Consider the following 57,671-nt stretch of genomic DNA (forward strand, 5'->3'; position numbering starts at 1 on the left):
CAGGGGATTGATCAAGCAGAAACTGTTCTCATACGCCAGGTGCATGTGGATAAACTGCCGGAGGCTGGAGATTTTCCTGATAACAGCAAGTCAAAGAACCATTGACGGCATTTTTGCCGCCTTCAAGCGGTTGTTCAACGGGTATATCGAAAAGATAATATCCCGTTTTTCAAACCGACTTTCTATTCTTATCGACTTCTTCGGAATGAAAAAATCATCCCGAAGAGAACGAATACTAATTTTTACTACTTTTTAAAGGGGACTCAATATTAATTCAATTAATTTATCGAAAATGAAAAAAACATCGACTATCACCGGTCACGTGGATTTATCAATACCCGCTATCGTGCTTTGTCTTTTGCTGCTGTTGCCAGGATGTGGAAACACAAAAAATGAGCACAGTAACCATCCGAAGACTTTAAAGGAAGTTTTAAAAGACAAGTTCCTGATTGGCGTGGCGCTAAACTCTCGTCAATCATCTGGAAATGATACCGCGGCGGTCCGAATTGTAAAAGAACATTTCAACGATATCGTGGCCGAGAACTGCATGAAGAGCATAGAGATCCACCCGGAGGAAAACCGGTATAATTTCACTCAAGCCGATGAATTCGTGCAGTTTGGAGTGGACAACAACCTGTCGATAACCGGGCACTGCCTTATTTGGCACTCTCAATTACCCGCATGGTTCTGTGTGGATGAAAACGGGGAAAACGTGTCTCCTGAAGTTCTGAAAGAAAGGATGAAAGATCACATATATACCGTGGTCGGACGATACAAGGGAGTGATCAGGGGATGGGATGTGGTAAACGAAGCTATCCTCGAGGATGGTTCGTATAGGGAAAGCAAGTTCTACGAAATTCTCGGTGAAGAATTTATTCCCCTCGCGTTTCAATATGCCCACGAGGCAGATCCAGAAGCTGAACTCTATTACAATGATTACAACGAGTGGTATCCCGGTAAACGGGAGACAGTCGTGAGGTTAATTAACACGCTCAAAAAACGTGGCATCCGTATCGACGGTATCGGCATGCAAGGACACTTGGGGGTGACGAATCCTGCCCTCGAAGCTTATCAGGAAACAATCGACGATTACGTAAACGCTGGTGTGAAAGTATTGATTACCGAACTGGACGTGAGCCCTCTCCCTGAACCACGACGAATAGGCGGAGCCAACCTTGCTGATCGAGAAGCCTACCGGAAGGAAATTGATCCTTACACCGATGGATTACCGGAAGACGTGGCCATCGAATGGAATAACAGAATGATGGACCTGTTTGACCTCTTCTTGAAAAACAGCGACAATATCCTGCGAGTTACCATGTGGGGAGTAAGTGATGGCGATTCATGGAAGAATAATTTCCCGGTCAGCGGGCGTACTGACTACCCCTTGCTTTTCGACCGGGATCACCAGCCAAAAGAGGTGGTCACGCGATTGATTCAACAGTTGTCGGAGTATTAATTTCTTATGATAGGGTTTATGAAAAAAGTGACGTTGTCCTCTGAACGAAAAAACTAAAGCAGAGAATAAATGCTATTTCCTGAACATCCAGTAATCAAAATACAGGAGTTCTCCTTTGGCATGACCCCTAAAAACAAAACAGACGTCGTGAACCCCCGTTACTTTTTCAATATCATTCGTAACCAATTCCCATCTGTCATTTCCTCCTGTCCGGGGAACATTGACTGTTCCGATCAATTTCCCGTCTATCCCGCCAAGCCGTATTTCCATCGTTACATCATTATGCACGGTACCCACTCTTGCCATTAATCCTGTAGCTCCGTCTTTGCCGAAATCAACGTCCATTACTTTTGTGTAACTGCCGTCTTTAGAGGCTGTAACAAAAACTCCCACCTGACTATTATGAAATGATTTCACTCCTTCCGACCAAGCGATGGTTTCGGCCTCATTTTTTAGATACGGATTGAGCGTAGCCAACCCTTTTGTGATTCCGGATGTCATTTTCAGATGGGGGATGGTACCATCCTCATTAAATTGAATCTCCTCAACACAAACGGATCGGGTGAATCCGCCTCCGCCGGGTAATGCGCCGTTATGATAAAAGAGATAGGTATTGCCTCTGAAATCAATGATTCCCGGATGATTGGTAAAACTGCTTCCCTCGGTAGGCATAAGTGTGCCCCTATATTCCCATGGACCTGTCGGATTATTGCTCGTGGAGTACCCAAGGTGTTCGGGAATGGGCCCGCCTGCCCACAACAGATAATAAAGCCCGTTTCGTTTATAAAGCCAGGGCGCCTCTTCATACAAAGTTTCCCGTTCGGGATTCCCCGTGCGTTTACCAAAAGACTCTTCTGTAAGGGGAATCTTTACTATCTCTCCACTATAAGAGATCATATCCTCGTTTAGCTTTACATAATAACAGTTCGGATTTCCCCAATAGAGATAGGCCTGTCCGTCATCGTCTATAAATACCGATGGATCGATATCGCCCCAGTTTGCCGAAACCAGGGGCTTTCCTAGAGGATCGTAAAACGGGCCGTAGGGAGAGTCTGCAACTGCTACCCCGATTGCCCCGCCGTTAACCGCCTTCGATGTTACCGGAACATACATGTAAAACTTGCCATTGCGCTCTATGCACTGTGCTGCCCATGCATCACCGGCCGCCCATTCAAAGGCTTTATACGAAAGTATCGAACCGTGATCAGTCCAGTTTACCATATCATTGGTCGAGTACAGTTTCCAGTCGTTCATGGTAAACCACGTGGAACCATCTTCGTCATGACTGGTGTATAGATATACCCTGTCGTTATACACCATCGGTGCCGGATCCGCCGTATACGCGGTTTGAATAACCGGGTTCTGGGCATGCAGAATCCCCCACATCATCCCTGACAAAGTAATGCTTAAAAGCATAATAGGTAATTTTATTTTCATCATTATTTATACTTTATGTTTCCTTCCTCTCCATCAAAGACCGATAGTGGGGCCGGTTAAAATGTAACATCAATTTTCCTGCCGTTATATGGTATGGTTTTCTGTGTTCCATCCTGCAAAATAACAGAGAATGTCCTGTGCTGCAACATGCTGTCGTACGAGCCTTGACGAGCGCCAATGGTTAATCTGCGTTTAGAATTATTCCATGAAAACGGGATCTCTGTATATGCACCCTTTTCATAGTTGTAATTGTCGAACTCATCCTCGTAAAGCGTGAAAGAACCATCTGCGCCTGTATAAACCTTTATTTCAAGATTATCCCATTTCTTTTCGGTTGCGTATTGTACTTCAGGTCCAAGCGGAATAATACTGCCCGCTCTGACATACAGAGGAATAAGATCAATGGATGTTTCTCTCGCAATTTGCTGTCCGCCATTGAATCTGTCGTTGGTCCAGAAGTCATACCATACAGTCCCTTCGGGCAGGTAGACAGTTGTTGATCTTGACTCTGTGAAATCAACGACGGCATGCTCTGCATCATTTGTCCCATCGTTTTTATTCCATCCGTCTTCTTCGTTTACACTCACGATGATTTCCGGTGTGTACTGTGCTTCAACAATAGGAGCCACAAGGATGGATTTACCGAACATATACTGATCCTTGATATCCCAAACCCGCTTATCGTTTACAAAGTCCATCACTAACGCACGCATAAAACTCGATTGTTTATCCGTTACTTCCCATGACGTGGAATAGATATAGGGTAAGAAGCTGTAACGAAGGTTGATGGCTTTCTCAATAGCATCATAGACAGGTTCGCCTTTTTCTCCGAAATAGTATATCTCGCGCTTGATATCGGTACCATGGGAACGCATCATTGGAGTGAAAGCTCCTTGTTGAATCCAGCGCACATAGAGTTCCTGGAACAATGGATTTCTTGTTGCCGATCCGTCGTTCCAGCTTTTGTTATAGCTGCCTACAAAAAAACCACCGATATCAGTATTGAAATTCGGATTGCCTGTCAGTGTGAAATTCAATCCGGCAGGGATCTGGTTACGAAATGATTCCCAGGAAGAACCAATATCTCCGGACCAGACATTGGCTCCATAGCGCTGCTGACCGGCAAAGCCTGAGCGGGTCAGGATAAAAACACGTTTGTCGTCGGATACTTTTCGCTGGTTTTCATAAACCCCTCCTACACTCATCAGCGGATAAGCATTTCTCACTTTACGGAATGACCCCAGGTAGGTCTCCGTATCCATATCTTCAGGCTCGAATCGCAGGTGATCGGGTTCAGTGGAATCCATCCACCATCCGTCCATACCCAACTTATGGAGTCGGGTCAGGTTTTTCCAATAAATATCGCGTGCTACAGGGCTATAAGCATCGTACACTCTCACACCGGATGGATATTCTAAATTGGGAGGCCAGGTTTCCAACCCGGATTCCGGCCAGGTTTTGAAATTGAATAATAAGCCCTTTTCATTTAATTCCCTGTATGGCTTCGTTTGTGGCCCGAAGGATGACCAGATAGAAATGATGACATGTGCATTGTGATTATGCACTTCATTGATCATTTGCTCCGGGTTAGGGAATTCGGGATTAAGAAATTCCATCGCATTCCACAGGTAGTTATTGCCCCAGTATTGCCAATCCTGTATGATGCCGTCTAAGGGCACACCCAGCTCACGATACTTGCTGACGACTTCCAATAACTCACTTTGACTCTTGTATCGTTCCCGGCTCTGCCAATAACCGTAGGTCCACAAAGGAAACATGGGAACCTGACCGGTCAGATTACGCATCTGCGCAATAACTCCATCCGCATTCCCTCCATACATGAAATAATAATCGATGCAATCTCCTACTTCCGAACTGAAAGAGGTTTCTTTCTCATTATCAGCAAATGTGGTAGGAGAGTAATTATCCCAATACAACCCATAACCTTTTACCGATTGAATGAAGGTAACAACATCTTCCACATTGCCTTGTACAAGATGTTTTGTTTGGTTGCGCTGGTTCATCTTTCCGTTCTGGAGGATACCCAATCCGTAAATTGCCTCTTCTTTATCCAATACAAAGGGTTGGTACACACTGAAAGTCTCCCTGCCTGCATCGTTGAGTCTGGTGAACTGCGGACCTGGATCTTTCTCGTTCAGAAGGGGCTCTCCTTTGGGACCGTAGAAAGATACATTTCCCGATTTCAGGTTCAGGCGTGCCTCAATACTACCGCTTTCCAGTCTGACCGCATCCCCTTGCCGGCTAATCTTCAACTGTATGGCTTCCGGTTTTTCAATGACCGCCAAACTTTCCTTCGTGTAGTCCCACCCTGCCGGGGATTTGAGTATTCTCACCGTCGAAGGGTTAAAAAACTGGATTTCCAACCCTATCGAATCCAGGGTCGTTTTAATTCCATATGGCGTTCTTTCATAATTTTGCCCCGTTACCGTCATACTACATAGTATGATCAACAATAAAAATTTAAGTCGTTTCATGATTTTTATTCCCTGTTATTATTTATTATTCATTTTCAATTCTTCCGGTTATCTTCAAAATAAGCTTGAGAATCCTACTGTCTATCTAAAATATGGTCGTCTACACGGAAATAGTCGAAATCCACAAACCCGCCGGGTGTTTTGGTGGCAAAATTGAACAGACCGAAGCGATAGCCCATGAAGTGTTCCATAAGGGTATAAACCATTTGTAGCGGTTCGCCAATCTTGTTCCATTTCTTGTTGTCAAGGCTGTAGTAAAAATAGGCTTTGTCATTCCTCTGCTCCTCGTCAACGACATTATAATCACAATCAATACGGAAATAAACCACCTCCTGCTTAACCGGAATGTTTGCAAACTCAGTAGGTTTTTTATCTTTCTGGCCTACCATGACGATTGATTTGGTGTTTCCGTCCATTTTCACACCGACAAATCCGTACAATTTTTGCAGCGCGATAAGTCCTGCGCAATCACCGTCCTTCATATTACTGATATCAATGGCGGTTGTTGCCGAACTTTCCGGGCCGAAGGTGCGCTGTGTCAGCGTATTTCTGGCATTCACCACGTCGCCATCTACACGCCCTGTAGTCAGGCGCAAGTACCCTTTACGGGCATCCACCGACCAAAGGCTGTTGTCGGGGTTATGATTCCATTGCCAGGCCAACAGAAGCCCGGGGTCTCCTTTTTCACGATCGAATTCGTCGGATTGTACGATATTTGACAGTTTATTTTCTCTTGCCGGAATATCGAGATATTGAGGAACGACACCGCCGTTCGCTACAACAGGCCATCCATCTACCCACTCCATCTTCATAAGGTGTGGAATACGCCCGACAGCCCCGAAATCGCGGAACATATAAGCATACCAATCTCCCGCCGGGGTGTCGATAATACTTCCCTGGGCAATACCACGGTCTTTCAGAAAAACTCGCCCCTCGTAGGGCCCCATAATATGATCGGCACGGTGTACTAACTCCGTACGGACATCGTTTTGGGGCCATGTAATATTGAAAAGGTAATATTTACCGTTGTGCTTTATCATTTGTGTGCCTTCGGCGGGCAGCCCGGGGATTCCACCTGCCACAGCGGTGGCGTTAGGGATTATTATTTGGTCGACGCCACCCTCTTTTATCGCCGAGGCGTCAGCGGTAAGTTCCCTGATACGTATATCTCCGGCACCGTATACCATGTACACACGCCCGTCGTCATCGAAAAACAGAGAATGATCGTGCAGTACCGGTTCGAACGAGGCCTCTTTCCAATCGCCCTTTTCAATATCTTTGGTCGAATAGACATGCGTCTTTCCCGAGGTGGCGGAGAAGGTGGATACGTAGAATGTACCGTTATGGTAGCGGAGGCTGCTTGCCCAGGAACCGGCACCGTAAGAGTTTTGTCCATTGCTCAGGTTCGCCGCATCGCTGTCTGTGAGTGTTTCGTATGCATAATTGAGCATCTCCCAGTTTGCCAGATCCTTCGATTTCATAATAGGCAATCCCGGGTTCATATGCATGGTGGTACTACTCATATAATAGGTGTCACCGGTGCGTATCACGGCAATATCCGGCACATCCGCCCAAATGATCGGGTTTTGGGCCTTTTTGCCTTCCTGTGCAAACAGATTGAAGCAAAAGATGGAAATGAATGCGAATAATGTGTACTTTTTCATTGATTTCTTATTTGATGAATAATGTATTAAATTGTAGCCTTTACACGTAAAATAGTGTAGGAGAAGGGGGGAAAGCTATAACCGAACTCTCTGCCGAATTTATTATAGAAACTCTCTTGCGGATAGATCTTTTTCGGTTCATCGAATGAATTTTCTTCCTCACCGCTAATTGCTGTGAGCGAGATTATTTTTCCTGTTTTTTCGACGTGACTGGCGCCGTCTAATTTCACATTTGTTACATAAGGAACGTCTGCCGCGTTGACAACCTTTACAATGATCTCACCGGTTGTTTCATCATATCCCGAAGAGAAAAATTGAAGCGGTTCGGAAGTTGAAACGTAGCTTAAAACAGATTCTCCATCCATAAACAGCTCGGCTTTTTCTGGAGTTACTACAAGCTTTACATCATACCATCTGTTTGTTTCCAGGGATTGAGGAATGGAACTGCCGTCGGTACTTCCTACATTCCCATTGGCATATAGCTGAACGGCAGTGGTGGAGTTATCCCATCCACCTACATTGAACACCTGCCCTTTTTGATGGTCTCCGGTAATCCCGAAATAGATGAAAAACCCTTCTTTTCCTCCTGTACGGCGAGCCTTGAATTCAAGCGTATAGTCATTCGCATACAAACCTTTCAAAATACGCCTGGTGGAGTGCTGCATGGATGTTTGAGACAATATGCCGTTCCCGGTTTTCCATTCTCCCTTTTCATCCGAAAACTGACCGATATCCAAATCGATCCTCTTATCACCCTGTTTTACTATTATCTCTTTGAACTCGACTTCCGTTTCGTAAGATCCGAACCCGACTGCACCGTCTTCTATCATTTGGAGCTTAGGTTGTGACTGATTCATACTGCTTCTTACATTGTAAGTCGGTATATTCTCGGCAGTCATCTTTTGCACATAGTATGAACTGCGTCCAACCACCTGGTCGGTATCGAGCCAGATAAGATTCACAGCCCAGGCGCGGTCATTGCGGTTTTCCAATAGAGGAGCGTAAGAAGCCATCGTAACCAGATCGCTGTTGCGTTCCATTCCGGTAATGAATGCAGCCTCTGAAAGCGCCGCGATCATATTTCCTCCGCCCACGTTGTTGTTACAAGCGTATTCACCCACATAAACCGTGTAATTTCCTCTCGGATGTTCATCAAAAATGGTTGCATTACGGAAAAAGAAATCCGGACTTACATACCAATGCGGATCCACCATATCTGTTTTCTCTATTTTTCCTGTTCCGCCTAAACCATGATTCGAGATCAACACCAATTCCGGGTACTTTTCCTTAATGGCTTTGTAAAATATATCGAAACGTTTGTCGTACTCATCACCCCAATTCTCGTTGCCTATCTCCACATATTTCAGAGGGAAAGGAGACGGATGTCCATGCTCCGCCCGTTTTGCTCCCCACTCGGTAGAAACATCCCCAATCGCGTATTCGATAGCATCAAGGCAGTCATCCAGATAATAGGCTATTTGACTTTCGGGTGATGCATCTGCCATACGGAACTGGCAGCCCAATCCCACATTACATACGTACATGGCGTCGGCATTGATATCTTCGCAAAACTGAAGTAGTTCATAAAAACCGAAACCATACGAGCAACGGTAACCCCAGGTACTGTATTCCCCGGGCCGGGCAGCAGGATCACCCAAAGTTTTTTTCCATTCAAAACGGTTTTCCAAACTGATGCCCTCTACCACACAACCTCCGGGCCAACGAACAAAAGCCGGATTTAGACCGGCTATCATATTTGCCACATCATCTCTTAATCCGTTCGCTCGTTGTTTAAAGGTGTTCTCAGGAAAAAGAGAGACGTAATCCAGCCATATTTCGCCGGTTGCATCAAATTCCAGGATCAGTTTTGCCCTCGGGTCTTTAGCAACAGGCGTCAATACAGCCTTATAGTCAGCCCATTGATTGGGTATTTGAGTTTCTATCACCGTGTTCGCTAATATATCCCCCTTTTCGGAAATAATTTTAGCGGTTATCGTTCCTTTATAATCAGAAGAAGTGCGGACAATGGTACGCAGATGATATTTTTCTCCTGCTTTGACACCCATTCCCCAATATCCTTCATTCATCAGCGACACCGGCGTTGACGCATCTTTGATAGATACTTTCAGGTTGTTGGGTGCAGTTTTAAATTTTGGGTTTTCTTTTGTCAGCTCCATTTCTGCCGCCCTTTTCTCTGTATTTAAGCTCCATCCGGGGACAGGTTCGGTTGTCCATCTAAACGTTCCGTCACTGATCTGTCCGGTAACATGGTTATGGACTTGCTTCGGAATTAACCGGTCGCCTTCGGCCCTATAACCGTCAGGCATTTCCAATTCTTCAAAACTGCGGTTTTTTACCAATTCTGCATATAGTCCGCCATCACCGGCATGGTTAATTTCTTCAAAAAAAACACCAAACATGGAAGGAGCTATTTCTGCTCCTTTCTCCTGAAGAAAAATAGTCAATTCTTCTTCAGAATCAGTACGCACACAAGATGTCAGAAAAAATGTGATTACAAACAAACTGCAAAAGAATGATCTCATCATAGATTCATTTGATTATTAGATGAATAATTTATTACTCTTCGGCTTCGTCACTATAAGGAGCACCCGTTTTTCCTGTATTATGAATAATGAGGTTCTATAGTGAACGAATGAAATGTTAACGTATCTAAAGCTATATACAAAGATATATCCGTGCTTTTTAGAGAAGTACCAATATTAGATAGATCATTCTATATTTTAGATAAAAATAGAATCCGAACTCATATTCTGGACGGCGATTCCCCAAAATACTTCTTAAATGCCTGGCTAAAATACTTGACACTTGAAAATCCGCACAATTCACTCACTTCGGTAACAGTATACTTTCCTGACTGCAACAATTCCACCGCGTAATTCAGGCGGATCCCTCTTATAAAATCTACCGGTGACTGATCTGTAAGGGATTTCAATTTTTTGTATAGGAGTGATGAACTGACATGCATTGCAGAGGCGAATGTCTCTTTATCAAACTCCGGGTTGTCCATGTTTGTTCGGACTAGTTCTACAGCTCTTTTTACAAATTTATCATTCAATTCGTTCGATAAAATCGGATCGCCGTCTGTTTCCTGGATAAGCTTCAAAGCCTTTTCTCTTACCGTTTTTCGGTTTTGGATAATTGATTTGATCCGCTGAGTAAGCAGTGCCATATCAAATGGTTTGGTCAGATAATCGTCGGCGCCGATGCCTAAGCCTTGTAATTGTTGCGTCTTTTCCGATAAAGCGGTAAGCAGAACAACCGGGATATGTGAGGTCTCATAGGTTGATTTCATCAAACGGCAAAGTTCAAAACCATCCATATTGGGCATCATGATATCGGAAATAACCAGTTCTGGCATTTTTTTCTGTATCTGTTCCCATGCCTCTACACCATCATCTGCCACAGTTACCTGATAGTAGCTTTGCAAGGCATGTTTAAGAAAGTTTTGCAAATCATTATTGTCTTCTACAACTAAAACATGCTCTTTTTTTTCTATGCTATGCTCCTTTTTACCGGATATACTAATCTCGTTGAAGTTGTTTTGTGCCTCAGGTATTAATTCCGGAGCACGGGGGACGGTTGGTTGTAATACATCCGACACTTTTTTGTATGGTATTACAACTTTAAACGTCGATCCTATATTTTCTTCGCTGTGCAAAGAAACATTTCCATCATGCATGGAAACATAGTTTTTCACAAGGAGCAGTCCTATTCCTGAACCTACCATTTTGGAATTAACAACATTGTCACCCCGGTAAAATTCTCTGAATAATTTAGATTTGGCCTTATCTGAAATTCCCAGACCATGATCCTTCACTTCTAAAACCCATCTGTCTTTTCCACATTCTAAGTTTATTTCTACTTTACTCTCCGGATGCGAGTATTTGATGGCATTGGAGATGAGATTATCCACGACCTTCTCAATTTTCAATTCGTCCAGCGCTGTTATATAAGATTTTTGATTGGTGGAGAATGCCAGGTCAATATGCTGTTTTTTTGCAGCTGTAGCAAACATGGATTGACGGCGAAATACTAAATCCACAATATCAGTCATGGCTAAAAACAGTTGTCCTTTCCTTATGTCTACTTTTTGAAAATCGAGCAACTGGGTTGCAACAAATGAAAGACGTCCGGACTGTTCTGTTGCCAGATTCAAATAATACCGACCTTCCTCCGACAAATCTCTTTCTTTGTTTAATTCTTCGATCGGAGCGCTGATCAGGGTTAGCGAAGTACGGATATCATGTGCGGTATTCGTGAAGAAACGTATTTTATCTTCGGTATGTCGTTGTTTTAAGCGGTTTATATAATACCGTAAAAGAATGATGATTATCCCGGCAATAAAAATGAATAGAATTAACCGGAACCACCAGGTTTTCCAAAAGGGAGGAGTGATATGTATATCAAACGAGCGTTCATTTACCAGTTGCGAAAGGGAACTATCATACATTCTTATTTTCAATGTGAAATTTCCGCTTGGTATACTGGCATAGGTCAGTACGCGTGAACTCGTCGGTCGTGACCATTCGTCGTCGATCCCTTCCATTTTCCAGGAAAATTTGGAATTGGCTGTTGCTGTTCCGATGGCAAGAAACTCCAACGTCAATGTATTTTGCCCGTAACCGAGTGAAATATGCTGCAGATTGTCTAAGGGAGTGTCCAGTTTGAAGGTGGGAGTATCTCGTATCGAGCGCCCCGAAATAATTAAATCCTGAAGAAATATGCGCCCTTCCGACTGGGAGAACTGTACCACTCCCGGATAAAACATCACGGCTCCATTGTTCGTTCCCCAGATCAGTTGTCCGTTCCTGAGTTGAAACGACGAACTTTGGTTGAAAGAGACATTAAAAAAGGGAGATACGGAAGAATATATCAGGACACTTTCATCATCGGGATTAAATCTGCATAATCCGTTCTCGGTGCCTAACCATAAATATCCTCCTTCGTAGAGGATACTGTTGATATAATTGGAAGGCAAACTTGTTTCCGTAGTGTATTTATCAACAGATCTGTCTTCCAGATTATACCGGAGCAACCCGTCTCCACAGGTACCTAACCATACATCGTCTCCTATTATCAACACGTCATGCAGCAAATATCCATCCAGTAATACTGCTGTTTCGGCAGATTGTTTATCCAATAAAGATAATCCATATGTGCAAGCAAGTAAAATATGCCCCGGCTTCAACTCCCCAAAAGCGTATACCGGATGAAAAGGATAAGGGATGAACTTGTTTTCTTTTTCCACATAGCAGAATGTATCACCCATCGGGCCTCCTAACCAAAGATCTCCCTGGCTGTCTTTGAAAATATCAAAGATGAAATTGTTTGTGAGTGACGACCTATCTTCTTCTCTAGAATAGTGCGCTATTTCCTTGCCGGATTTTCCATCTATTACGTACACCCCCGACGAATAGGATCCTGCCCAGATATTACCATTATTATCTTCGCAAAGAGAAAGAAAAACCTGGGCTTGCTCATGTTTGTCGGCGAAGTATGTTATCCACCTGCCGGATGTTACATTCCAGCAGCTTATACCATTATTTGTCGCGAACCAGAGATTCCCTTTACTATCTTCAATTACCTTATTTACATTGTTATTGTTGAGTGAATTGTGATTGTTTATCTGGTGAATGATTTGACTGACATCTGTAGATTCCTGATCAAAATAAGACAATCCTCCGCTATAGGTACAGACCCATACACGTTGATTCTTGTCACAAAATATATCGTAGACTCCGTCTCCTTTCAGGGATAAGAGATTGTCCGCATCTTCCTTGTAGATGTTGAGCACTTTATCTCCCGCTTTGGTTAATTCCCAGATACCCTGTCCGTCGATACCGACCAGAATCGTTGAATCGGAATTGGGTGTGATGGCCTGAATCGGTTGTTTGGGAAATGTTTTAAACGGTACATGGGAAAAAGAATTTTTCTCCAGATCGTAAAGATACAGTCCGTCGGAGGTTGTTCCCACCCACAACCAATTTGTTTTATCATCATAATAAAGGCTGGTGGATTTCAGCGTGAATTGTGCGGAATATTCATACAAACACTTACTATCCATTGTATTGGCATTTATTAACCAGATACCTCTGTCCTCAACCATAAACAGGTGATCTGTATCGCACCATGCTATACGATGGATATCCGAGAGGTAACCTCCGCCTATACGGGATATTTTTCCTTCACTATATTTATATAACCCAATCGATGAAGCGATCAAAAAAGAACCCGTTTGATCAATAAGAATATTGTTTATTACCAAGTGGCTGTCTTTCAGGGGATCCCTGATGTCTATTATCAGGTCAAACCTATCGGACAAGACGTTGTAGCGAAATATTTGCCCGTTGTTCGTAAAGGCCAAAAGGGTATCATTTTCGTAAACAAGTTTCACATTGATGACATCCGCTGTTTTATAAGGAAGTTGATAAATACGATAGTTGTCTTCGGAGAGCCTTGCTATCCCGGTTTTGGAGGAGGCCCAGATAAAACCGTGTTTATCTTTGCAAATAGAAGCTACTTCTCTCATGTTAATTCCATAAATCGTATTGATGTCATAGAATTTTACATTTGATGAATATAAAGTAAGTGTTGAGAGTATAATAGCTGTAATGAATAATCTTATCTTCATAGTATTCCATAAATCAAAATTATATAAAATTCCCTTCAACCCAGTTATTGTCTGTTTAAAAAACAGGAGTATTATTTGGATATCGGTTACTGAAGGCATTACCCGTCACGATATCTTTCGCGTTCGAGGAGTTGATATAAATGATAAAGCCCATGTGGCTATATAACTAACTCATTACATACTGACTTTCGATTAAGCGTTAATAACTGTTTCTTTGTGATGCAAAATTACAATAAATAAATCAATGTCGTTTAGTTAGACTATAACTTTTTCTTGCTCATGTAATACACTTTCTTCGTCTTACGATTTTTGGGATTAATCCTGCACGGTCTTATAATCTCACAAGCATCCCTCATCATATCGTCAAAGGCATTTAGAGTGTTCTTGAAGTCCTTTTAACCACTGTCTTCCATCAAGCTGCTCGGCGTTACGCCAAAGTGCCTGGTAAAACAGCGTGTGAAATATTTAGGATCGTTAAAACCTACTTTATAGGCAATTTCCGAGATATTCATATTTTTGTCGGAACGATTTTTCAGGATTAGCTCATGCGCTATTTTAAGGCGGTAATTCCGCATGAATTGTGAAGGAGCCTGCCCTGTTATATCGTGCATTTTTTTGTTCAACAGGCTTTTACTGATCCCCATCGTTTCCACAAAGTCATTCACTTCGAAGTAGGAATCATTAAAATGTGTTTTAACGACCTCCATCGCCTTGTTCAGGAACTTCTTGTCCCGCGACTCTTCTTCGATATTCAGGATATCCAGGTCCATTTCATACCTGAACTCTTTTTTGCTGCGCTTGCGGTTCCCAATTATATTATCTATCCTCGTAAGCAACAATTCCTCATCGAAAGGCTTGAGCAAGTACTCGTCCACCCCCACCTTGAAACTTTCGATTTTCGATTCGACGGAAGTTTTTGCGGTGAGCATGAGAAAAGGAATGTGCGAGATGGCGAAGTTCTCCTTTACCCGTCGCGACAATTCAATTCCGTCCATCACGGGCATCATCAAGTCGCTGACAATAAAGTCAACCGGCTTCAGATTGAGGATAGAAAGGGCTTCCAGACCATTGCCCGCCTCTAATACATTGAAACGTTCCGTCAATATGGAACGGATATAACTGCGCATATCAGGATTGTCTTCCACCACAAGTATGGTGATGCGTTCTGTCTCCTTTGCGGTGACTATGTCATTTTTTTCCATCGGGATCGTTTCGGAATAACCCGAGTCCTTGCCACTTAAAGGGAGAAGCACCCGGAAAGAAGCTCCTATAGTAGGGTTATTTTTTGCATAAATAGTTCCGCCTTGCATCTCCACAATGCGTTTACAAAGGTATAGCCCGATACCGGTGCTGCTTTGCCCATAAACCGGATATTTTATATTCTTTTTAGACTGATAGAAACGATTGAATATTTTATCCAGTTCATCTTCGTCCACTCCCATTCCGGAGTCCCTGACGGAAATGTACAGTCGTTCCTCATGGGTCGTTTTTTCCGACAATAAGGCCATATACACACAGACATTTCCACCGTCGGGAGTAAACTTTATGGCATTGGAGAGCAAATTGGTCATCAGTTTATTCATGTTCTCATGGTCGAACAAAATTTCAGGCGTGTCCATCCGGTACCTTTTTTCAATATGGACTCCCCTTTCCAGGGCGAATACTTCAAAAGGTTTCAGTATCTCGTCGGTATAGTACAGGATATTTCCTTTTGTTTTCACGATTTCAATCTTATCTGATTCCGCTTTGCGGAAATCCATCAACTGATTGACCAGTGATAACAGGTATTTTGCATTCCGTTTCACGAAGCCCAGTTGTTCGATCACTTGCGGATTATTACTTAATTTCAAAGCTCGCTCTACCGGCCCGGATATCAAGGTGATGGGAGTCCTGAATTCATGCGTTATATTGGTAAAAAAGGCAAGCTTGTCAACTGTCAATTCCTGTATTTCCTCCGACAACTTGACCAACTGCTCCTTTTGCCGTGTAATTTTCAGGTTTTGTCGCTTCAATACCTCGTTTTGACGGGAAAGCTCGTAAGTCTGGTTTTCCAGTGTTTCCTTTTGTTCTTCCAGCTCTTTTGTCCTCTTTTCCACTGTAAGCCTCAACAATTCCTTTTGTTTTTTTAATGCATTGATACGCCAATGGTAGATGCGCAAAACGGCCAAAGAGCAGGCCAATACCATCAAACTGATAAACCACCATGTTTTATAAAAGAAAGGCGATACCACGATTTTCAATTCTGTAAGTCCGGACACCTCTGCTTCATCCGAATCCACTTTTACCTGAAAGGTGTAAGTGCCCGGAGGCAGGTTGGTATAACTGGCAAAACGCCGGTTAAAGGGTGTTTTTATCCACTCGTCGTCGAAGCCAAGCAAGCGGAAAGCGTAATTCACTACATGTGCATTTTCGTAGTCTAAGGACGAGAACTCGAGTGAAAAGGACTTGTCTCTCTCATGGAGATGCAAGCTGTGGGCCTGCGAAATGTCCCTGTCAATATATTTTCCGTCATAAGGCTGAATGGATTTGTTCAGCACATTGAGTTTGGTAAGCACCACTTTTGGGGGATGATTCTCGTACATTATCGGGCTATTTTCAATAACGGTCATTCCGTTGAGATGTCCAAAATAAAGTTCACCCCTGCTTTTCGAGGCGAAAGCGGCGTTCCAGTAAAACTGGTTACCATTCAGCCCGTCATCGGAAGTATAGTTTGTGAAACGGTTTTTCTGAATATTATAACAGGATAATCCGTTGTTGGTGCTGATCCATATATCGCCATCCAGGTCTTCTGCGATGCCGAAAATGCAATTGTTGGGCAATCCATTCTCGATGGTGAATGATTGAAACTTGTCGTTGAGAGTGGTGCCTTTATCTTTTTTGTACAATCCATATCCGTTCGTTCCAAGCCATACTGCGCCATCTGACGATTCATAGATAAAGGTTATTTTTTCCACAAAGAGGGACTGGGGATTGTCTTTTTCCCGTTTGATGTAACAATAAGAAAAGTCTGAAGGGTTTTGTGAAAACGAATCGAGGTTGATAATGATCAACCCTCCCGATGTGCCTACCCAAAGCTGGTTGTCGCTATCCACAATCGATCCGATAACGCCCTGTATGTTTTTAGTGACCGAATAGGGTAGGGGATTACTGATTTTTTGCCGGTGAATATCATAAAAAAATATTCCCCTATATGTTCCGATCCACATTCCCCGGTTAATGGGGTCATAGCACAAAGCCCCCACGAAATCGGCAGGAAATTCAGGATTGGCAAGGGGGGTAATCAAGCTGAAAACGGGTTTTCCTTGTCTGTTTTCAAGCACATTCACCCCGCCACCCCATGTTCCTATCCATAACCGGTCCGAATGATCGGAAGCAAGTGCGCTTACAGAGTTGTGGCTCAGGCCTTCCGAAGTAGTGTAATGTATGAAAACATCACTGTCCCTTTTTTTTCTGTTGAGCCCTCCTTCTACACTGCCCACCCACAGATCACCCGACCCGTCTTCAAAAATAGCATTGACAGGGTTCTTCGAAATGCTTCCCGGTAAATCATTATCGTGCACATAATTATGGACGGAAAGTTTCCGTCTGTTCATCCTGTTTAATCCCCCCGCTTCGGTGCCAATCCAAACCAAAGCACCATCGGTCAACAGACAGTTGATAAAATCGGAACTAATCGTGTTCGACATTCCTTTCTCATAGCTGTTTATCCGTATAAAATGATCGGTGGTAGAATTGTAAAAATTAAGTCCTTTCAACGTTGCGACCAGCAGTTCCTTGTCGTCTGTCTCGGCTAAATCGGTTACCGTTCCCTGGGAGAGGGATTCAGGTTCGTCCGGGTCATGGGTGTATTGGCGTAGAGAGTGGTTGTTTTTGTTATACCTGAACAAGCCCCTGTCTGTTCCGATCCATACTTCGTTTTCTTTTTCAAAAAAAACAGAAATAAAACAACCTTTTTCAAAAATCAGTGAAGAGGATACTTCCGCCAAAAACAACTCCCCTCCCGGCCGTTTTTTCACAGCACAAACATGATGATTATAACCGACCCATATCTCGTTGTCAATCTCCCGTATGGCGGTTAACGGTCCGAGTGATGGTCCAAGATCGCATTCAACGGCATCGATTTCATCGATGCTTCCATCTTGCCGGAGTGTTATCCGGTATACATCGTTTTCTACCGATAGCCACATATTCCCACCGCTATCCTTCATCACCATATATGCCGGTTTATTCAAAAGCTCCGATAAGGTCCGGTCTTTGTAAAACGAATCATCGAGAAGTTGGGTGGAAAGGTTCAGGATGTTTACTCCTCCTTCCGAAGCAATCCATAAACGATTGAAGTTGTCTTCGCACACCTTATGGATGAAATTGCTGCTCAATGCCACCGGATAGGTGGAGATATTGTAATACTTGAAGTCGTAAGCGTCATATCTCGACAATCCCCCTCCCAAAGTGGATATCCACAAAAAGCCTTTGCTGTCCTTGTAGATGTCGTCCACAAAATGATGCGGCAGGCCTTCCTTCAGCGTAATGTGACTGAAATTGTAACGTTTGAGATGTTCTTCCTGTATGCCTGAAGCGTGAATGAGAGACAACGAAGAAAAACAGAGAACAAAAAAAAGAAATGCTTTTCTCATGCGTATTGTCTTAGTCCTGGCCATTAAACCAAATGTTGATTATTGGGCAGAATGATTCTCTCTACTTATTGTGACAAAATTAATAATAAGTGTAGAATTGCACACTTATTTTTGTATGTTTAAAAACATACAATCCCAACAAAAAGATGTATACCTGAAGTCTATATTTATCGAAATAGACTAAAATCCACATAATTGATTGAGAATTAATTGTATGGCAGAATTTTAAATACCACTTTTTCGGTATCAACATTTAAAAATTATCCTCATCCGTGGAAAACCGGAACTGATACCTGTATCCGAACAAGGACGAAGTATCTGTGTTATCAATGTCATTGACTGGTTATTGTGAAATAGTGCAGCTGCCACAATGTTTTTATCTCACCCTGAATGCCCTGTATAAATGTGGATGTTCTGCATAGTGCCTATAAATCCGCCGGGAGTTACTTGTGAGAATTAGAAGTTAATCCGTATCCCCTTGCCCAATGTAGTGATATCCCCTGGTTTTCGGGAGATGCGATAGTAAAAACAAGGTTCATCCGATCCAGTTTCAATACGAAGAATAAAGTCACAAGATACAAAACAATTTCTTCACCCGCTTCATATCTTGTGACTTTTTTATCCCGTTGAGTTATTCGGCGTTCACTGTTATCTCCGCCGGTTCCAGCCAGGGAGAAGTGAAGTTTATCTTTATTTCCCCTTGTTCCCCGGTCGCCTGCACATACGCCAGGATATGGCCATGGAACATGCGATGACTGTTATCGGTATAATCGGTCATATCGGAATTATTGCTGGCTTCCAATCCGAGAAGTTTGGCGGGGCCGGTTATCCGGCAGGTAACCTCGTCGTCCGAAAGTATTACCGGAACACCCTCTTCATCTACCACCTGCACCACGATCTGGGCCAATCCCTGTTCTTTATCTATCTGTTTTTCAGCCCGGACAATTTGTAATGCGTGGGGTCGCTTCGATGATTGGATGGTATAACCGGAAACGGTTTTGTCGTTCTTATCCAACCCCACTACTTCCAGTTTCCCGGATTGATAGGGGATATCCCAGAATATAATACCGGTATTGTCGTCGTACTCTTTTGTCTCTCCGACTTCCACACCGTTCAACAACAGCTTTGCCTTGGCGGCGTTGGTATAGCACACCACCCGGATGGATTGGCCTTCATGGTAGTTCCATACCGGCCATGCATCCATCGAAGGTACCCTTTCCACATAGTTCGAAACATTATCGGTTTCCGACTGTGACAATACATCCCGGCTCTGGCTCCGGCTTCCTCTGCCCGGCGTGGGGTAGGTACCCAGGTAGGCCATCGGCTTGTCAGACCATAACGACTGTCGGAAGTATCCCCTCGGCTTGATGAATCCTCCAAAGTCGAGCAAGCCCGAATAGAATCCCCTTGAAGGCCATCTGCCCGACTCGCCGAGATAATCTATCCCTGTCCAGAGGAACTGTCCGAAAATATGCTTCCTGTCGCGTGTGGCTTTCCATGCAGCCATATCGTGCCGGTTTTCACTTCCATAGATTACCCGGTTGGGATACCTCTCATGGTCGCTGTCATATTTATCTTCGGTATAATTATAGCCTGCAATGTCCAACGCTGACGGATATTCGGTTTCATTCGACATGGCCACACCGGCCAATCCGGCAGTGACCGGGCGCGAACGGTCATACTTTTTCACCACGCTTACCAGGCGTTTTGCAATATCCCCCAATTCCATCGCATCGGGCGCATCGGGGTTGTATCCGCCATAAGAAGCTTGTGTGAAACCGGCTTTCTCTCCACCGAGCACCGGGTGCGAATAGGGATCGTTGGGATAGTCCACCTCGTTGCCGATGCTCCATGCAAAGACAGAGAGATGGTTCCGGTCGCGCCGCACCAGGTCGGCAAGGTCTACCTCTCCCCATTCCTTGAATATGTCATAAGAACCCTGGAAACCGGGAGTACCCACATTCCAGCCCTCTATCCATTTGCGCTTGGGAAATACCCATTCGTCGTACATCTCGTTGAGCACCAACACCCCCATTTCATCACATAGTTCGTACAGATCAGTCGCCTGTGGGTTATGGCTTGTGCGGATCGCATTCACCCCTATCTCTTTCAGGGTCTGTAAACGTCTTTTCCATACCTCACGGGGAACGGCCGCGCCCAGCACGCCCGCGTCGTGGTGGATACATACCCCTTTCACCTTCATCCATTCACCATTCAAGGCAAATCCTTGATTGGGATCGAAGGTATAGGTGCGGAATCCGGTGCGGGTTGTCGTTTGATCGATTTCAACTCCACCCTTCAGCACAGTAGTCTTCAACTCATATAGATTCGGATCGGACAGTGACCAAAGTGCCGGTTTGTTTACTTTTAATGAGGTGGTCAGTTTATTTCCATTGCCGGGCTTTGCAGTGAGTTTCTTCGCGTCTTTTGCCACAAGCTTTCCTTCTGCGGAGTATAATTCATTTACCACTGTCAAAGAGGCATTGCTCCCTTCTTCATTATTAATTTCGACTTCCACATTCAGGTGATAACCATTCTTTGTTTCTTCGGGATAAGCATATACACCCCATTGGGCTATATGTACAGGGTTGGCATATATCACCCACACATCGCGGTAAATACCAGAACCGGTGTACCATCTCGAGTCGGCATATTGGCTATGGTCCACCCGCACGGCAATCATGTTCTCCTGGCCGTATTGGATGTAGGGCGTGGCATCAACCATAAAGGAGATATAGCCGTTAGGACGCTTGCCCAGCGACTGCCCGTTCAGGAAGAGTTCGCTGCGGTTATACACTCCCTCGAAATAGAGGTATACTTTCTGTCCCTGTTTGTCGACTGGTATATCGATTGTTTTACGGTACCATCCGATACCTCCCGGCAGATATCCCGTAGCACTGGCAAGTGTGGGACTTAACTGGCCTTTTACGCTCCAGTCGTGGGGTAATGACACCTGTTGCCATCTTGTATCGTCCAATCCAACCGATTGTCCGTCCTGCACATCACCCAGGATAAATTTCCAGTGGTCGTTGATCTTTTCAGGCGATCCGAAAGAGACCTGTGCCCGAAGAGACGGGGTAATGCTTATAACCAGTAAAATAATGAATAAGAGAGTTTTTTTTCGCATGAGATTATTATTTTTGTGGATTAAAATTGATAGACAAATGTGGTAACGGATCTGGGGTCGATCACAGTCTCTTCTCCTGAAGGAATCTCCTCTTTCAGGTTCTTTGTCTGAGATGTGGTATATTGTTTCACCGATGCATATTTTCCCAGCCCCGCAACATTCAGGTCAGTGGCGATAGACTTTGTGGTCATGTTCGTATATACCACTACCAGCTGTTTTTTGTCGGGTGAAACCCAGGCAGATCCGAAGAATGAGTTCGATGGATTCGCGATGTTCAGATCGACACGTTGATAGCCCGGCCTGATAAACAGGCTATAGTTTCCCAATACCCACAAATTTTTGGAGGACTCATGGCTGCCGCTATTGGAGATATCGCCGTAAATGCCGTCACCCGGAACCAGATCGATCAACAGGAAGCGGTTCTTATGATCCCAGCGTGCCATGTCCATAGCGGTCCAGAACGACCATGAACTGACATTGGCACTAGTCAGATCGTGATAGATAACTTTCGACATGTGGAGGGCTATGTCAAGCGGAGTAGCCGAACCGTGCCCGGGGTAATCTGCGTCGTTGAAGTGATCTCTCAGCATACTCCATTCGGTTTGAAACAGTTTCAACCCTTTGGCGGATGCCGCTGCTCCCAGTTGAGTCCTGACACTCTTCATCGTCTCCCAGTTCCCGTCTGTCCAGTAACTGTGCCCTCCTATAAGAGGATCCACATGCGCGAGATCGCCTATATAGTTGTCCGACGCCGGGGAGAAGAAGTCATCTATTTGGTTGCTGCGCGTGGCATCGTCTTTTGTTTTATAAAGATACTCCCAATCTCCTGATTCTGTGATAAGAATCCTGCTATTCAGATTTTTATCGCCAAGCGCCTTATCCAGTTCCGTTACCAGCCGTTTTATTTCCGCATTTTGCCATCCGCTGCCTTCCTGGCCCCCGTCCCAATTGTATTGGGGCTCGTTTACCGGACTGATATAGGAGAAAGTGATGTTTTTATTATTTTTGAAATATTCGGCCACATTAGCCATATAGACCGCGAAATCACAGTAGTGTTCTTCCTTTAGATTGCTGCGTGATCCTCGTGCCGAGAATCCTTTTCCATTATAGGTGTAATGAACCGGCGGCGAGTTGCTGAACATCACAAACGACTCGCACCCATACTCGCGTGCTTTTTCGAGGAAATACTGTTGTCCCCGTTGACGGCTCCAATCATATGTACCGTCAGCATTGAGAAAAGACTCTGCCCGACGGGATTTGTCGTCGATACCGCTCTTATCGCCCTGCTCCGCTGTGCCTGCTCCTAAGTTAAAACGCCACATAGACAAGCCTATTCCTTCCGGATTTCCGTTCTTAACATCCTGTGAAAACAACAATTGCGCTATCGATTCCTTTTGGTTTGCTTCCCAATCCCGCCCTATATAGTTGGCCGTCCAGCAATCGGAAGCGGCGAAGCCCTCTATCGTTTGAAATGTTTTTCCGATATCCACCGTAATCGATTTTTTTATATTCGTACCGGATTGTCCCGGATCGGGATCCGGCTTCGTGTTATCGCTGCAAGCAGAAATTACAAACGTTAAAAGTAAGCAGAAGTAATATGTAAACCTCACCATAACTGTCATTTTAATAAAAACTGCCGCGAATAATTTTTCCAACTACCCGCGGCAGAAATATAACTAACCTATTATTGTTTAATTCCAGCCCGGATTCTGGGTAATCGAACCATTGGACATGGTGATTTCATATAACGGAATAGGGAAGAGCAAATCCCGGTCTTCATTGAATGTGATTCCTTTGTTGCTCGGTTCGTACTGATTCTCCCATTCATAAGGATCAGCGGTTGCTTCATTCGTGTTCCATTTTACAAATGCCCCGTTCACTCCCATGATATTGGCAATTACTTTCTTGCCATTGTCGTCTGTCCAGCGACGAATATCATAAAGACGATGATTTTCACAGGCCAGCTCAAGGCGACGCTCCGCACGGATGGCGTTGCGGAGTTCATTCCCACTGACGGTGACATCTCCAAGGTTCACACGGTTGCGTACCTGATTCAGGGCTGTGCGTGCAGCTGCATCGTCTCCGCTCTCATTGCAAGCCTCGGCATACATCAAAAGGACATCTGCATAGCGCAGGACACGATGATTCAAAGGTACTTTTGGCTGATTATAATTTGCCGGTCGTTTAGTGAAAGGTATCCAGAATTTGCGATTGATACGCGCCGGTTTATGTTTGGCGGGATCAATACAATAAGTACCATCTCCATTCTGATTGCCTTGTGCCGCTATAAGTTCGTCGAAATGATCTTCACCAGCTATTTCCGTAGCGCCATGTTTGATAATTGTCCATCTCAAACGTTCAGTATCTCCGGCTTCTATAAAAGCATTTTCAAGATTGGCAGAAGGCAATCCCCATGCCCATCCGTCCTGGTCGCCACCGGAACGGTTACCTGTCACGATAGACAAACTTCCACCCAGTTCATATGTTTCATCATACATATTCTGCACCTCAAAAAGCGACTCGTCATTATTTTGGGCATCGATGCTCCATACATCACCAAAATCAGTCATCAACTTATACTCACCTTCATCGATGACCGTTTTGAGGACATCCCTGGCCTTTTCAAATTTACCCTGATAAAGATACGCTTTCCCCAACATTCCGAGAGCGGCGCCACGGGTTGCGCGCCCCATATCAGCCGCACTATATTGACTGCGTTGCGGAAGCACCTCGGCTGCATCCGCAAGATCCTGCTCGATCAAAGCATATACATCTTCCGTACTCGAGCGTGTAATCCCGCTCACTTCTTCCGGCAGTAGAAATCCTTCTATGATGGGTACATCACCAAAGTTCTTCACCAATTCAAAATAGAAATAGGCACGCAGGAATTTAGCTTCAGCGACGAAGCGTCCTTTTTTTACTTCGTCCCGTATCGGCGCTTCCGGGATACGTTCAATAGCGATATTGCTGCGCAGGATACCTTTATAACGGTACTGCCAGAAATTGGATATGGTACCATTACTTTGTCCTACACCCTGATAATGTGCCAGGGAGATATATCCGCTTTGGTCTTGCGTGGTGTTACCCATCCAGAGGTCATCACTACACATATCGGTCAATATCCAAAAGTTCTCAACCTGCCACCAACCATGATAGGTGATTGCGTTGTAACAGCCTGTCAGAAACGATTCCGCATCATCTTCACTTTGAAAATAAGTGTCGAGGTTCTCTTGTCCCCTTACATCTTCCGTCAGGAAGTCGGAACATGCTGAAAAGGATATAGCGGCAAGGAGTGCCAATATAATAAATATTTGTTTCATAGCAACTAAATTAGAATTTTAAATCAATACCGAATAAAAATGTACGTGGATTCGGATAAGCTATCCAGTCGATTCCGGTTTCAATCACACTCGCGCCCATCTGTGGACGTTCGGGGTCCATGCCTGAATAGCCGGTGATGGTGAAAGGATTTTGCGCTGAGAATGAGATGCGAATATCTGTACCGGAGATGATATTCTTTGGCAACGTATAACCTACCTGAAGCAGCTTGCAACGGAAATAAGATCCATCCTCCACATAGAAGCTGGAGACACGTGTGTAGTTCAAGTTATTGTCGTTAGCTGTCAGGCGAGGTATGTCGTAACTGGTTCCTTCTCCCTGCCACACCTTGTTGAGCGTGCCGGCATAGACGTTGCTGCCGTTGACTCCGGAATAGAGCCTCTTGGTGGTGTTGAAAATATCATTACCGAACGTGCCGTAAAAATTGGCGTTGAAATCGAAACGCTTATAGTTCAGACCTATGTTCAAGCCAGCCATCAAGTCGGGATAGGCATTGCCGATATAGGTCTTATCTTTTTCGTCCAGCACTCCATCGTGGTTTAAATCCTTGAAACGGATATCCCCCGGTTTTGCATTGGGTTGCAGGATAGTTCCATGTTCATCGGTGTGCGCATATACTTCGCTTACGTTCTGGAACAGCCCGTCTGCCACATAGCCATAGAAGCGGCCGATTTCCGCGCCGTCCTCATTCCTGAGGATCAGGTCGGAATTGAATCCGCCGAGACTGACAGGCCCGTCTCCTGAAAGTTTGATTGCTTTATTTTTCACAGAGGAAAGGTTCAGGCCGACATTATAACTAAGATCCTTGTTGATCCTGTCGTTCCAATCGAAGCTTAATTCCCAGCCGGTAGCTTTCATGCTACCGATATTCATGGTCACCTGACTATTCCAGTCGGGATAGCCTACGGCAAAAATATTCTGTTTTTTATAAAGCATGTCGTGTGACTTTTTCTGATAAATGTCAAACGTCACATTCAGGCGGGAATTTAAAAAGGACATGTCCAATCCTAAGTTATAGTCTTCTACCGTTTCCCATTTCAGGTTGCGGTTACCGACAGAGGAGATGGTGGCACCGGTCACACGGCCGGGATCCCTGCCGAATACCGCGTCGGAACTTGAGAGAAGGGTCAGGTAAGCGGAGTTGTCTATATTCTGATTACCCACACGTCCCCAACCGGCACGGATTTTCAGGTTGTTGAAAATATCCTGGTCCTGCATGAATTCTTCGCTGGTCAAACGCCAGGCAGTGGAAACGGATGGGAATACGGCGTATTTGTTCCCTTCAGGGAATTTGGATGAGCCATCTGCACGAAGCGAAGCGGTCAGGTAGTAACGACCATCGTAATTGTACATCACACGCCCGATATAAGAAAGTAAAGTACTGAAGATGGTGTTGCCGTCAGCTTGCTGTTTCAATCTGCCTGCATGCACTTCTTGCAAATTTTCAGAATTGTTGGGTGTGTCGTCGCGTGCCCCTTTCACCCAGAATTCGGCAAAGCGTTCCGCGGTAAAGCCGGCCATCAGGTTCAGATTATGTTTGTCGTTAAAAGTACGCATATAATTCACTGTATTCGTCCAGTTCCAATCGAGCCATTCATTCATCTGGCGGGAAACGTTGCTGTAAGTGGATTTTTCCAACTGGTCAATCTCGAATTTCGGGGTAAAGCTGTCCGAACGACGGATATGGGCATTGGCTCCAAACTGGGTACGCAACGTCAATCCTTCTATCGGAGTGATTTGCAAATAGGGATTGACAATGACCCCATATTCCCGGGAGTGAGCATTCTGTCGTGCAAGTGATGCCACGGGATTCCATTCCTGGTTATTGTAAGATCGCTGATAATTGTTATAGTGATTGTCTACCCATTCCTCCTCCGGTTTAAAAATAGGCGTCGTAGGATCCATTGCCATGGCAGCCGAAAATAAATTAGGGGTGTCATCCCACGATTCGATGCGTGGCGCAATATCAAAGCCCATCTTTACATATTGATTGAATGTATATTCCGTATTCAACCGGATATTGATCTTGTCCCAATATCCCACATCGTACTGTGATTTGTTATGAAAATAACCCAGGCTCAGGTTATAGACCAGCTTGTCGCTCCCTCCCGAAATACCTAACGCATAGTTTTGCACCAATGCCGTTTTATTGACAACCTCGTCCCACCAGTTGGTTCCTTCGGCATCGGTGATGTTGTCTTTACTGTTCCATACAGGCGTGCGTCCTTCGTTTGTGTAACGAGTCTTGAAAACCTGTTCATATTCCGAAGCTTTCGCCATATTGGGATTGGATATCGTCTGGAATCCAACCGAAGAGGAGACATTGAACAATGTCTTTCCGGCAGAGCCTTTTTTAGTCGTGATCAGGATGACACCGTTAGAACCACGTGTACCGTAGATAGCGGCAGCCGAAGCGTCTTTCAATACTTCCATCGACTCAATGTCGTTGGTGTTCAGAAAGTTGATATTGGTGCCCACCGGCATTCCGTCTACCACGTACAACGGGTCGCTGCCATTTACGGTAGTGACACCGCGGATCAATACTTTGGGCGTTGTACCTGGTCCTCCACCACTGGTAACTTGCACGCCATTCACCTTACCCTGAAGGGCGTCCATGGCATTACCGGTTGTCACTTTGGTGATTTCATCTCCTTTTATGGTGGAAATGGAGCTGGTCAGGTCACTTTTCCGCACGGCTCCGTATCCAATCACCACCAGTTCGTCCAGCATCTCTTCTGCTTCTGCCATTACCACATTGATGGTGGTTTGATTGGCTACGCGGATCTCCTGAGTTTGATAACCAATCGAAGAGAAGACAAGGATATTATCTTCAGTAATGTTGGCCAATGTATAATTTCCATCAAGATCAGTTACAGTCCCATGACCGGTACCTTTTACCTGTATTGTTGCACCGATCAGCGGTTCATTGTCTGTGGCTGAAGTGACTATACCCTTTATCGTGACTTGCGCATGGGCGCATAGGCTTATCAATGCCAAACACAATACTAATATCTGTTTTTTCATACGATTCAATATTATAGATTAATTTACTCGGACTAATTTTCCTCTTTCAAGGTGTGCGTCAAACCAGAACTTGTACGTCCCGGAGGTAATGACGGTAGGCTTACCCCAGATATCCTGCGGTTTGGGGTTGGCATCGGCACCTCCATAAATGAATATTTCAGGATCATCGGAATTGTCTACACGCCATAAGCAATAATCCCACCATCCCCAATCATGCTTATTATGTATGATAAAATTCAACTCCGAACCTGCTTCAAGCGTAATTTCATCAGAGTAGAACAGGTTTGGGTTCGTTGCATCTTGTGTGAATACCAATATACCACTGGGACTTCCGTTACATCCCGGCAGATTGCCCAGTATCCCAATCTGGAATGGAATGATATTTCCGGGTTGGGCAGGATCAAGTTCATAATTCGATCCGATAGCCTGTGGCAGACGATTCGCCGCCGACGTAACTGGATAGGTGCTGACAGCATAAGTGCTCTCTTTGGTATCGAAAGTAATTTCATAATAAACATTGGCCTGTTCCAGTACAATCGGCTTTGCTGCATCAGGATCGTCCGTCAATTTACTGTTATCTTCCGGATCGAGACCGAAACATATTGGTGAGAAATCGCCTTTCTGCGGCAGAAAAAATATTTTCGTACCGGCTGTCCTGTTATAGTAATTGGCCTTGTATTGGTAAGCGTCTGTATGTTCGATCAGCATGGGAACACCAAACACATCACTATTGAGTTCTTCCGTGGTGGCTACGTCTGCCAGGTACATTTTTTCGAAATTAGGTAATTCCGAGACAGTAATGACACTATTGACCGTCGTTTCTTTACCCGTTTTGTCCACTGCCGTAATGGTCACATTATACTCCTGTTCCAAGTTCGGTAAAATGATTTTTTCAGCGTAATCAAACGTTTTTTCTCCATTGACTTCAAACCGGAGCGGCGTAAAACCGTCAATTCCGGGAATCTCGATCGTCACATAATCCAAAGCGCGGTCGTCGGAAATAGAAAAACGCAGATTAAATTTAGTTTCCGTTTTCATCAGTACCGTAACGCTCTTGTCCGGAGAAAGGCTGAACACAGGTTTCTCAAAATCTCCGTCCATTGTTACCAGCAAATTTTCTGAAACACTACGTCCTCCCACGTCGGTAACCGTAATTTTAATCGTAAATTGATCCCCGGTTTCATCTCTCTGAATGTTGAATTTGTAATTCAAATCATAGGTCTCAAGCGGTTTGTCATAAATCTCAATCAGGTTAATAGTCTTGTCGAGATGAAGATCTCCACATTCGAGCCTGATCGTTGAAATTCCGTCCGTATCGCTGACTTTCCCTTCAATGGAGACTGTCCGCCCAACGGCCGATTGGATATGGTTTGTTGTTAATGTCAACACAGGGTTCTGACCATCAACCTCCGGATATCCATCATCATCACTACACCCTGTAAACCATAAGGCTAAAGAAAAAGTCCATAGCAGGAAGGTACTGAAAAAGTATTTCAACCCCCTTTTTGAATAAAAAAAATCTTTTTTTGCTTTCATTCTTTCATGCTTTTTTTAGATTATCATACAATCAATATAAATTATATATACAAAAATTTATTGCTTGCCTCACCATCATCTTTCCAGAAATTGTACCCTAATAATGGAACCCATAGCATTAGATCAATTAAACGCTACCCACAACTTCTTTCGATGATATGATCATCAGGCAAAATTATGACAAATTATAGTTGGAGGTAAGATAAAAATCGTGCAAAGAAGGACGTTAAATCGTGCAACGCCTGACTTTAACATCCCCGGAATAGAAATTAGTGTTATATTTGAATTATGAAGTTATTTTATAATATGGAAGCTATAAAGGGGCATACATTTTTGCTTCTGCTCCTCATGGCCGCGATGGAAGGACTACAAGCACATCCGTCTGTGATCACCTCTCTGGGGCGGGAGCAGGGATTATCTAATAATTATGTAGTAAGTATCACACAGGACAAAGATGGTTTTCTCTGGTTTGCCACAGAAGAGGGCTTGAATAAATTCGATGGGACCCGGTTTAAGAACTATTACAAACATACCGGAAATATCAGTGGTAATGAGCTCAATTATATTTATGCCGATCCGGTTGAACCTGTTATTTGGATAGCGACTCAACGGGCCGGATTAAATGCGTATAATTATGCGTATAATACTTTAGAGGTCTTCATGCATAATGATGGGTCACCTTCGAGTCTTATCACAAACGATATCACCTCGATCACACCTGCTGCCGATGGTAATCTTTGGGTCAGCACCTATTACCGTGGGATAGAATATTTTAATAAGCATACGAAAGACTTTTCCCACTACAATACGGAAACTTTGCCTGATCTGCTTTCTGATATGGTATGGACAATATTGGACGACCATAATGGTAGTCTTTACATTGGACATGTACAGCATGGAATGAGCGTTTTGTCGTTAAGTGACGGAAAAGTTGTTAATTTCCAGCATGATCCATCCGATAAGGAGACTATTCCCGGAAACGAAGTGAGATGTATATACAAGGATACCCACAATAACATCTGGGTCGGCACCGATAAGGGATTGGCACTATTTAACAATGATACGGGCAAATTCATATCCTTGGATAATTCCTCCCAGGGAATATTGACCTCCAGGATATTTGATATCCGGCAGATGAACGACAATAAGCTATGGGTAGCCACCGAACTCAATGGTGTTGCCATGATTGATATCAAACAGCACTTTTTCATGTCTTCGGGACAGCCTTCCATACAACACTATACGGCAGGGCATAATAAATATAGCCTTTCTGTGGCGACAGTCAGGTCGATATTCCAGGATTCATTCCAAAATATATGGTTAGCTACTTATGGGGGAGGTATCAACTTTATCGGCCATACGCAGCCATTGTTCGAATCTTATGGTTATTCCCCGCTCCCGGACGATGTGAATAGTCTCAATAATCGTATTGCATTGAGCTTATGTTTAGATGAGGAAGAGAAGTTGTGGATCGGCACCGATGGAAGTGGCGTTAATGTATTTGAAAATGGAGAACGCATCCGGATTTACAATAAAGAAAATGGAGCTCTTTCTCATAACACTATCCAGACAATGATGAAAGATAGCGGAGGAGATATCTGGTTGGGATCCTTTCTTACGGGAATAGACTTCTGCAATCGCCGGAGCAAACAAATTCAACCTGTTATAGTGAACGGTAGCCGCAATTGGGATGTCCGCTGTTTTTTTGAAGATGAAGACACCCGTATATGGGTTGGAACGCATGAAGGTGTTTGGGTTTTGGATAGGGAAACAAAGAGAATGCTACATCATTATGATGCAAAAAATAACCGTTTACCCGAAGACCAGGTGAGGGCGATCGGCCAGGATCATCTCGGACGGATGTGGATTGGCACCTTTGGGTTGGGACTTGCCGTTTATACCAAGGAGATGGAGTTCCTTGCCGATTTTAATGAATATAACGGTTTCTGTTCCAATACAATCAATCAGATTTTTAGGGATTCATATGGAGCACTATGGGTTGCCACGGGTGAAGGACTGGCACGTTTTGCGGCAGATGGCTCGTTCAACTATGAGGTTTTCCAGCGTGACAGTGGTTTGCATAACACCAATATCCGCGCTATCACAGAGGACGGCGCAGGAAATATCTGGTTCAGCAGTAACGATGGGATTTCTTGCTATGTAAGAGAGAAAAAACAATTCTATAATTATAACCTCCTCGATAAGTTGCCGATGGGTAGTTTCTCATCGGGTGCTGTGACGAAAGATGAGAATGGTACCATCTATTTTGGATACAATAAAGGTGTTTGCTATTTTAATCCTGCTTTTGTATTGGAAAAGCGCGACGTTCCTCCGGTAGTTATTACTGATATGAAAATCTACGAATCGGGGATAGCGCAAAAAAAGAATAAGGATATCGTATTGAATCACAAACAGAATACATTCAGTATTTCCTTCAATATCCAGGACTATTCATTGACGAATCATGTAGATTATGCTTATATGCTGGAGGGACTGGATGAAGTATGGCATACGGTGAATGATAATAATGTGATGTTCCGCAACGTCCCCCCGGGACACTATAAATTCCTTGTCAACACGCGAATTATAAACCAGGATTGGCTGGAGGGGAACATCTGCCCGCTCTCTATTCATATACAACCTCCTCTCTGGCTTACCTGGTGGGCTAAAACCCTTTATGTAGTGGCAGTTTTACTCATCATATTTTTCTTTCTGCAAGCTTATAAAAAAAGGTTGGATATACAGAGTTCTTATGAATTGGAAAAAAATAACCGCGAGCAGGAGCAGGAATTGAATAACGAACGATTGAGATTTTATACGAATATTGCCCATGAATTACGTACGCCGTTGACTCTTATATTGGGTCCCCTTGAAGATTTACAAAAAGACACCCAGTTAGAATCCAGACAACAGCAGAAGATATCCGTTGTCCGTCAGAGTGCACTACATCTGTTAAATCTTATCAACCAGATACTTGAATTCAGGAAGGCTGAAACCCAAAACAGAAAACTTTGTGTAAGCAAATCCAATCTCGCTGTTCTGGTAAAAGAGATTGGATTTAAATACAAAGAGTTGAATGTGAAGCAGAATATCCAGTTTGAGATAAATATTGAAGATGAAAGGATGTTGCTCTATTTCGATAAGGAGATTGTGAATATTATATTGGATAACCTTATCTCCAATGCAATGAAATATACCGACAAGGGATCAATAAAAATATCTTTATACACCACTATGCGGGATAATCTTTCCTATACCGAGATGAAAGTGGAAGACACCGGTTATGGTATATCCAAAGAAGATCAGATACGTATTTTCGACAGGTACTATCAGACAAAAAGCAACCGGCAAGTTCCGGGTACAGGTATTGGACTCGCGCTGGTGAAGAATCTGGCAGAACTGCATGAGGGAGAGATCAGGGTTGAAAGCCAAATAAATGATGGTAGCAGCTTCTATTTCTCTTTGCTAACGCATAATATATATCCCAATGCACTACATGATGATTCTGAAGAGGAGATAACCGAATTAGAAGAAAGTATACATGCGTCTGAACATGAGACAAATTCGAGTGGGAATCCTATTTTGCTGGTGGTTGAAGATAATCCGGATATCCGTGAATATATAGCCGATTCATTATCGGATTCATTCCATGTGATTACTGCGGCCGAAGGTGAAGAGGGATGCCATGCAGCCTTCACTCATATTCCCGATATCATTATAAGTGACATCATGATGCCCGGTATGGATGGAATCACTTTCTGTGAAAAGATAAAGGCGGATGTGAGAACCAGCCATATCCCGGTTATCCTGCTTACTGCAAAAGATTCATTGCAAGATAAGGAAGAGGGTTACAGGTCTGGAGCCGATTCCTATTTGACAAAACCATTCAGCGCGTCCCTTCTTCACAGCCGCATCAACAACCTGTTGGAGACCCGAAAAAGATTAGCCGAACAGTTCGTACTCGATTCCGGAAAAGATGAAAAAAGCGCTCAGTTCAAAGAATCGCTGAATAAGCTTGACAATGAATTTCTGGAGAGCCTGACACACCTGATCGAGGAAAATATACAATCGGAGAAGGTTGATATAAGCTATTTGTCCGGCAAACTTTTCATGAGTAATTCCACCCTTTATCGAAAAGTGAAAGCATTGACGGGTATCTCCACCAATGAGTTTGTGCGCAAAGTAAAGATGAATAATGCGGAGCAGCTTCTGTTAACAGGAAAGTACAATATCTCGGAAGTCGCCTTTAGGGTAGGCATGAGCAGCCCTGTCTATTTCAGGCAATGCTTCAAAGAAGAATTTGGTCTGTCTCCTTCGGAATACCTCAAAAAGATCAAAAAGGAATAAAAAACCTACTTATCCTTCTGATATACCCGTACGTAGTCTATCTCGTAATTGAGAGGGAATGCCGGATCGTCGGGGGTACCGCCATGTTGTCCTCCAATAGCCAGGTTCAATAACAGGTAATGAGGCTGCTTGAACGGATTCCGAAACTCTCCCAATGATCCGTTGACGGTTTCCGATAGGAGTGTTTCGTTCAGTAATTCATCATCAAGGTAGAGCCGGATGGCCTCTTCGTCCCAATCCATTCTCCAGATATGGAATTTGTCCGCCCAATGTGGGTCTCTGCCGGTAAAATGGGTAAATGGAATTGCCGAGGTATTCCACTCGGCATGCCATTTCTCTTCAGTACCCCATGCCACGTTGGCAAGAATATGTGGTATTCCGTCTATACGGTAATACTCCATGATGTCGATCTCCCCGTTGGATGGCCATTCCATTTCCGTTCCCAGCGTCCAGATAGCCGGCCAGGCTCCACTTGCGGTGGGAATCTTCGCACGTATTTCGAAACGTCCGTACTGAAACTCTTTTCTCCCTTCTGTTTTTATGGACGAGGAAGTATATTCGATATACTCCCTGTTCCGGCGCCAGTCATCACTGCCTCTTGCATACAACGGATTTTCCCTTTTCTCCCTGCGTGCTGATATAACCAATAGACCGTCCCGGCATACCGCGTTTCCGTCCTGATACCATTGCAGTTCATGATTGCGTGCGAAACCCTCTTCAAAGGACCACACCTCTTTATCGGGAGTGCCATTGTTGTCGAACTCGTCATTCCATACAAGGTTGTACCCTTCTAACTCTTTGGGGGCGGAAGCATCTGCACTGATCTCATCGAAGATGCCCATATCCCACTCCTCAAACCATTTAAGTACTGGCAACCCGTTCTCGAAAAGGATGGGAAGCCATATATAACGGCCATCAATAGGGTTTTGAGGCCTCCATCGGTCAGCCATGAATATAAAAGCATCCTTTTTTCCCTGCACGGGAAGAATAAACGTGCTTTGTGAATGGAATGTAAGCTCCGCGTCCTCTCCCTGGCAGGGGTTCGGGTGCAATGTCCATTCCCCCATGATATAGTCGGCCGTCAGCAGACGGGCGGCATTGGGATCCCACCCGGTACAACCCGAAGTGATCATGAAATAGCTTCCGTCTTTCTTAAAGATGGCCGGGGCTTCGTTATGCCCTCCCGGTTCTAAGCGAATATATCTTCCGGTATAATCCAGATAATCGTCTGTCAATTCCGCTATTTGCAACGTGAGGTTGTCCTCCGATGAATAGATATGATAGGCCTTGTCATCGTCATCCACAAACAGGGTCATGTCACGCGACATCTGTCCGCCTTCAAAATCACGCCGTGCGAACAACCCCTCTTGTATGGCGGCCATCCATTCGGGTGTCCACCATTTTTCAAAATCGGTCGATTTCTCCGGAGAATTGCGTTGTGCCTCCGTCATATTTTCCGGCCATTTACCGGCATTTACCCGGCCGTTCTTCACCAGCTTGTAAGGACCTGTTACCCGGTCGCTGATCGCCACTGCGGCGTGGGCGGCATCATAACCTTTATCTTTGAGTTCAAGGTGGAAATACATCACAAATTTCCCGGTTTTGGCGTTATAGATCACTTTAGGTCGTTCAATAGTACTCCCTTTTACGATCGGGCTCTCCGGATCTTCGCTCACCGGCAGGGCTATCCCTTCGTTTTCCCAGCTGTAGAGATCGGGCGAAGAGTAACAGGTCACACCTACCAATGCGGCATTAGACTGTTCGCCCTTATGCTCACCGAACCAATAATACCTGCCTTCGTGATAAAGGATTCCCCCGCCGTGGGCATTGATAATTTCCCCATCGGTATCGAACCATTTTTCTCCGGGCAGTATCGGTTTCCCTACGATTTCATTTTTCTGTTGCATAGATTTATTCTGCGGTCCGCAACTGTAAAACAGAATGCAGGACAGCACAAATAAATGGGCAAGACAATTTTTCATATGACAATATTTATTTTTTGCACTATGGTCGTATGGAACTCACATATTAGTTCTCATGCTTGTTTCATACGATCCATTTAAACATTTAACCAATTTGGAAGGGACTCATATTGGTTTCCCTACTGGTATTATAGATTGAATTAGTCTGATTCCGGGTCATAAATATCAATTTCGACATCATACAACATCAACTCCGCTAAATTAAAATAATTCACGTCTCCATAAGTTTTTGTCACCAAGAAACGGACATAGGCAAACGACGTATTGCTCCTGATAACAGGGGAATTATAGATTGCCTGAGAAGCAGACGGCAGACCCGATGTGAATTCGGCTATCTCGATCCAGTCAGCACCGTCGTTACTGATCAATACCTTCAGGTGTTCAGGGCCAACCTGTGATCCGTTTCTGTTCTGGTATGAGAATGAGAAATTGGTAAGGGGCTCATATAAGTCTATTTGGATGTACTGTGGAAGCGGTACCTGTGGGGAAGACCATCGTGTATGAAAAAACGTGTTTGGATTCCCATCATTAAGATTACTGATAGGTCCTTCACTGGGTTCCTGGTTATCCGTACTGAATTGACTGTTGTCTAATTTCAGTTTGGAAGAGGTGATCGTTTCGGTCGCCGGGGCAATACCGGATTTAGCCGTTATTGATATCATTTCACTTCCTTCGTTATTATTGTTGAAAGTCTGGAACGTGAATTGATAATCTCCGAATTTGGCTCTTGTATCCTCAATAATAAGTTCATCAGTATATACTGAGGCTACTTTAGCCTTTTCCGTTTGGGTCAAATGATCAAAATAGGTTATCCTCAAAAAATAGAAGTTTGAATCGGTCGGAATGTCCCAGTTTAGTTGAATCTGTCCCGGAAGTTCTTCCGATGTTATATTGGATATCGGTGAGGGCTTTCCTGCTATCTTCCTGTCGGATTCGACAAAAGAGTGATAATCTCCGCCACAACCTGTTATGGATGACAGGCATAGTATTGCACCCAGGCAATAACTTATAGTTGATTTTATCTTCATATTGATTTGAATTTTGAAATGTTTGTTTTATATATTCAGTATATATTACCAACCTTCATTTTGATACAGATTGGGATTAATCCGGCGTTCGCTGTCAGGAATTGGGAAGAAATACATTTTATCATCCCAGCTCCTCTGTTTGGTTACACGGTTGTAGTTATAGGTTCCGTTAGGATTTCTTGTGATCTGCATACGTGTAATAGATCTTAGCACTTCACCTTCTTTCCAACGCCTTACATCCCAAAAACGATGTCCCTCGAAGGCCAGTTCCACCATCCGTTCGTTTTTATATTTTTTCAGGAAAGCTTCATTGGTCATTCCTGTGGCAAAAGGAGGCATCTCAACGCCGGACCTGTTTCTTACCACATTTACCGCATCCACGGCAGAGAGTGTAAAAGTATCATCCGTGGCATCCGGGGAACCGAGATAATTCAATAACGCTTCGGCATAATTCAAATAGAATTCACCTAACCGGAAAACAATCCAGGAGTGCCTTTTCGAATTAGTGTTCCCGACACGGAGATCGACTGACGGATCTAAGTATTTACGTAGATAATATCCTGTTGTGGTGGCACCTGCGAGTGGAGATGCATTTCTGCCTCCCGTAAATGTCTCAATGGGATTTTCATTGTAAATGGGCCATTTCTCGTCTCCATTTTTCACAATGGTCATTGCAAAACGGGGATCCCGGCCGGTGTAGGGGTCACTGTTGCTATATCCACTTCCGGGCTCATTCCATAGCAATCCCGTCCCTTTCATCTCATAAGCGTCTACCATCGTTTGGGTAGGGCAATTTCCGGAAGCACCACCTTCCACACCTATCGGGTAGTTATAGGCTTCCAGATAATTCAGATCTCCGATCCGTCTCATGAAAATGGCTTCCCTGGCAACGTAGTTCTCCGTTCCCCATAAATCCGTATAAGCACCGAGTGAAATACCGTGTACCAAACAGCTGTCGATTACCGCCTTACTGGCTAATGCGGCATCTCTCCATACATTCTTGTCACTATTCGTGTTAAACAATGGACTAGCCTTGTAAAGTGAAGCTCTTGCTTTTAAAGCCACTACGGCAATACGCCCTACACGACCTGTTTCATTGTTGGCCGCGTCAGCCAGATTAGTATACCTGACAGGCAGATGATTCACAATGGCATCACACTCATCAATGATAAAATCAAATACCTGCTCCGCCGGAGCACGTTCAACGTTGTTCGCTTCTGCTGAAGTCAGAACAGCGGTTACCAGAGGAACATCCCCATACTGCCTCACCAGATTGAAATAAAAATAGGCACGCAAAAAACGGACTTCATATTGATAGCGCTGGAAGCGTACAAACTGCTCTTCATAATTCTGGTCGTACTTGTTGCCGTCGAATGTTTGTCCCGCGGACGCTTCCAGATAGAAATTCGCCGCACGTATCCCGGCATAGCTCTGACGCCAGATATCCGACTTGGGGTTAATGGGACTCCATGATCCGTTGTAAAAGTCGTGGATGGATGAATTCGACCAGGCATAGTCCGCTTCATCGGATGCGGATGCCAGCATGGCACCTCCATAATTTCCGAAATCATAATCCAACCTTCCATAGATATCCGTCACAAAATTGGCTGTCCTGGAAAAACTGGAAAACACTTCTTCCTTGCTGTTGGTTGTCGTTTCCGTGTAGTTCATGTTGTCCTCGCAGGAAAAGAATAAAAACAAGGCAATTGCAATTATATATATAAATTTCGATTTCATGTTGTTATCTTATTAATCTGTTATCATTAAAAACCTAAGGCAAGCCCAACATGGACTGATCTTGTCATTGGGAAAGCGATTCCAGTAGACTCGGGATCCGCCACATCTATTTTATCGAAAGTCAATAGATCTACTCCCCTCACATAAAGACGGGCATTGTTTATTTTCAATCCCGACAGCTGTTGTGCAGGAAATTTATAATAAATCTCGCAGTGGCGTAATTTCAGATAGGAAGCATCCGCCAGCCAAACCGTATTGTTCCGGTAATTGTTATCGTTGGCCAATGTTGTCAACCTCGGATATTTGGCCGTACCTGCTGTTTCGGGTGTCCATCTGTTTTCATAATAATGATTAGAAATGGTAGTGTTGTCTATCAGGGGCTTATACACGCTGGGGGTCATCAACATCTTGCTGTAATTGCCCACGCCCTGGAAACTGGCACTGATCCCTATTCCTTTCCATTCAGCCCCTAAGTCGAAAGAAAAATAAATTTCGGGGATGGAGCTGTTATAGCCGATGGGTACAACATCATAGTCATTGATCACGCCATCTCCATTCTGGTCTTTGTATTTGATGTCCCCGGGACGCACGGTAGAGAATTCCTGTGCGGGACTATTGAGAATATCATTCTCATCAATAAAGAAACCCACGGCTTCCAGACCGAACAATTGCCATACCGGCTTACCCGTACTTCTCAGGTATTCATACGGTTTTTCCTCTTCCAGCTGTTCTTTGATCTTACTTTTCGCCATCGTGAATTTTCCGCCCAGGTTATAAGAAAAATCGTTCACTTTCTTATGGATGGAAGCGCCCAACTCAAAGCCATGGCTGTTCACCACACCCTCATTGGCAAAGGAGGGATAATTACCCAATATGGCAGATACCGTGGAATATCCCGATACGAATATATTATCCCGTCTCTCGAAAAATATATCCCCGGTAAAGTGGACATCTTTAAAGAGGGATGCGTCTATCCCAAAATTATATTTTAGCGCCCTTTCGTTTTTTATATTCTCCGTAGGGAGATAATACTCCTGTGTCCCATTGTACCAGGCAGCATTGTTTCCTAACGGATAACCATTCCCTCCGCCGAAATTTTGGGACCAGTAATCGTTGGCAGGGATGAAGTCCGCATTGATCAATCCGACCGATGTCCTGAATTTCAAGAAATCAATAAACGCTATATTTTGTATAAATTCTTCTCGTGAAGCTACCCACGCCGCGGAAAGGGTAGGAGAAAAAGCATATTTGTGTTTGGGGGCCAGCCTGTTGGATCCGGAATAGACCAATGCCATATCCGCTATATATTTATTTTTGTAGATATAATTGACATATCCGGCGAAGTTTTGTCGGAAATTAGTGTTATAGCGGTCCTTTTGTGTCTTTTTCTCCGTTGAATATATGAAGGAGGCGAAAAGGTCATGTTCACCCAATGATTTTTTATAATCCACGTTCCCCACAAAATTGAAATGCCGGGTCTGGTAATCAAGGGAACTACTGTAATTCAATTTACCAATATTTCCTCCCTGAACACGGGACGTATCCATGGGTATCCCGGAAGAGAGGTCAACGGCATCACTCGCCCACTGGTAATCCTTAATAGAACCCTCCCAATAGGCGGCGAAATTGTCATATCCTACCCTGACAGAGGCGCTTAATCCCTCCACCAAAGCTGACAGATCCTGGGTAAGTTTTGCATCTGCATATAAAGCCCTGTTATGTCCTTTTGAAAAGCCTCTCGATTGTACCAACGCCACAGGATTCATGTTGGTGCCCCATATAGAATTTCCTCCCCAGAACCCGTCATAAGTCTGTATCGGATAAGCAGCGGATGGTACCGTGTATAATTTATTCATCAGGTTATCGGAACCTAATCCCGGCCGGTTGAATTCACTTAACATCCCTTGCAGGTTCACCTGCATTTTTGTCGTATTGGTCAGATCCATATCCAAATTGGTCCTGAGATTCAATTTCGAAAATTTCATCTGGGTGGAATAATCATCCACGGAATTGTTTTCATTGATGAATCCGGAATTGGTCTGCAAATTGGCTGAGGTGAAATAGCGCATGCGCGTCCCACCGCCTCTGAAACTGATGTTATACATGTTGGAGGCACCATGGTCACGGAAGACTTCATCCAACCAGTTCACATCAGCATAGAGATAGGGGTATGTGCCCTCCCTGAAGGCATTCAATTCATTTTGATTATACCGGGCAGGGAGTCCGTCGTTGGCCAGTGCTTCGTTTAATGCGCCGGCATACTTGTAGGCATTCGCAAATTCAGGCAGACGGGTCTGGGATGTAAAAGCGTGATCGTAACTCACCTTCACTTCCCTGCGATCGATCTTGCCTCTTTTTGTTTTTACGGAAAGAATGCCATTTACACCTCTGTATCCATACAAAGCGACAGCTGCAGCATCCCGCAGTACGGAGACCGATTCGACTTCTTCGAGTGTCAGCGTGTTGATGGGCCTTTCAAACCCGTCAACCAGCACCAGAATGTTATTGTCCGACAGGGTCTGCAGCCCGCGAATACTGAACCATGCAGGTGTACCCCAGACCACATCTGAATTCTGCAATGAGGTTAATCCCAATACATTGCCGAATAATGAATTGCCCAGATTCAAGGCCGACCGTTTATCGATATCTTCAATATCCGTGCGGGAAACGGCGGCAGTAGAAAGTGCGAGTTCCCGTTCAATGCCGAATCCTATATCCACCAGGCTTGTGCTGAGATCCATCGTGATGGTCAATTCCTGCGAGAGATCGGTTACTGTAACTTCTTTTCTGTATCCTTCCGAAGCTTCGATCAGCAATTGATCGCCTTCCATGGTCTTTATCTCGAAATTCCCATTGTAAGCAGTCGATGCAAGAGGCTGATTATTCATTGCATTATAGATTGCCACACCGGAAACAGGATTTCCCTTACTATCCACAACCCTGCCTTTGAGGGTTGAGGTATTTTGGCCTGCTGTCGCAAATGAAACTGCTATTGAAACCAAAAGCATTAATATCTTATTTTTCATACGATTAAAATTATTTATGAGCCGGTTTTACCATCCGGGATTTTGTGTTAATCCATAATCTTTATTCACCTCCAGGGTGGGAAATGCGGACAAATACCATTTAGAATTAAAATTAGTCCACCAGGCACGACTTGAATTTTCAAGTTGGAATTTCTCATACCTGAATTCGGTGGGACGGGGGCCCCTGTCGTTGGCAGGTTTATCAGACCAGGAATCGTTTACCACATTCCCATTTTCGTCCAAACGGTAAATTCTTAATCCATGCAGGACTTTTGAGAAATCCTGTGCCCTCTTATGCCTGATAAGATCGAAAAACCTGACATCCTCAAGTCCGAGTTCGCAGGCGCGCTCATTCAAGATGGCTTCAAGCAGGAGGGTTTGATTACTGTAATCGACACTTGGATTGGAGTCTCTCAAACCATTCAACCCTACTCTGGCACGCACTTTATCAACTTCATTGATCGCTTCGTCCGTTCTCCCTGCCATCATCAATGCTTCTGCATAAATCAGATGGATTTCAGCTATCCTCAGGTAAGGCCATAAGGTGGGCCGGTTCCGGGCAGAAGAAAAATCCAAAATGAACTTATATAATCCGAACCCAGTGGCGAACTGTCCCTGTTCGGTTCTTGGCCCTTGTTGTGCTTCGCGTCCACCAACCCAAAGCTCAACCTGTCGCCCCTGGTAGGAAGCGTTATTGACCAATACTGTTTCATACAGGCGAGGATCCCTGTCGGAGAAAATCACGTCCACATGATCCGGGTTATTCCAGTCGAAGGGGGTTCCATCGGACAGCGGAAACATATCCACGTATTCCAATGTAGGCGTGAATGCGCCGTTCATCACCGATTGGGGAAAGTAATAATCCCATTGATAGTCATCTCCATAGGTATATCGTACCCTCGTGGAAATTAATAATTCCGGATTGTCGCCACCGCTCCCTCTGGTATAATAAGCTTTTCTGAAAGCATCCCTGTAAGCTGATGGAGTGGCTTCTGTAGGTTGTACCAAACCATAACGTCCTTGCGTACTGACTTCCCTGAAAAAATCCTCACACGCTTTCAATGTTTGTTCCCATATTTCCGATTTATATGCACCATACCATACACTCAGATTGGTAACGGCGTCTTGAGGAGATTCCTTCGAATAGGGCTCCGTATCATTGAACAATGGACTGGCTGCGAACAATAATATTTTACATTTCAATCCCATTGCCGCAGCTTTCGTGAAACGGCCGTCCCAATTGGATATCTCACCCTCATCAAGCGCCCAGGGTAACACACCGGAAGCATCGTCCAGAAGGGAATTCATGAACTCCACCGTTTGTTCAACAGTTGCCCTGGGAGTTTGATAGTACGATTCGTCAAGGGAAAAATCATACGCTTTGTCAATGATCGGCAGTCCTCCGAAATGCCGGAACATATCGAAATAGCGGGAGGCTACAATCACTTTCGCCTCTGCTTTTAATCTTTCTTTTTCGGATTGTTGCATATCCGGTACCCGGTCTATATTTTCAATAAATAACCAGGCTTTCCTGATAGCCTCCCACGTATTTTCCTTGGAGAAACCAAACTTGGTATCGTCGCTGGTGTCTTCCCTGTTTGCGTTATAGGTTCCGTTATAATAGGATCTGTTGACTCCATCCCAACTCAAATGGCTGTGCCATGTATCGGACAAGGTTTCAAACATACCCATATTCATTTTGTTATCCACGCTATTCCAATACACCGGTAGGCCGTAGTATAATTTGCTGTAGGTATCCCACAAAAAATAACGTGCGTTTTCAGCCTTGGCAAAAACAGAGTCCAGCGTCACATCCACTCCGGGGGCTTTTTCTAAAAAGCTATCTCCGAATTTCAAATCATCCACACAGGATGAACAGAATATGGCCATTCCTATGGTCAAGGATATAAATAGTGATTTTATATTTCGTCTCATACGATTATTTTATTTTTAAGTTTAGAATCCCAGTTTCAATCCCACGGTGAATACCCTGGTTAATGGATAATTAGGCCTGTCGCTTGTCCTCGATTCGGGATCCGTGATCTTGAGGACGTCGAATGTGAGTAAATTATACCCGTTGGCATACACACGCAAAGAGTTTAGTCTCATTTTTTCCATGAAAGGCATATTAAAATTGTAACCCACCTCAAGACTCTTTAACCGAAGGTACTTGGCATCCACGAGATACAAGTCGGAATCAACGATATTATTCGCCTTACTGGTTATACTTGCCCGGGGAAGTTTCGCGGTAGATGCCGTTTCTTCTGTCCATCTGTCTTCATACTGGTATAGCAATAATCCTTTATTGTTTGTGTCGCCTAACGGCTCTCTCAATGTCTCCTGTAACATACGTGAAGTATTCCATGCGCCTGTCCATTGCATACTCAGGTCAAAACCGTTCCATTCAAATCCTATATTGGCTCCTACCACATATTCAGGCACATTGGTATATCCCATGGCGATCATATCATCATTATTGATCACGCCATCTCCATTGGTGTCCACATACACGGCATCTCCGTTCCGAAGCGTCACGGAATGATCGGCAATGTCACTGCCATATTGGGCTTTGTACCGCTCATTGGCAGTTTCATCATAAAATCCCCAGAACTTCCTTCCGAATGGCTGGTTGACCGGTTTTCCCGTTCTCCAGAGGTAATCTTCATTGGGCCTGACTTCCATCTGCTCTACAATTTTATTTCTGGCAAATGATAAGTTGGGACTGACCCAATACCTGAAATCTTTTCCTATCTTATCATCCCATCTGAGCGTAATCTCATAGCCGTGACTATCGACTACCCCATTATTTAATACCGGAAGCGTCATGCCTATATAACTGGGCAGTGATGATGGAACGACCAGGATATCTTTGCGGTGCTCTTTGAATATGTCGAATGTTGTCATTAAACGGTCATTCAACAGGTAGAGGTCTATCCCCAGATTTTGTTTATACGCTTTTTCCCAGGTTACGTCAGGGTTCGATTTTGCGCCTTCATAAGCACCCCCTTTTTTACCACTTACATTCGTGCCAAAATTATACCCCGCTCCATCAAGATAAAATGGATCTGCGATATACATGAACCGGCGGTCCTGCGTGTTATCGTTTCCTACCACTCCATAAGACGCCCTCAATTTAAGATAGGATATGTATTTCTTCATATCCTCCATGAACGGTTCTTCAGTGACAACCCAGCCAAGGGATCCGGCAGGAAAGAAGCCATATCGTTTTCCGGGCGCAAAATTCTCTGAACCATTATACCCCACGTTGAATTCAACCATATATTTGGAACGATAATCGTAAGTAAGGCGTCCTACCATTCCTACATACCCTTTGGGGAGGTCGGTAAATGTGTTCGGATAATAATATTTCGATTGGTTGTAGAGTAGCAGTGCGCCCAGGTTATGATCTGAATGAATCGTGGTATTATAGTTTAAGCTTGTTTCGAAATACCAATTACGTCCCTTCTCAAATGATTCGCTATAACCCAAAGTCCCGTCTTCGCCGTATTTACGATACCCCATTGTTCCGTCTTCATTTTTTATGGCTACATAATAAGCTTTCGACGAACTTCTTGATTTTGTCTGGGCATAATTGCTATTATAAGATCCCTTTAGATTGAAAGCGAGTCCTTTCGTGATAAAATCTAATTTTTGTTTTAATTGGACGTCCACGTTCAATGTGTTGCCTACCTTGTTATTATACCCTTTCCCAAAGTATGGGTTTAATCCGTCTGCTCCGGGATTTGGAATAACATCAGGATTGGTTTTGATCCACCTCCCATCTACAATACCGGCCCCGGAAAAGGGAGTAGCCCAATATAAATGGCGGAACAACTGATTTTGGTCTTCGGCGGAGATAGGTGTATTCTTATCTTCTACACGTCCCCCTATATTTAAGGATAGTTCTGTTGATTTTGACAAGTTAAAATCGAGGTTTGCCCTATAATTGTACCGTTTAAAATCAAAATTGAAATCATAACCGGTGTCGAATGTCTTGAATAATCCGCCTTGTGTGTACATCCCCGCGGAAACGAAATAGCGGAAAAAATTATTTCCTCCCGATATGTTTACATTGTGTTGCGATTGGTGGGCATAGTCTTTAAGGATATAATCCAACCAGTTCATATTGGGATACAATAAGGGATCTGACTGTGTCTGGAAGGCAGTGAGCATCTCGGGGGAGAATTTTACATTGTCCGGATTAACTCCATCCCTGATTTGCGCTTCATTATAGAAGCTGGCATATTGATAGCTGTCCGCAAACTCAAGCAATCGGGTAGGGACAGTGATTCCGGTAGAAGTGGTTACCGAAATATTGGCTTTCCCCTCTTTTCCCCTTTTCGTGGTTACCAGAATAACCCCGTTGGCACCTCGCACTCCAAATACGGCTGTGGCAGAAGCATCTTTGAGGATGGTTATGCTCTCTATTTCATTTGGGTCTATCTGCGTAAAATCTCTCTCTACTCCATCGACCTGCACCAAGGGGCTCGAACTGTTCAATGTAGTAATCCCCCGGACATAAATTTCCGCGGCATCGGCACCCGGTTCTCCTGAATATTGCACAGTACTTACACCCGTTAATTTTCCGGCTAACGCGTTACCGAGAGAGCCCGTAGGTGCCTTGATAAGATCATTCCCACTGACAGATGCAATAGCACCGGTCACTGTTACTTTCTTCTGTGCTCCATAGGCCACCACCACTACCTCATCGAGTGTATGGGTATCTTCTTTCAGGATGATCGTCAGTGACCGGCCGGTCACGGCTACTTCCTGAGTGATATAGCCGATATAACTAATTTGAAGAGTAGTGCCTTCCGATACATTCAAGGTGAAATTACCATCGATATCGGTAACTGTACCGTTGGTGGTGCCTTTCTCCAGTATACTCGCACCGATAACTGCTTCACCGTTCACGTCGGACACATTCCCGGTAACGCTGTTCTGTGCATACGTCATAAAGCAACATAGGTTCATGACGATACTTACAATAAATATTTTCAATTTGTGCATAATAAATAAAATGTTTAGTACATAGAGTATTAAATATATAAATTGAGAATTAAGATGTTAATTTTTACAAGTCTCCCCTCACAGATACCGCTAAAAAATGTTTTACAATGGATTAATTTTTATTGTTTTTTCCGGTAAAAACATTTTTATATTCTATCGCAAATAATCAGATTGCAAAATTATCAAGATTCATTAACAAGAATGGATGATAAATCAATCATTAAGAAGGGATAAAATAATCATTCCATCAATGACGGATTTACTTGTGTTGCTATTGTAATTATTTGTGAATGTGTAGTGTGTGAGTTTTTATCGAGCTTTGTTAAAGTGAGCCAAATAATCATCTTCAAAAAATAGATATGAGAAATTTTCATAAATTTGTGGAGATAATAATTGATTCACCTCTTCAAGTTATGTTAAAAAAAGTGATTGTTCTATATGGTCTGCTGTTGATTTATTTTAATACACCGGGGCAACCGCAAGCTTTAAAACATGTTGGTGTGGAAGACGGCTTATCCAATAATTATATTGTCGACATTATTCAAGACGGTCAAGGCTTCATATGGATAGCGACAGAATCGGGATTGAGCCGTTTCGATGGTAAGAATTTTACGGTATATACCAAAAAAAATTCCAATATTGTAAGTAATGAGCTGAATACTTTGCTGTACGATCAGGAAGAAAACAAGATATGGATAGGCTCTCAGCGGGATGGAATCAGCATTTTTGACTGCGCCTCCCAATCGTTTACAGATTATACGGTAATGGAAGGTTTGATAACCAATGATGTAACACATCTTTCACATGCAGAAGACGGAGGGATATGGATAACCCACTATCATGTAGGCATAGAATATTATGATAAAAATACCCAACAATTAACCCGTTTTTTAAGTTCCGATATAGAAGGGTTGGAACTTCCGAACTGGTGCTCTTTCGATGATGGAAAAGGTAATTTGTATGTGGGGCATGCTTTTGACGGATTGAGTATTATTGATATAAAGAATAAAACGGCACGCAATATCCGCCATCAGCCCGGAAATCCCAAAAGTTTGCCGGGTAATGCTGTTCGCACCATATATATGGATTCTCAAAAAAATATCTGGATAGGGACCAATGAGGGATTGGCTTTATTTAACCCGCAGACTGATGAGTTTATTACCTTCAGGCATAATCCGTCCGACCCTCATTCTCTGGGCGCAAACTACATTTATGATATCAGGGAAATGAAGGATGCCACTTTGTGGATCAGTACCGACATGGAAGGAATCAGTATTCTCGATCTCAGTAATATTACCTTGCTCGATCCCAAAATGGTTACATTCAAAAATATATCCGTCACAAAAAACCATTACGGATTATCGTCGTCCAACGTCAGATCTTTGTTCCAGGACTCTTACGACAATATCTGGATAGGACATTACAGTCGGGGAATAGATTTTATCGGCAATAAACCTCCTGTTTTTCAAACACTTCTACATTCTACGGATAAATACAGGGATACCAACGAAAGGCAGATATGGGATATATACATGGATAGAGATCAGCAATTATGGGTTGGCTCCGAAAATGAAGTGATTGTCCTTCAGGATAATGAGATTAAAAGAACAATCAATATTCAACCTCATTTGTCAGGAATAAGTTCAAATGTATATATCAACAAGATAAAAAGTGACAGGAATGGCATTCTCTGGCTCGGATCAACTACCGGCGATATATTCCAGTTGAATCCGGATAATTATCAGATTAAAAATATACCTTTCGAAGGCCGGGGTGAATATGTCCGTGAATTTTATGAAGATCTCAATGGAAAAATATGGATCGGGACGGAAAACGGATTATATTCCTACCGAAGTGGAAAGATAGAGAAGGAAAACCACATTAACGACCAATTGGAAGATAAGATAATATACAATATTCTCCGCGACAGACAAGGCAAATTATGGATTGGCACATTTGGGAAGGGAATATTCATCTTCGACAATAACGACAATTTAGTGGATAATATCGTTGCAGATAAAGGATTTATTTCTAATGCCATTCATCATCTCTATATGGATTCCGAGGGTGGGGTATGGGTAGCCACCCGTAACGGAATGGCTTATTTTAAAGATACCACAGTGACGGGCCAATATGAGGTATATGATGAAAAACAGGGGCTTGAGAACTCTTATATCCGCGCTATCCAACAGGATAACCGGGGAAATATCTGGATCAGTACCAATGCCGGTATTTCCTTATGGGACGGTGAGCAATTCAAAAACTACAACCATCAGGACGGTACTCCTATCGGAGATTTTACGAATGGTGCTGCTTGTCTCAAGGATGACGGTACCGTGTTCTTTGGCTCACTCAATGGGGTCTGTTATTTTAACCCTGAAGAATTAACGAAAGAAAAACGGCAGGTTGTCCCCGTTCAGATAATAGAATGTCTGGCATTGAATAAACAAATAGAAAATTATAACAGGGAAATTCTGGTTCCTACGGCACAACACAGAATAGAGTTGCCTTATGATAAAAATTCTTTCAGGATCTCATTTTCCAGCCCTGATCATTCACAAAACCAGCAAGTAGAGTATGCCTACATGATGGAAGGCCTGGACAATACCTGGTATAATACACAAGATGAAAACCAGGTCGCATTCCGGAATATATCGCCGGGAGAGTACACATTTAAAGTAAAAAGCCGCCTGAAAAACCAGGAATGGGATGAAGTGAATATTGCCTCGATGAACTTTATCATCCATCCTCCCTTATGGCTTACCTGGTATGCCAAACTTTTATATGTAGTAACAGTCTGCATAATCATCCTCTACTTACTACGTTCCTATAAAAAAAGTGTCGACCTGAGAACATCACTTGAACTGGAAAGGAAAAACAGCCAGAATAAACAGGAACTAAACGACGAACGACTGCGTTTTTATACGAATATTACGCATGAACTCCGGACCCCGTTGACACTTATCCTCGGGCCTTTGGAAGATCTGGTACAAGACTCCGGATTAGCGCCGGTATATAGTAAGAAAATAGGCCTTATTCATGCCAGCGCCATACGCCTCTTAAATCTGATCAACCAGATCCTGGAATTCAGGAAAACCGAGACGCAGAACAAGAAACTTTCCGTGTCGAAGGGGAATCTGGCCAATCTGGTTGCCGAAATAGGATTACGCTATAAGGAGTTATCCCGGAAAGATAAAGTTGGAATCCATATTGATATAGATGACAAAAACAGGATACTCTATTTCGATGCGGACGTCATCACTACCATATTGAATAACCTTTTGTCAAACGCCATGAAATATACAGTGGAGGGTGAAATCCGCCTTTCGCTACGTTCGATCACGGAGAAAGACAATCATTATACCGAAATATCGGTTTCCGATACAGGTTATGGAATAGACACCGACGCTTTATCCCATATATTCGAGCGTTATTACCAGGCAAAAGGTAAGCATCAGTCCTCCGGTACGGGAATAGGACTTGCCCTTGTCAAATCATTGGTCGATCTACACGAAGGAATCCTGAATGTGGAAAGTACGGTTGGTAAAGGAACGCTGTTCAGGTTTCGTTTATTAACAGAAAACACTTACCCCTCGGCGAACCATGCGGAAGAGAAAACGGTTGATGATATTGTCGAAGAAGATCAGGATATCCAAAGGGAAGAAAGTGCGAATAACCATCCTGTAACGCTTATAGTAGAAGATGACGATGATATACGTGGATACATTGCCACGTCTTTGGAAAACGACTATCATGTGCTATCCGCCACAAACGGAAAAGAAGGATTAGATCTTGCGCGGAAACACATCCCTGATATTATCGTCAGTGATATCATGATGCCTGAAATGGACGGTATGGAACTTTGCCACACAATAAAAGAAGACATGCGTACCAGCCATATTCCGGTTATTTTGCTTACTGCGAAGGATTCTCTCTCCGATCAGGAAAAAGGATATGACAGCGGAGCCGACTCCTATTTAACAAAACCGTTTAGCGCCAGGCTATTACGAAGCAGGATAGACAATTTGCTGGAATCGCGCCGGAAACTGGCAGAGCAGATAAGCACATTCGCCAAGGGAACAGTAAGGCATGATAATAACTTAGCGGAAGAGCCTATAACGATCAGTAAACTGGACGAAGAGTTCTTGAATAAACTCACCGAGATTGTGGAGAATAATATTGAAATGGAAGACCTTGATATAGCCTTTATCAAAGAAAAGATGCATATGAGTTATTCTACCTTCTATAGAAAAGTCAAAGGGCTTACAGGGATAACTCCCAATGAGTTTATCCGGAAAATCAGGCTGAAAAACAGTTTAAAACTTCTGCTTTCCGGTTCCTATCAGATATCGGAAGTGGCATATATGTCCGGATTCAATGATGTTGTCTATTTCCGCAAATGTTTTAAGGACGAATATGGCATGGCTCCCTCAGAATATGCAAAATCGGTGAAATAATCACTCCTTGATTGATTTATCTCCCTTTTTTGATTAAATTTTGTTTTTATTCCTATGAATAAATACCCTATATTTGTACTTCATGATGTAAGAGGTAAATTATTATAATCACATAAAATACACATAAAAAATATGAGAAAAACATTTTCCTTTTTATTCGTATTAACTTTAGTTTGTATGAATTTATTCGCACAAGATGCTCCCGACTGGGAAAATCCGGAAGTTTTCGCCGTCAATAAAGAAAACACCCGGGCTACTGCGTTGCCTTATCCTTCCGAGCAACTGGCAATAGGAGATAATTATGACTCATCGCCCTACTACCAGTCATTGAACGGCAAGTGGAAATTCCATTGGGTGCCGAAAGTTTCGGAAGTGCCTGCCGGATTTTATGAAGAGAACTACGACATAAGCGGTTGGGTTGAGATGCCTGTACCGGGAAACTGGGAGTTCAACGGATACGGGATACCGATGTACGTGAACACTGGTTTTGGATTCAGGGTTAAGCCACCCCATATCGACAGGGAAGATTCACCCACCGGGGCTTACCGCCATGAATTCAATATCCCCGACAGTTGGGATGGCAGACGTATTTTTATCCATTTCGAAGGCGGCACAAATTCCATGTATGTATGGGTGAACGGACAAAAGGTAGGATATACACAAAATGCCAAAAGTCCGGCCGAGTTCGATATCACAAATTACGTAAGAAAAGGGAAGAACACGTTGGCCTGCCAGGTACATAAATTCAGCGACGGCTCATATCTGGAAGACCAGGATATGTGGCGGCTTGGTGGAATAAACCGTAGCGTTTACCTTTACAGTACGGCACAAACCCGTATTCAGGATTTCTTTGCCCATCCCGATCTCGATAAAAATTATAAAAATGGGGTGTTCAGCGTGGATATTACATTGAAAAACTATACTGATAATTTACACAATAACTCGGTAGAAGTTTCCTTATTGGACAAATCGGGCAAAAAAGTATTTTCCCGTAATCAGAAATCCGCTATTCCCGCAAATGAAACTACGGATATCACCCTTTCGGGGAATGTTTCCAATCCGTTGAAATGGACGGCTGAAACCCCTAACCTTTATACAATGCTCATCACGTTGAAGGACGGCAACGGCAGGATTATCGAATCCACGTCGCACAAAATAGGATTCCGTAAAATTGAAATCACAGACGGACAACTGTTTGTAAACGGAAAAAAAGTTTTTTTCAAGGGTGTGAATCTACATGAATTCAATACTAATACAGGGCAGGTGGTGACGCGCAAGGAGATGATACGTAACCTGCAATTAATGAAGGAACTCAATATAAATGCCGTCCGCACCTCCCATTATCCGCAACAGCCGTTATGGTATAAACTGTGTGATGAGTATGGCATGTACCTGGTGGATGAGGCTAACCTCGAGTCACACGGACTTGGATACGGTCCCGACAATGTTTCCAACTTCCCCGAATGGCATGCGCAACACATGGATCGTATTAAACGGCTTGTGGAACGCGACAAAAATCATGCGTCGGTCATCTTCTGGTCATTGGGGAATGAAGCCAGCAACGGGAAAGCCTTTTTCGATATGTATGACTGGGCCAAAGAGCGCGACAACAGCCGTCCCGTGCAATATGAACAGGCTTATCAAAGGGACCGGAATACAGACATTATCTGCCACATGTACCCCTCATGGGAAAATATGAAACGCGATGCGGCGAAAGATCTCGGAAAGCCCTATATCATGTGTGAGTATGCCCATGCCATGGGGAACAGCATGGGGAATTTCCAGGAATACTGGGACCTGATGCGTTCCAGCAAGAATATGCAGGGTGGATTCATCTGGGAATGGTACAATCACGGATATCCTGCCCATGACGACCAGGGACGTTTCTTCTGGGCGTATGGTGGTGACCTGAAAGGTTATGACAAGATGAATGACGGCAACTTCTGTATGGACGGTGTTATCAGCCCCGACCAGAATTATATCCCGCATACTTATATCGTTAAAAAAGTGTATCAGAATATCCTTTTTGAAGCAAAGGAACTGGACAAGGGAATTATTACGGTCATCAACGATTTCAAGTTCACAGACCTGACTCCCGAAAATTACAGTTTCAAATGGGTACTGCTGAAGAACGGGGAGGAATTCCAGGAAGGTTCTTTCAACGTATCCGTTGCGGCCGACAGCCGGAAGGATGTCAAACTGGATTTACCGGCTCTGAACAAAGAGGCAGGGGTAGAATATTTTCTTCAGGTATATGCTTACAGCAACCGGGCAACCGAATTCATCCCTTCCGGATTTGAGGTGGCTAAAGAGGAATTTGCGTTTAACCAGAATAATTACTTCGTTGCCGGAAATGTAAACGGGCAAATTGCCGTTGAAAAGCAGGACGATAAGATCATAGTCAAAGCAGCCGATCTCTCTTATGAGTTTTCATCGAAAGATGGACGTGGTCTGCTAAGCATGAAAAATAAAGGGCAGAATGTGTTCAGGGAACTACCCCGTCTTAACTTCTGGAGAGCGCTTACCGATAATGACTTCGGAGAGAACATGCAGTACAGCGCGCGTATCTGGGAATCGGCCGGATACAATACTATCTATAAATACAAAGGTTCGGAAGAGACCTCAGAAGGATTCAATGCAAAGTATGAAGTCAGACTGAGGGGCATAGAAGCCAAAGTGGATATTACCTACACGGTAAACAAAGATGGCAGCCTTACCACCTCGGCGCATTACAAGGCGTTGTCGGATGACCTGCCCGAAATGGTGCGGTTCGGCATGATAATGACCCTGCCCGGGAATTATAACGATTTCACATGGTACGGCCGCGGCCCCCATGAGAATTATGTAGACCGTAAGCACGATACATTCATGGGTATCTGGAGCGGGAAGGTGGAAGAACAGGCTTTTGCCTATTACCGTCCCCAGGAGACAGGGAATAAGACAGATGTACGCTGGCTCACATTAAAAAACAAAGAGGGTAAAGGTGTCAGGATTGACGGAACACAGCCGTTATCGGTAAGTGCCACGAACAACCGTCCCGAAGACCTCGATCCGGGCATGACCAAGAAACAGCAGCACTGGTCGGATGTGTTGCCCCGCCACGAAGTAGTCCTGTGCGTGGACCTGTTCCAGCGCGGTGTGGGAGGATTGCAGTCGTGGGGTGCCAAACCGTTAGACCAGTACCGGTTCATGGATAAAGAATATTCTTACAGCTACACGATTAATATAAGTGATTTATAAGGTGTTGGGATGAATATTGGGTGTGCCACCGGGGATTGACGTGGCACGCCCAATCTCCTTCCTCTTTTTATGCCACGGCTGCTTTGCCCGTGAAATGTGATTGAAATGTGATATGAACCGGCCATTGAGACTTGTAGTGGACACAAAAAGTGGTAGCCAAATCAAGTGTATTAGAGGTTTACGAGTAACTTGAATCATGGTGGAAGAATTCTTACTATCACCTACTTCTTCAGTACCTCACGGCATGGTCTTTGGGGAAGGGATCTCCCTGCCATGCTTTTTTTGTTGTCCACTCTTCGGCGGGAGAAGTCCAGAAGGAGTGATCGGCGGGCAAACCCAGCGGGAGAAACACCTCGGAAGTGAGGTACATGCTGCCGTTATTGGTGTACCAGTCCGCCAGGTCTGGCTGATGTCCGGCAAATCCCAACCGAAGGAATCCTCCTTCGTTGAAATTGCCTTCGTGCATGAACAGTCGTTTCATGGCGGCAGTGAGCGCGCTTCTGACCTGTCCTTCGGTCAGTTCTGCCGGCAGGAATTCTTTCCACGAAAGCATCGAGAGGGGTTGGAATACACCTAAACGATAGGTCATCGAACGTCCGAACAACGGGAAAGTCCCTTCGGGAGAAATAAAACGTTCCAGTATAATTCCGAAGCGTTGCATCCGCTTTTTCGCGGTATCGAGTTCTTTCTGTACTGCTCCCGGAGTTTTGTCCCTCAATGCCGCGTCCCTGTCGGCGAGTGCCTGGAGTACCTGCACATACATCGGTTGTATCACGTAGCTGTTGTAGTAGTCGAATGCGAAATGCTCCCCGTCGGAATACCATCCGTCGCCCACGTACCATTCGTCGATCTTTCGGATAGCACTGTGTATGCGGTACATATCGTACTGTGCCCCTGCTTTCATCAGGAAAGTTTCCACCATTGCCGAAAACAGGAGCCAATTGGTGTAAGGAGGATCTATACGGCGGAGTTGCTGGAATTCGGCGATATACCGCTCTTTGGTCACCTCGTCGAGGGGCTCCCATAACTGTTTGGGCGCACGCAGGAAGCTGCTGGCGATATAGGCGGCGTCCACCAATGGTTGTCCTTCATTTCGCCATAGCAGGTAATCGGGACTTTCGGGGTCCACCGCATGGGCATAACTCTTCAGTGCCCATTCGCGGAGTTGTTTCCTTTGTCTTCCTTCGATCGTGTCATCGTCGGGCAGGCTGAGCCATGGGGCTATTCCCGACATAAGCCTTCCGAAACATTCCATATAGGTAACGTCCTTGTCCCGTCCATCCCATGTGGGGCTGACTTCCACCTGCATATTTTTTTTCAGTTCGCCCTTACTCATATTCTCCAATACGGGTGCGGCAATCCGGTATGCCAATCCGGTCCAGTAAGCACGGTCATTTTCTGCCGTGTACGGGTAGGTCAATGAAATCGCCAACAACGATGATAAGAAAAATGATAATGTTCGTTTCATACGCTTATTCAGTTTAAATATTTCACCATTTCTGAGGCAGCCAGCAAGAAAGCGCCCACACCAAAATCGGCAGTAGTTTCGGCACTTACATTGTGCTGCGTGGCGCGTTCACCGATAGGTTGCACATATCCCACCTTGCCGTCTTCCTGCAATGCGATACGGGTCAGGTAACCCCAGGCCTTATCGACCATCGCGCTATACTCGTTTTTATCGAAGAAGCCGTTGTTTATCCCCCATAAATAGCCATAGAGGAAGAATGCGGTCCCGCTGGTCTCATAGCCGGCAGCATGGTCGGTATCGAGCAGGCTTCTCGACCAGTATCCCTCCTCCTGCTGGCAACCCGCAAGTGCTTTCGCCATGGCGTTGTACATGCTGATATATTCATCCCTGTGGGGATCGTTTCCGGGCAGATCCTGCAATACTTTCGCCAGTCCGGCAAATACCCATCCGTTACCACGCGACCAGAAATCTTTCTTTCCGCTATTGGTTTTATGGGCGGGATAGATGTATTTGGCATCCCGGTAAAACAGGCTGCTCTCTTCATCATACATCAGTTCCTTTGCAAAGGAAAAATATTCATGGAGTTTCTCAAGGTAGAGTTCATTTCCGGTTATATTATGGAGTTTGGTCATCACCGGCATCACCATATAGAGTCCGTCGGCCCACCACCAGTAATCGTTCTGTGGTGTGCCCATCTGGTATACCATCACCTCTTTCGCCCGCGCGATCTTTCTTTCGTCTTTGGTCTCATCCAGGTTATACAGGTCGGCATATACCTGGAAGCATATCTGCCAATCGCCGAAAAGCACAAAATCGTCAGACTCCCCGTACGAATATTTCCAGTTCTCCTTAATATCTGATTTGGCGCCTTTCCATTCGTTGTGCTCTGCCCATGCCTCGGAATATGCTTTGTATGTTTCGTTACCGGCCACTTCATACGCCGCCATATTGCCGGTATGGTAAGCCGCCCTGTGCCAGAAGGCATCGCCATGCTCCGGATTATTAGTTTGCCAGTAACTGTTTACTTTGTAAATAATGTCAATCACTTCTTTTGCTGTTTTATCAGATGTTTTGTTCTTATCTTTATCCGGACTGCATCCTGTAAAACAGGAAATCATTACCGGGAAGAATACCATTACAATCAAATTGTAAAACTTGTAGTTCATCGTTCAAAGAGTTTGTTTGTTAAAATAAAATGCAAAGATGTCATTAATCTTTGAAGATAAGGAAAACAGGGGCGGCCAATCCGGTCGCCCCTGTTGCTGAAAAAGTGGGTTGTTCTTATTACTCTTCCTTCTCCTGTGCTTCGTAGGCTTTCAACAGTTTGTCCTGTACATCGGAAGGTACCAGTTCATAGCTCGAGAATTTCATGGAAAAAGAGGCTCTTCCCCCGGAGATCGAACTCAGTGATGTGGAATAGCTGCTCATCTCTTTCAAAGGTACTTTTGCTTTCAGTTTCTCAAAGCCTTTCTCACTCTCCATCCCCATGATCATGGCGCGGCGTCCCTGCAGGTCGCTCATCACGTCACCCATGTATTCACCCGGAACGGAAACCGTTACGTCGTACACCGGTTCGAGGATCTTGGGCCCTGCATTTTTGAAGGCCGTACTGAACGCATTACGTCCGGCGAGCATGAAGGAGATTTCATTGGAATCTACCGGGTGCATCTTACCGTCGTACACAATCACCCGCACGTCACGGGCATACGATCCGGTAAGGGGGCCTTGCTCCATACGGGCCATGATACCCTTCAGGATAGCAGGCAGGAAGCGCGCGTCGATGGCGCCACCTACGATACTGTTCACAAATACGAGTTTACCGCCCCAATCGAGGTTGATCTCCTGTGTATCGCGGTTCTGCACTTTGTATTCCTGGCCGTTAAACCGATAGACTTCCGGTACGGTCATTCCTTCGGTGTAAGGTTCCACGATAAGGTGCACCTCCCCGAACTGTCCGGCGCCACCCGATTGTTTCTTGTGGCGGTAATCGGCACGTGCCGCTTTCGTGA

24 protein-coding genes (1 of these 24 running past the window's edge) are annotated in these 57,671 nt (G+C 44.3%); 4 read left to right on the forward strand and 20 right to left on the reverse strand.

Annotation, left to right across the window (positions count from 1 at the left end; translation table 11 throughout):
- The first annotated feature begins 292 nt into the window (after window positions 1-292).
- Window positions 293-1,459: an endo-1,4-beta-xylanase gene (locus ABV001_RS03885; protein WP_352421613.1), complete on the forward strand. Its 1,167-nt coding sequence runs from the start codon at window positions 293-295 to the stop codon at window positions 1,457-1,459.
- Window positions 1,460-1,531: 72 nt separating this feature from the next.
- On the opposite strand, the gene ABV001_RS03890 is transcribed toward ABV001_RS03885, so the two are convergent.
- From ABV001_RS03890 to ABV001_RS03940, 11 genes are all read right to left on the reverse strand, one after another.
- Window positions 1,532-2,899, reverse strand: coding sequence for a glycoside hydrolase family 43 protein (locus ABV001_RS03890; RefSeq protein WP_352421614.1), 1,368 nt, complete (start codon window positions 2,897-2,899; stop codon window positions 1,532-1,534).
- Between the two features lie 53 nt (window positions 2,900-2,952).
- Complete coding sequence (locus ABV001_RS03895) at window positions 2,953-5,391, reverse strand: glycoside hydrolase family 31 protein (protein ID WP_352421615.1); 2,439 nt, start codon at window positions 5,389-5,391, stop codon at window positions 2,953-2,955.
- A gap of 74 nt (window positions 5,392-5,465) precedes the next feature.
- A complete protein-coding gene (locus ABV001_RS03900) occupies window positions 5,466-7,055 on the reverse strand; it encodes a glycoside hydrolase family 43 protein (protein ID WP_352421616.1) in 1,590 nt (529 codons plus the stop codon).
- Window positions 7,056-7,081: 26 nt separating this feature from the next.
- Window positions 7,082-9,598 carry an alpha-L-arabinofuranosidase family protein gene (locus ABV001_RS03905; protein ID WP_502929843.1) on the reverse strand — a complete coding sequence of 839 codons (2,517 nt, stop codon included), beginning with the start codon at window positions 9,596-9,598 and terminating at the stop codon, window positions 7,082-7,084.
- A 221-nt stretch (window positions 9,599-9,819) separates the two neighbouring features.
- Window positions 9,820-13,707 carry a hybrid sensor histidine kinase/response regulator transcription factor gene (locus ABV001_RS03910; RefSeq protein WP_502929838.1) on the reverse strand — a complete coding sequence of 1,296 codons (3,888 nt, stop codon included), beginning with the start codon at window positions 13,705-13,707 and terminating at the stop codon, window positions 9,820-9,822.
- Window positions 13,708-14,102: 395 nt separating this feature from the next.
- Window positions 14,103-18,341 carry a hybrid sensor histidine kinase/response regulator transcription factor gene (locus ABV001_RS03915; RefSeq protein ID WP_352421619.1) on the reverse strand — a complete coding sequence of 1,413 codons (4,239 nt, stop codon included), beginning with the start codon at window positions 18,339-18,341 and terminating at the stop codon, window positions 14,103-14,105.
- Between the two features lie 631 nt (window positions 18,342-18,972).
- Entirely contained in the window at window positions 18,973-21,468 is a 2,496-nt protein-coding gene (locus tag ABV001_RS03920; protein ID WP_352421620.1) for a glycoside hydrolase family 2 TIM barrel-domain containing protein, read from the reverse strand.
- Between the two features lie 20 nt (window positions 21,469-21,488).
- Entirely contained in the window at window positions 21,489-23,078 is a 1,590-nt protein-coding gene (locus tag ABV001_RS03925; protein ID WP_502929844.1) for a glycoside hydrolase, read from the reverse strand.
- 81 nt (window positions 23,079-23,159) lie between these two features.
- Complete coding sequence (locus tag ABV001_RS03930; protein WP_352421622.1) at window positions 23,160-24,788, reverse strand: RagB/SusD family nutrient uptake outer membrane protein; 1,629 nt, start codon at window positions 24,786-24,788, stop codon at window positions 23,160-23,162.
- 10 nt (window positions 24,789-24,798) lie between these two features.
- Entirely contained in the window at window positions 24,799-27,831 is a 3,033-nt protein-coding gene (locus ABV001_RS03935) for a SusC/RagA family TonB-linked outer membrane protein (RefSeq protein WP_352421623.1), read from the reverse strand.
- A gap of 18 nt (window positions 27,832-27,849) precedes the next feature.
- Window positions 27,850-29,367 (reverse strand): hypothetical protein, encoded by a 1,518-nt coding sequence (locus ABV001_RS03940; RefSeq protein WP_352421624.1) that lies wholly within the window; start codon window positions 29,365-29,367, stop codon window positions 27,850-27,852.
- A 315-nt stretch (window positions 29,368-29,682) separates the two neighbouring features.
- Here ABV001_RS03940 and ABV001_RS03945 point away from each other — a divergent pair, with 315 nt between their 5' ends.
- On the forward strand, window positions 29,683-33,714 hold the full coding sequence (locus ABV001_RS03945) for a hybrid sensor histidine kinase/response regulator transcription factor (RefSeq protein WP_502929845.1): 4,032 nt from the start codon (window positions 29,683-29,685) through the stop codon (window positions 33,712-33,714).
- 5 nt (window positions 33,715-33,719) lie between these two features.
- On the opposite strand, the gene ABV001_RS03950 is transcribed toward ABV001_RS03945, so the two are convergent.
- The 6 genes from ABV001_RS03950 to ABV001_RS03975 form a co-directional block, all read right to left on the reverse strand.
- Window positions 33,720-35,696, reverse strand: a complete 1,977-nt coding sequence (locus ABV001_RS03950; protein ID WP_502929840.1) for a family 43 glycosylhydrolase — start codon at window positions 35,694-35,696, stop codon at window positions 33,720-33,722.
- Between the two features lie 140 nt (window positions 35,697-35,836).
- Window positions 35,837-36,724: a discoidin domain-containing protein gene (locus ABV001_RS03955; RefSeq protein WP_352421627.1), complete on the reverse strand. Its 888-nt coding sequence runs from the start codon at window positions 36,722-36,724 to the stop codon at window positions 35,837-35,839.
- A 45-nt stretch (window positions 36,725-36,769) separates the two neighbouring features.
- Window positions 36,770-38,461, reverse strand: a complete 1,692-nt coding sequence (locus ABV001_RS03960) for a RagB/SusD family nutrient uptake outer membrane protein (RefSeq protein ID WP_352421628.1) — start codon at window positions 38,459-38,461, stop codon at window positions 36,770-36,772.
- 26 nt (window positions 38,462-38,487) lie between these two features.
- Window positions 38,488-41,487 (reverse strand): SusC/RagA family TonB-linked outer membrane protein, encoded by a 3,000-nt coding sequence (locus ABV001_RS03965; protein ID WP_352421629.1) that lies wholly within the window; start codon window positions 41,485-41,487, stop codon window positions 38,488-38,490.
- 27 nt (window positions 41,488-41,514) lie between these two features.
- Window positions 41,515-43,422, reverse strand: a complete 1,908-nt coding sequence (locus ABV001_RS03970) for a RagB/SusD family nutrient uptake outer membrane protein (RefSeq protein ID WP_352421630.1) — start codon at window positions 43,420-43,422, stop codon at window positions 41,515-41,517.
- A gap of 21 nt (window positions 43,423-43,443) precedes the next feature.
- Window positions 43,444-46,497 carry a SusC/RagA family TonB-linked outer membrane protein gene (locus ABV001_RS03975; protein WP_352421631.1) on the reverse strand — a complete coding sequence of 1,018 codons (3,054 nt, stop codon included), beginning with the start codon at window positions 46,495-46,497 and terminating at the stop codon, window positions 43,444-43,446.
- A gap of 413 nt (window positions 46,498-46,910) precedes the next feature.
- On the opposite strand from ABV001_RS03975, the gene ABV001_RS03980 reads away from it, so the two are divergent.
- Window positions 46,911-50,954 (forward strand): hybrid sensor histidine kinase/response regulator transcription factor, encoded by a 4,044-nt coding sequence (locus tag ABV001_RS03980; protein WP_352421632.1) that lies wholly within the window; start codon window positions 46,911-46,913, stop codon window positions 50,952-50,954.
- A 177-nt stretch (window positions 50,955-51,131) separates the two neighbouring features.
- Entirely contained in the window at window positions 51,132-54,194 is a 3,063-nt protein-coding gene (gene lacZ, locus ABV001_RS03985) for a beta-galactosidase, LacZ type (RefSeq protein WP_352421633.1), read from the forward strand.
- Window positions 54,195-54,423: 229 nt separating this feature from the next.
- On the opposite strand, the gene ABV001_RS03990 is transcribed toward lacZ, so the two are convergent.
- The 3 genes from ABV001_RS03990 to fusA2 form a co-directional block, all read right to left on the reverse strand.
- Window positions 54,424-55,662: a DUF2264 domain-containing protein gene (locus tag ABV001_RS03990; protein WP_352421634.1), complete on the reverse strand. Its 1,239-nt coding sequence runs from the start codon at window positions 55,660-55,662 to the stop codon at window positions 54,424-54,426.
- An 8-nt stretch (window positions 55,663-55,670) separates the two neighbouring features.
- Complete coding sequence (locus tag ABV001_RS03995) at window positions 55,671-56,828, reverse strand: glycoside hydrolase family 88/105 protein (RefSeq protein WP_352421635.1); 1,158 nt, start codon at window positions 56,826-56,828, stop codon at window positions 55,671-55,673.
- Between the two features lie 118 nt (window positions 56,829-56,946).
- Window positions 56,947-57,671, reverse strand: partial view of an elongation factor G2 gene (fusA2, locus tag ABV001_RS04000; protein ID WP_352421636.1) — the 3' portion only. The gene runs 1,432 nt beyond the window's last position; the window shows 725 of its 2,157 coding nt (coding positions 1,433-2,157); its start codon lies off the right edge, out of view — the gene reads right to left on this strand; its stop codon occupies window positions 56,947-56,949.

This window comes from Proteiniphilum sp., from assembly GCF_040307845.1.
GTDB lineage: Bacteria > Bacteroidota > Bacteroidia > Bacteroidales > Dysgonomonadaceae > Proteiniphilum.

Bases quoted from the DNA above. Each gene is read 5' to 3' on its own strand.
- ABV001_RS03885 (WP_352421613.1), top strand. From the start codon at position 293: ATGAAAAAAACATCGACTATCACCGGTCACGTGGATTTATCAATACCC.
- ABV001_RS03890 (WP_352421614.1), bottom strand. From the start codon at position 2,899: ATGATGAAAATAAAATTACCTATTATGCTTTTAAGCATTACTTTGTCA.
- ABV001_RS03895 (WP_352421615.1), bottom strand. From the start codon at position 5,391: ATGAAACGACTTAAATTTTTATTGTTGATCATACTATGTAGTATGACG.
- ABV001_RS03900 (WP_352421616.1), bottom strand. From the start codon at position 7,055: ATGAAAAAGTACACATTATTCGCATTCATTTCCATCTTTTGCTTCAAT.
- ABV001_RS03905 (WP_502929843.1), bottom strand. From the start codon at position 9,598: ATGAGATCATTCTTTTGCAGTTTGTTTGTAATCACATTTTTTCTGACA.
- ABV001_RS03910 (WP_502929838.1), bottom strand. From the start codon at position 13,707: ATGAAGATAAGATTATTCATTACAGCTATTATACTCTCAACACTTACT.
- ABV001_RS03915 (WP_352421619.1), bottom strand. From the start codon at position 18,341: ATGAGAAAAGCATTTCTTTTTTTTGTTCTCTGTTTTTCTTCGTTGTCT.
- ABV001_RS03920 (WP_352421620.1), bottom strand. From the start codon at position 21,468: ATGCGAAAAAAAACTCTCTTATTCATTATTTTACTGGTTATAAGCATT.
- ABV001_RS03930 (WP_352421622.1), bottom strand. From the start codon at position 24,788: ATGAAACAAATATTTATTATATTGGCACTCCTTGCCGCTATATCCTTT.
- ABV001_RS03935 (WP_352421623.1), bottom strand. From the start codon at position 27,831: ATGAAAAAACAGATATTAGTATTGTGTTTGGCATTGATAAGCCTATGC.
- ABV001_RS03940 (WP_352421624.1), bottom strand. From the start codon at position 29,367: ATGAAAGCAAAAAAAGATTTTTTTTATTCAAAAAGGGGGTTGAAATAC.
- ABV001_RS03950 (WP_502929840.1), bottom strand. From the start codon at position 35,696: ATGAAAAATTGTCTTGCCCATTTATTTGTGCTGTCCTGCATTCTGTTT.
- ABV001_RS03955 (WP_352421627.1), bottom strand. From the start codon at position 36,724: ATGAAGATAAAATCAACTATAAGTTATTGCCTGGGTGCAATACTATGC.
- ABV001_RS03960 (WP_352421628.1), bottom strand. From the start codon at position 38,461: ATGAAATCGAAATTTATATATATAATTGCAATTGCCTTGTTTTTATTC.
- ABV001_RS03965 (WP_352421629.1), bottom strand. From the start codon at position 41,487: ATGAAAAATAAGATATTAATGCTTTTGGTTTCAATAGCAGTTTCATTT.
- ABV001_RS03970 (WP_352421630.1), bottom strand. From the start codon at position 43,422: ATGAGACGAAATATAAAATCACTATTTATATCCTTGACCATAGGAATG.
- ABV001_RS03975 (WP_352421631.1), bottom strand. From the start codon at position 46,497: ATGCACAAATTGAAAATATTTATTGTAAGTATCGTCATGAACCTATGT.
- ABV001_RS03980 (WP_352421632.1), top strand. From the start codon at position 46,911: ATGTTAAAAAAAGTGATTGTTCTATATGGTCTGCTGTTGATTTATTTT.
- lacZ (WP_352421633.1), top strand. From the start codon at position 51,132: ATGAATTTATTCGCACAAGATGCTCCCGACTGGGAAAATCCGGAAGTT.
- ABV001_RS03990 (WP_352421634.1), bottom strand. From the start codon at position 55,662: ATGAAACGAACATTATCATTTTTCTTATCATCGTTGTTGGCGATTTCA.
- ABV001_RS03995 (WP_352421635.1), bottom strand. From the start codon at position 56,828: ATGAACTACAAGTTTTACAATTTGATTGTAATGGTATTCTTCCCGGTA.